Origin of the sequence: Pontibacter sp. HSC-36F09, from assembly GCF_024171605.1 — a bacterium.
GTDB lineage: Bacteria > Bacteroidota > Bacteroidia > Cytophagales > Hymenobacteraceae > Pontibacter.
Genome location: NZ_JALKAA010000004.1, coordinates 1 through 57,671 on the forward strand (window position 1 = coordinate 1; position 57,671 = coordinate 57,671).

General features: G+C 50.6%; 56 protein-coding genes (1 of these 56 running past the window's edge). 33 read left to right on the top strand and 23 right to left on the bottom strand.

Going from position 1 to position 57,671, the window contains the following annotated elements; genetic code table 11:
* Window positions 1–94: 94 nt before the first annotated feature.
* The 3 genes from L1278_RS12940 to L1278_RS12950 form a co-directional block, all read right to left on the bottom strand.
* Window positions 95–586 (bottom strand): dihydrofolate reductase, encoded by a 492-nt coding sequence (locus L1278_RS12940; RefSeq protein ID WP_253405060.1) that lies wholly within the window; start codon window positions 584–586, stop codon window positions 95–97.
* A 115-nt stretch (window positions 587–701) separates the two neighbouring features.
* On the bottom strand, window positions 702–1,628 hold the full coding sequence (fmt, locus tag L1278_RS12945; RefSeq protein ID WP_253405062.1) for a methionyl-tRNA formyltransferase: 927 nt from the start codon (window positions 1,626–1,628) through the stop codon (window positions 702–704).
* A gap of 4 nt (window positions 1,629–1,632) precedes the next feature.
* The gene (locus L1278_RS12950) at window positions 1,633–2,862 is read right to left on the bottom strand and encodes an exo-beta-N-acetylmuramidase NamZ domain-containing protein (protein ID WP_253405064.1); all 1,230 of its coding nucleotides are present in this window, start codon (window positions 2,860–2,862) and stop codon (window positions 1,633–1,635) included.
* Window positions 2,863–2,973: 111 nt separating this feature from the next.
* On the opposite strand from L1278_RS12950, the gene L1278_RS19680 reads away from it, so the two are divergent.
* Complete coding sequence (locus tag L1278_RS19680; protein ID WP_253405066.1) at window positions 2,974–4,188, top strand: FtsX-like permease family protein; 1,215 nt, start codon at window positions 2,974–2,976, stop codon at window positions 4,186–4,188.
* A 228-nt stretch (window positions 4,189–4,416) separates the two neighbouring features.
* Complete coding sequence (locus L1278_RS12960; protein WP_253405068.1) at window positions 4,417–5,001, top strand: hypothetical protein; 585 nt, start codon at window positions 4,417–4,419, stop codon at window positions 4,999–5,001.
* Between the two features lie 97 nt (window positions 5,002–5,098).
* Here L1278_RS12960 and L1278_RS12965 read toward each other — a convergent pair whose 3' ends face one another.
* The 3 genes from L1278_RS12965 to L1278_RS12975 all read right to left on the bottom strand — a co-directional run bounded on the left by L1278_RS12965 (window position 5,099) and on the right by L1278_RS12975 (window position 7,351).
* Complete coding sequence (locus L1278_RS12965; RefSeq protein WP_253405073.1) at window positions 5,099–5,956, bottom strand: mechanosensitive ion channel family protein; 858 nt, start codon at window positions 5,954–5,956, stop codon at window positions 5,099–5,101.
* A 91-nt stretch (window positions 5,957–6,047) separates the two neighbouring features.
* A complete protein-coding gene (locus L1278_RS12970; RefSeq protein WP_253405075.1) occupies window positions 6,048–6,749 on the bottom strand; it encodes a peptidoglycan DD-metalloendopeptidase family protein in 702 nt (233 codons plus the stop codon).
* Between the two features lie 47 nt (window positions 6,750–6,796).
* Window positions 6,797–7,351: an HNH endonuclease gene (locus tag L1278_RS12975; RefSeq protein ID WP_253405077.1), complete on the bottom strand. Its 555-nt coding sequence runs from the start codon at window positions 7,349–7,351 to the stop codon at window positions 6,797–6,799.
* A 257-nt stretch (window positions 7,352–7,608) separates the two neighbouring features.
* On the opposite strand from L1278_RS12975, the gene L1278_RS12980 reads away from it, so the two are divergent.
* The 3 genes from L1278_RS12980 (at window position 7,609) to L1278_RS12990 (ending at window position 11,852) form a co-directional block, all read left to right on the top strand.
* The gene (locus L1278_RS12980) at window positions 7,609–8,694 is read left to right on the top strand and encodes a ferredoxin--NADP reductase (protein WP_253405079.1); all 1,086 of its coding nucleotides are present in this window, start codon (window positions 7,609–7,611) and stop codon (window positions 8,692–8,694) included.
* 131 nt (window positions 8,695–8,825) lie between these two features.
* Window positions 8,826–10,538, top strand: coding sequence for a M3 family oligoendopeptidase (locus L1278_RS12985; RefSeq protein ID WP_253405086.1), 1,713 nt, complete (start codon window positions 8,826–8,828; stop codon window positions 10,536–10,538).
* Between the two features lie 189 nt (window positions 10,539–10,727).
* Window positions 10,728–11,852 (top strand): META domain-containing protein, encoded by a 1,125-nt coding sequence (locus L1278_RS12990; RefSeq protein ID WP_253405088.1) that lies wholly within the window; start codon window positions 10,728–10,730, stop codon window positions 11,850–11,852.
* A 455-nt stretch (window positions 11,853–12,307) separates the two neighbouring features.
* Here L1278_RS12990 and paaD read toward each other — a convergent pair whose 3' ends face one another.
* The 5 genes from paaD to L1278_RS13015 all read right to left on the bottom strand — a co-directional run bounded on the left by paaD (window position 12,308) and on the right by L1278_RS13015 (window position 16,029).
* Complete coding sequence (gene paaD / locus L1278_RS12995) at window positions 12,308–12,793, bottom strand: 1,2-phenylacetyl-CoA epoxidase subunit PaaD (RefSeq protein ID WP_253405099.1); 486 nt, start codon at window positions 12,791–12,793, stop codon at window positions 12,308–12,310.
* Between the two features lie 96 nt (window positions 12,794–12,889).
* Window positions 12,890–13,645, bottom strand: a complete 756-nt coding sequence (gene paaC / locus L1278_RS13000; protein ID WP_253405105.1) for a 1,2-phenylacetyl-CoA epoxidase subunit PaaC — start codon at window positions 13,643–13,645, stop codon at window positions 12,890–12,892.
* Window positions 13,645–14,280, bottom strand: coding sequence for a phenylacetic acid degradation b (locus L1278_RS13005; RefSeq protein ID WP_253405107.1), 636 nt, complete (start codon window positions 14,278–14,280; stop codon window positions 13,645–13,647). Before L1278_RS13005 ends, paaC begins: the two co-directional genes overlap by 1 nt.
* A gap of 109 nt (window positions 14,281–14,389) precedes the next feature.
* Complete coding sequence (paaA, locus tag L1278_RS13010; protein ID WP_253405109.1) at window positions 14,390–15,376, bottom strand: 1,2-phenylacetyl-CoA epoxidase subunit PaaA; 987 nt, start codon at window positions 15,374–15,376, stop codon at window positions 14,390–14,392.
* A gap of 80 nt (window positions 15,377–15,456) precedes the next feature.
* Entirely contained in the window at window positions 15,457–16,029 is a 573-nt protein-coding gene (locus tag L1278_RS13015; RefSeq protein ID WP_253405111.1) for a TetR/AcrR family transcriptional regulator, read from the bottom strand.
* 352 nt (window positions 16,030–16,381) lie between these two features.
* On the opposite strand from L1278_RS13015, the gene L1278_RS13020 reads away from it, so the two are divergent.
* From L1278_RS13020 to L1278_RS13065, 10 genes are all read left to right on the top strand, one after another.
* A complete protein-coding gene (locus L1278_RS13020; protein ID WP_220626992.1) occupies window positions 16,382–17,155 on the top strand; it encodes an enoyl-CoA hydratase/isomerase family protein in 774 nt (257 codons plus the stop codon).
* A 44-nt stretch (window positions 17,156–17,199) separates the two neighbouring features.
* Entirely contained in the window at window positions 17,200–17,709 is a 510-nt protein-coding gene (locus L1278_RS13025; RefSeq protein ID WP_220626956.1) for a fatty acid hydroxylase, read from the top strand.
* Complete coding sequence (locus tag L1278_RS13030; protein ID WP_220626957.1) at window positions 17,682–18,569, top strand: MerR family transcriptional regulator; 888 nt, start codon at window positions 17,682–17,684, stop codon at window positions 18,567–18,569. The genes L1278_RS13025 and L1278_RS13030 overlap by 28 nt, the downstream gene beginning before the upstream one ends.
* A gap of 210 nt (window positions 18,570–18,779) precedes the next feature.
* Window positions 18,780–19,289 carry an RNA polymerase sigma factor gene (locus L1278_RS13035; RefSeq protein WP_220626958.1) on the top strand — a complete coding sequence of 170 codons (510 nt, stop codon included), beginning with the start codon at window positions 18,780–18,782 and terminating at the stop codon, window positions 19,287–19,289.
* 36 nt (window positions 19,290–19,325) lie between these two features.
* Window positions 19,326–20,834, top strand: coding sequence for an NAD(P)/FAD-dependent oxidoreductase (locus L1278_RS13040; RefSeq protein WP_253405113.1), 1,509 nt, complete (start codon window positions 19,326–19,328; stop codon window positions 20,832–20,834).
* Between the two features lie 15 nt (window positions 20,835–20,849).
* Window positions 20,850–21,683: a phytoene/squalene synthase family protein gene (locus L1278_RS13045; protein ID WP_253405115.1), complete on the top strand. Its 834-nt coding sequence runs from the start codon at window positions 20,850–20,852 to the stop codon at window positions 21,681–21,683.
* 4 nt (window positions 21,684–21,687) lie between these two features.
* Window positions 21,688–22,224 carry a hypothetical protein gene (locus L1278_RS13050; RefSeq protein WP_253405117.1) on the top strand — a complete coding sequence of 179 codons (537 nt, stop codon included), beginning with the start codon at window positions 21,688–21,690 and terminating at the stop codon, window positions 22,222–22,224.
* Window positions 22,225–22,230: 6 nt separating this feature from the next.
* Entirely contained in the window at window positions 22,231–22,929 is a 699-nt protein-coding gene (locus L1278_RS13055; protein ID WP_253405120.1) for a lycopene cyclase domain-containing protein, read from the top strand.
* A 6-nt stretch (window positions 22,930–22,935) separates the two neighbouring features.
* A complete protein-coding gene (locus tag L1278_RS13060) occupies window positions 22,936–23,787 on the top strand; it encodes a 4-hydroxy-3-methylbut-2-enyl diphosphate reductase (protein ID WP_253405122.1) in 852 nt (283 codons plus the stop codon).
* Window positions 23,788–23,984: 197 nt separating this feature from the next.
* A complete protein-coding gene (locus L1278_RS13065; protein ID WP_253405124.1) occupies window positions 23,985–24,674 on the top strand; it encodes a fatty acid desaturase in 690 nt (229 codons plus the stop codon).
* Between the two features lie 170 nt (window positions 24,675–24,844).
* On the opposite strand, the gene L1278_RS13070 is transcribed toward L1278_RS13065, so the two are convergent.
* The 3 genes from L1278_RS13070 to L1278_RS13080 form a co-directional block, all read right to left on the bottom strand.
* The gene (locus tag L1278_RS13070) at window positions 24,845–25,195 is read right to left on the bottom strand and encodes a heavy-metal-associated domain-containing protein (RefSeq protein ID WP_253405126.1); all 351 of its coding nucleotides are present in this window, start codon (window positions 25,193–25,195) and stop codon (window positions 24,845–24,847) included.
* Window positions 25,196–25,280: 85 nt separating this feature from the next.
* Window positions 25,281–27,503: a TonB-dependent receptor gene (locus L1278_RS13075; protein ID WP_253405128.1), complete on the bottom strand. Its 2,223-nt coding sequence runs from the start codon at window positions 27,501–27,503 to the stop codon at window positions 25,281–25,283.
* A gap of 81 nt (window positions 27,504–27,584) precedes the next feature.
* A complete protein-coding gene (locus tag L1278_RS13080) occupies window positions 27,585–27,992 on the bottom strand; it encodes a hypothetical protein (RefSeq protein WP_253405130.1) in 408 nt (135 codons plus the stop codon).
* Window positions 27,993–28,385: 393 nt separating this feature from the next.
* Between L1278_RS13080 and mraZ the strand changes: the two genes are divergently transcribed.
* The 13 genes from mraZ (at window position 28,386) to ftsZ (ending at window position 43,819) form a co-directional block, all read left to right on the top strand.
* Complete coding sequence (gene mraZ, locus L1278_RS13085; RefSeq protein ID WP_253405141.1) at window positions 28,386–28,853, top strand: division/cell wall cluster transcriptional repressor MraZ; 468 nt, start codon at window positions 28,386–28,388, stop codon at window positions 28,851–28,853.
* Window positions 28,853–29,755: a 16S rRNA (cytosine(1402)-N(4))-methyltransferase RsmH gene (gene rsmH, locus L1278_RS13090; protein WP_253405143.1), complete on the top strand. Its 903-nt coding sequence runs from the start codon at window positions 28,853–28,855 to the stop codon at window positions 29,753–29,755. The genes mraZ and rsmH overlap by 1 nt, the downstream gene beginning before the upstream one ends.
* 63 nt (window positions 29,756–29,818) lie before the next feature.
* A complete protein-coding gene (locus L1278_RS13095; RefSeq protein ID WP_371927359.1) occupies window positions 29,819–30,247 on the top strand; it encodes an FtsL-like putative cell division protein in 429 nt (142 codons plus the stop codon).
* Window positions 30,237–32,336 carry a penicillin-binding protein gene (locus L1278_RS13100; protein WP_253405147.1) on the top strand — a complete coding sequence of 700 codons (2,100 nt, stop codon included), beginning with the start codon at window positions 30,237–30,239 and terminating at the stop codon, window positions 32,334–32,336. Before L1278_RS13095 ends, L1278_RS13100 begins: the two co-directional genes overlap by 11 nt.
* Window positions 32,336–33,802, top strand: a complete 1,467-nt coding sequence (locus L1278_RS13105) for a UDP-N-acetylmuramoyl-L-alanyl-D-glutamate--2,6-diaminopimelate ligase (RefSeq protein WP_253405150.1) — start codon at window positions 32,336–32,338, stop codon at window positions 33,800–33,802. Before L1278_RS13100 ends, L1278_RS13105 begins: the two co-directional genes overlap by 1 nt.
* 41 nt (window positions 33,803–33,843) lie before the next feature.
* Window positions 33,844–35,064, top strand: coding sequence for a phospho-N-acetylmuramoyl-pentapeptide-transferase (gene mraY / locus L1278_RS13110; protein ID WP_253405152.1), 1,221 nt, complete (start codon window positions 33,844–33,846; stop codon window positions 35,062–35,064).
* 5 nt (window positions 35,065–35,069) lie between these two features.
* Window positions 35,070–36,413, top strand: coding sequence for a UDP-N-acetylmuramoyl-L-alanine--D-glutamate ligase (gene murD, locus L1278_RS13115; RefSeq protein ID WP_253405154.1), 1,344 nt, complete (start codon window positions 35,070–35,072; stop codon window positions 36,411–36,413).
* Between the two features lie 27 nt (window positions 36,414–36,440).
* Window positions 36,441–37,589, top strand: coding sequence for an FtsW/RodA/SpoVE family cell cycle protein (locus tag L1278_RS13120; RefSeq protein ID WP_253405157.1), 1,149 nt, complete (start codon window positions 36,441–36,443; stop codon window positions 37,587–37,589).
* On the top strand, window positions 37,582–38,694 hold the full coding sequence (murG, locus tag L1278_RS13125; protein ID WP_253405159.1) for an undecaprenyldiphospho-muramoylpentapeptide beta-N-acetylglucosaminyltransferase: 1,113 nt from the start codon (window positions 37,582–37,584) through the stop codon (window positions 38,692–38,694). The genes L1278_RS13120 and murG overlap by 8 nt, the downstream gene beginning before the upstream one ends.
* Window positions 38,691–40,085, top strand: a complete 1,395-nt coding sequence (gene murC / locus L1278_RS13130) for a UDP-N-acetylmuramate--L-alanine ligase (RefSeq protein WP_253405161.1) — start codon at window positions 38,691–38,693, stop codon at window positions 40,083–40,085. Before murG ends, murC begins: the two co-directional genes overlap by 4 nt.
* 115 nt (window positions 40,086–40,200) lie before the next feature.
* Window positions 40,201–40,848: a hypothetical protein gene (locus tag L1278_RS13135; RefSeq protein ID WP_253405163.1), complete on the top strand. Its 648-nt coding sequence runs from the start codon at window positions 40,201–40,203 to the stop codon at window positions 40,846–40,848.
* A 12-nt stretch (window positions 40,849–40,860) separates the two neighbouring features.
* Window positions 40,861–42,156: a cell division protein FtsA gene (ftsA, locus tag L1278_RS13140; RefSeq protein WP_253405165.1), complete on the top strand. Its 1,296-nt coding sequence runs from the start codon at window positions 40,861–40,863 to the stop codon at window positions 42,154–42,156.
* Window positions 42,157–42,202: 46 nt separating this feature from the next.
* On the top strand, window positions 42,203–43,819 hold the full coding sequence (ftsZ, locus tag L1278_RS13145) for a cell division protein FtsZ (RefSeq protein WP_253405167.1): 1,617 nt from the start codon (window positions 42,203–42,205) through the stop codon (window positions 43,817–43,819).
* A 398-nt stretch (window positions 43,820–44,217) separates the two neighbouring features.
* Here the strand turns inward: ftsZ and L1278_RS13150 are convergent, their stop codons facing one another.
* The 5 genes from L1278_RS13150 to L1278_RS19555 form a co-directional block, all read right to left on the bottom strand.
* On the bottom strand, window positions 44,218–44,742 hold the full coding sequence (locus L1278_RS13150) for an NADPH-dependent FMN reductase (RefSeq protein ID WP_253405169.1): 525 nt from the start codon (window positions 44,740–44,742) through the stop codon (window positions 44,218–44,220).
* Between the two features lie 147 nt (window positions 44,743–44,889).
* Window positions 44,890–45,642 carry a succinate dehydrogenase/fumarate reductase iron-sulfur subunit gene (locus tag L1278_RS13155; RefSeq protein WP_253405171.1) on the bottom strand — a complete coding sequence of 251 codons (753 nt, stop codon included), beginning with the start codon at window positions 45,640–45,642 and terminating at the stop codon, window positions 44,890–44,892.
* Window positions 45,643–45,748: 106 nt separating this feature from the next.
* Window positions 45,749–47,683 carry a fumarate reductase/succinate dehydrogenase flavoprotein subunit gene (locus L1278_RS13160; protein ID WP_253405174.1) on the bottom strand — a complete coding sequence of 645 codons (1,935 nt, stop codon included), beginning with the start codon at window positions 47,681–47,683 and terminating at the stop codon, window positions 45,749–45,751.
* Window positions 47,684–47,702: 19 nt separating this feature from the next.
* Window positions 47,703–48,383, bottom strand: a complete 681-nt coding sequence (locus L1278_RS13165) for a succinate dehydrogenase cytochrome b subunit (RefSeq protein ID WP_253405176.1) — start codon at window positions 48,381–48,383, stop codon at window positions 47,703–47,705.
* Between the two features lie 140 nt (window positions 48,384–48,523).
* Window positions 48,524–48,655, bottom strand: coding sequence for a hypothetical protein (locus L1278_RS19555; RefSeq protein ID WP_256488619.1), 132 nt, complete (start codon window positions 48,653–48,655; stop codon window positions 48,524–48,526).
* 1 nt (window position 48,656) lies between these two features.
* On the opposite strand from L1278_RS19555, the gene L1278_RS13170 reads away from it, so the two are divergent.
* From L1278_RS13170 to fabD, 3 genes are all read left to right on the top strand, one after another.
* Complete coding sequence (locus L1278_RS13170) at window positions 48,657–51,374, top strand: gliding motility-associated C-terminal domain-containing protein (RefSeq protein ID WP_253405178.1); 2,718 nt, start codon at window positions 48,657–48,659, stop codon at window positions 51,372–51,374.
* Window positions 51,374–51,802, top strand: coding sequence for a thiol-disulfide oxidoreductase DCC family protein (locus tag L1278_RS13175; protein ID WP_253405180.1), 429 nt, complete (start codon window positions 51,374–51,376; stop codon window positions 51,800–51,802). Before L1278_RS13170 ends, L1278_RS13175 begins: the two co-directional genes overlap by 1 nt.
* A gap of 282 nt (window positions 51,803–52,084) precedes the next feature.
* Window positions 52,085–52,966, top strand: a complete 882-nt coding sequence (gene fabD / locus L1278_RS13180; protein WP_253405182.1) for an ACP S-malonyltransferase — start codon at window positions 52,085–52,087, stop codon at window positions 52,964–52,966.
* A gap of 98 nt (window positions 52,967–53,064) precedes the next feature.
* Here the strand turns inward: fabD and L1278_RS13185 are convergent, their stop codons facing one another.
* The 3 genes from L1278_RS13185 to L1278_RS13195 form a co-directional block, all read right to left on the bottom strand.
* Complete coding sequence (locus tag L1278_RS13185; protein WP_253405184.1) at window positions 53,065–53,685, bottom strand: hypothetical protein; 621 nt, start codon at window positions 53,683–53,685, stop codon at window positions 53,065–53,067.
* Between the two features lie 155 nt (window positions 53,686–53,840).
* Entirely contained in the window at window positions 53,841–54,335 is a 495-nt protein-coding gene (gene folK / locus L1278_RS13190; protein WP_253405186.1) for a 2-amino-4-hydroxy-6-hydroxymethyldihydropteridine diphosphokinase, read from the bottom strand.
* Window positions 54,328–55,185, bottom strand: a complete 858-nt coding sequence (locus tag L1278_RS13195) for a S9 family peptidase (RefSeq protein ID WP_253405188.1) — start codon at window positions 55,183–55,185, stop codon at window positions 54,328–54,330. The genes folK and L1278_RS13195 overlap by 8 nt, the downstream gene beginning before the upstream one ends.
* Before the next feature lie 179 nt (window positions 55,186–55,364).
* Between L1278_RS13195 and L1278_RS13200 the strand changes: the two genes are divergently transcribed.
* Both L1278_RS13200 and L1278_RS13205 read left to right on the top strand, forming a co-directional pair.
* Window positions 55,365–56,345 (top strand): polyprenyl synthetase family protein, encoded by a 981-nt coding sequence (locus L1278_RS13200; protein ID WP_253405189.1) that lies wholly within the window; start codon window positions 55,365–55,367, stop codon window positions 56,343–56,345.
* A 547-nt stretch (window positions 56,346–56,892) separates the two neighbouring features.
* On the top strand, window positions 56,893–57,516 hold the full coding sequence (locus L1278_RS13205) for a class I SAM-dependent methyltransferase (RefSeq protein WP_253405190.1): 624 nt from the start codon (window positions 56,893–56,895) through the stop codon (window positions 57,514–57,516).
* A gap of 145 nt (window positions 57,517–57,661) precedes the next feature.
* Here the strand turns inward: L1278_RS13205 and L1278_RS13210 are convergent, their stop codons facing one another.
* Window positions 57,662–57,671 carry the end of a peroxiredoxin gene (locus tag L1278_RS13210; RefSeq protein WP_253405191.1) on the bottom strand. 1,169 nt of this gene lie beyond the right edge of the window, so only the last 10 of its 1,179 coding nucleotides appear in the window; the start codon falls outside the window, past its right edge; it ends in the stop codon at window positions 57,662–57,664.

A 57,671-nucleotide genomic window follows, 5' to 3' on the forward strand; every position in this document is an offset into this window, starting at 1 on the left:
CGGCTATACCTTGCGGCTATACCTTGCGGCTATACCTTGCGGCTATACCTTGCGGCTATACCTTGCGGCTATACCTTGCGGCTATACCTTGCGGCTATACCTTGCGGCGCAGCTCTTTAAAGGTATAGGCATATTTGTTCTTCTCGTCCGGCTCGTGACCTTCAACGCTAACCAACAGCCATTCTTCTTCCTTCAGCTCCGGGAAAAAAGTATCGCCATCAAAGTCATGATGCACTTTGGTCAGGTAGATCGTATCCACAAAAGATAAGGCTTGCTTGTAAATTTCAGCGCCGCCGACAATGCTCACTTGCTCGCTGTCCAGTTCTTTGCCTTTCGCAATTGCTTCTTCCACCGAGTTCACCACGATGCAGCCTTCTGCCTTATAATCCTCTTGCCGCGTAACGATGATGGTTGTGCGGCCTGGGAGGGGCTTGCCGATAGATTCAAACGTCTTGCGGCCCATGATCATGGGATGGCCCATGGTTTTTTGCTTAAAGTGGCGCAGGTCGGCAGGTAGATGCCAGATCAACTGGTTATCCTTTCCGATAACGTTGTTCTGGGCTATGGCGACGACGATGGCAATCATAGGTTAATGTGCTTTTTAATGTGTTAATGTGTGCTTAGAGAATGTGCCTATTGGCAAGCATAAAGTTAGGTAGTCATGATACCTGTAACCTTTGCTATACCTAAACTTGCCTTCCCTATACCTCAAATTTATACCCCCTTAACAAATCCTGCACGGGCATGCGCTTTTTGCCTTCCATTTGCAGGTCCAGAATCGAGAGAGCGCCGGCGGAAGTCTGCACGTGCAGGTAGGTTTTGTTGTCGGTTTGAAGCTGGCCTGGCGCTACGGTATAAGCAGTGTTCTCGAGCACTTCCGTCTTGAAAATCTTAAACGTCTTCCCATCGAAGCGGGCCCAGGCGGCCGGGTAGGGGGATAGGCCGCGTATAAAATCTCGTACCTGACGGGCAGGCTGATTCCAGTTGATTTCGCAGGTTTCCTTGAAAATCTTTGGCGCATGCTTCGTCTCAGCAGTAATTTGCTGCGGCTGAGGTTGCACTTCACCGCGCTCAATGGCCTGTACCGTGCGCACGGCCAACTCAGCTCCTGTGTGCTTTAGCTTTTCGTATAGGCTGCCGAAATCATCCTCCTCAAGAATCGGTATTCTGTCCTGGAAAATCAGGTCACCGGTGTCGATTTCGTGCTTGAGAAAAAAGGAAGTAACGCCTGTTTCTTTCTCACCGTTGATGATGGCCCAGTTGATAGGCGCCGCACCGCGGTATTGCGGCAGCAAGGAACCGTGTATGTTGAAAGAGCCCAGCTCGGGCATTGCCCAGACCACTTCCGGGAGCATCCGGAAGGCCACGATGATCTGCAGGTTCGCCTGGTAGCTGCGCAACTCTTCCAGAAAAGCCTCTGACTTCAGGTTGGTCGGCTGCAGCACCGGTATACCTTGCGATACAGCGTACTCCTTCACAGGCGATTGCTGTATCTTCTGGCCGCGACCCGCCGGTTTGTCAGGTGCCGTGACCACAGCTACTACCTTATAATGATGTTCGACGAGTGCTTGCAGGGTAGGCACCGCAAAGTCGGGCGTGCCCATGAACACGATTCGTAAGTCCTGCATGTATCTATTCAAAATCAGGGTATAGCAAATAGTTTTTGCGCAGCACTTTGTAGTCCGACAAGTTTGGCTCCCAACTGGCTCTGATCTCGGTTTCGGTCTTGCCGGCAATCACTTGCTTGCGCAGTTCCGAGGTGCCCGCCAGTTTCTCGAAGAAGTTGTTGAAGAATTTCTCCTTGTTCGTCGAGTTGTTGTACATCTCCAACAGGTACTTCAGCGTAAACGGCTGCGCAAAAGACGGGTCAGTCAGATCCATGCCGTAGCACTTCACGCCTTTGTGCGGCGGGTCAGTAGCGCCCGGGGTGCTGACAGGCGTAAAGGAGTAGTCCTTCTTCTGGTAGAAAGGCGAGCCAATCACCTGGAAAGGAGTAGGTGTGCCACGTCCTACGCTCACGTTTGTTCCTTCAAAGAAACAGATGGACGGGTATAGCGCAATGGACTGTGGGTTTGGCAGGTTCGGCGAAGGACGCACCGGCAACTCGTAGGCCATCGTGTGGTCGTAGTTCTCCATCTTGATTACGGTCAGGTCGCAGCTTCTCTCGCCCTCCAGCCATTTCTCGCCGTTGATCATCTCGGCCAGTTCGCCCACCGTAAGGCCGTGCACAATCGGAATCGGGTGCATGCCCACGAAGGACTTGTGCTCCATCTCCAGCACCGGACCGTCCACGTAGTGACCGTTCGGGTTGGGGCGATCCAGCACGAGCATCTTTTTGCCGTTTTCAGCACAGGCTTCCATGGCGTAGTGCATGGTGCTGATGTAGGTATAGAAGCGCGTGCCTACGTCCTGAATGTCGAACACGAGTACGTCGAGGTTTTGCATTTGGGCTTTCGAAGGCTTCTTGTTGCTGCCGTAAAGCGAAATGATTGGTAGGCCCGTTTTAGTGTCTTTCGCGTCCTTGATGTGCGCACCAGCGTCGGCCTCGCCACGGAAACCATGCTCAGGGGCAAAGATGGTGGTCACTTCCACACCGCGACTGATCAGCGTATCCACAAGGTGGGTTTTGCTAATTACAGAGGTCTGGTTCACGACCATACCCACACGCTTGCCTTCGAGAAGCTTCAGGTAGCGGTCGAGCTGCTCGGCTCCCAGGACCAGCGGTTTCTGAGCAGGGGCTTGGGTGGTTTCTTCGGTAACCGGGGCGTTTTGCTCGGCGGTAGTGGCAGGTGCCTGTTTCGGGGTGCAGCTGTTGAAGCTCAGCAACAGGGCGCTGCAAAGTATAGCAAATGGTTGTGTCATCAGTGTTGGTTTTTCAAGGTCGGGTTTGGAGATTCGCTTACAAAAACGAAACTTTAACAGGTTCTAAGTCAAAATTCATACCTATCTTTAAGGCAGTTTAGACGCAAGCGAGTGAACGTATCCAAATTCATATCTGATAAGATTTCCGAAGTACAGGCTGGTTCTTTCACCACGTCTGTGACAAAAATAGCAATTATAAGCATAGCTGCAGGCATTGCCATTATGATTGTGTCGTTTGCAATTCTGGAGGGCTTCCGTGATGAGATAAGAAATAAGATTTTCAGCTTCGGGTCGCACTTGCAAATCAGTAAGTACGACACCAACAATTCCTTCGAAGGCGCTCCCATCAGCACGGCCACAGGTATAAATAGCACCGAGGAAATAGCAGGTATACAGCACATTCAGGGCTTCGCCCGCAAAACTGCTATCATCAAGACTGAGGACGAGGTACTGGGCGTGGTGATGAAGGGCGTGGGCGAAGACTACGACCTGAGCGCCATGCAGGCCAACTTAGACGAGGGCGGCTTGGTGACATTTTCGGACACGGCCTCTTCCAAAGATGTCATGCTCAGTCGTAAAATAGCGAACAAACTCAGGCTAAAGGTAGGGGACGAGGCGATCTTTTACTTCATCCAGAATCCGCCGCGGGCCCGAAAACTGAAGGTGGTGGGTGTGTTCAACACCGGTTTGGAAGAGTTTGACGAGGTATTTGTCATCGGTGACCTGCAACTGATCCGCGAGCTAAACAACTGGCCCGATACCCTGGTGGGCGGCGTGGAAATTTTGCTCAAGGACTTCAACCAGATAGATCAGGTGGCCGACCAGGTGTTCGACCAGATGAACTACGACCTGCAGCTCGAGAAAATAACCGACCGGCATGCCCAACTCTTCGACTGGCTGCAACTTTTGCGCAAGAACGTGATCATCTTTCTGGTGCTGATCATCTTTGTGGCGACCTTCAACATGGTGTCCACGGTGTTCATCATGATCATCGAGCGCATCAGCATGATTGGCGTTCTCAAAGCCATCGGTGCCACCGACGCCCAGATACGGAAGATCTTTTACTTCCGCGGTCTCAACCTGACGCTCAAAGGGATGCTGTGGGGCAACGTCATCGGCCTGGGCTTCTGTGCCATCCAGTACTTTTTCCAGGTTATCCCCCTCGACCCCGAAAACTACTACATGGACACCGTTCCTATCAGCTGGAATTTTCCTATCATCATCGCCCTCAACGTGATCACGCTTGTGATGACCATGCTCGCCATTCTTATACCTGCCGCCATGGTGGCCCGCATTAAGCCTGTTCGGGCGATTAAGTTTGATTAGGGGGTGATTAGACCTTATTTAAGTAACTTAGTTCATTTTCATCTAATTATGATTTTACATGAAAAGTTTAATTGAGCTTAGTTTTTTAAGGTAGGTGAATGGTATTATAATGATGGGATTAATCATTCTATTTCAGAATGTCTGAGTGAGAAAGATTTACTATACGCTTTTATTGTTGATGAACAGGTAATGTATATTGGAAAGACTGCAAGCACTTTAAGAAGTCGTATGAATGGCTATAAAAATGCCGCGGTTTCGCAACGAACTAATATTCGAGTTAAGAATGAAATTATAAATAAATTAAAAGCAGATAGAGTTGTGCAAATATTTGTCTTATTGGATAAGGCAAACCTTATGTTTAAAAATTATAAGGTTAGTCTTTCTGCAGGATTAGAAGATAACTTAATTGCAGCTATTCGCCCTCAATGGAATTATAGGGGTAACAACAGGATAAAAGTACAAGAATTGCCGCAAGAAGATGACAATGTGATTTTAGAAACTACTCCACCAATCATAGGTATACTGAAAACAGTTAAAATCAAATTAGGGTCAGAATACTTGAAGAATGGTTTTTTTAATTTTTCGAAAAAGGACCTAAATTTTTTACCAGAAGAACCTATGCCCGTAAATATATATTTAGGACATGATAGTCAATATTGTTTTCAAGGTCGATTCTTATTTGCGAACCAAAATGGACAACCAAGAGTGCATGGGAATAAGAATTTAAAAAACTGGTTTCTAGATAAAAATTATAGAAAGGGTGACATTATTACAATCGACATAATTACACATGATACATATCGGTTGAATTGATTGTTGGAGTAACTACTGGTTTTAGATTATTTTTGACATTAACTGTGAAATAAAAACGGCAGCCCATACCTGAGCTGCCGTTTCCTTTTCCACTAACCTATACCTGCTGTACCGCATTCGGTGCTTGCCCATTACTTGCACCACCTACCATCTCTCTTCTTGGCACCGGCATCTGTATACCTTGCTCTTCAAAAGCTGACTTGGCGTGTTCGTTCATGTCCCAGAAGAAAGCCCAGTAATTCTCTTTTTCGACCCAAACTCTCACGCTCAAGGTGAGGGAGTGCTCGGCAAAATTGGTTACCACAATGGCTGGCGCTGGGTCAGGCAATACACGGTTGTCGGCTTGTATCAGATTCTGCAAAAGCTGACGCACCTTACCTATGTCGTTGTTTACCGATACGGCAAAATTAAATTCCACGCGGCGGGTTTTCTCGATGGTATAGTTCACCACCACACTGTTGGCCAGCGGACCGTTAGGTATAAAAATCGTCTTGTTATCAGGCGTTTTCAACACCGTGTTGAAGATATTGATCATGTCTACAGTGCCGCCCTGCCCCTGCGCTTCGATGTAGTCGCCCACGCGGAAAGGCTTGATGGTCAGAATGAGCACCCCGCCCGCAAAGTTGGCAAGACTACCCTGCAAGGCCAGACCAATGGCAAGACCGGCCGAGCCGAGTATGGCAATGAACGAGGTCATCTCGACGCCCAGTTGCGCAATCACCAGAATAATCAGCAGCACGCGTAGGGCAACGGCCATGACACTTTTCAGGAACGGGCGCAGCGATACATCCACATCCTTCTTCACCATTAAATTATACACCAGGCGGTTGAGCCAGTTGATAACCCAAAGGCCAACTAACAGAGTGATAACAGCCACTACCAAACGCATACCATACACCATCACAAAATTGGTGATAGTGGCACTGTAAGTTTCAAAATTAAAAAGGTTAGACATATAGGTCTGGTTTGTGTTAAAAGCAAAACTCTGGCACCTATGAGCGGGTACCAGAGTTCAAATTTGGTCAATTTCTACAGTAAAGGCAAAACTAAGCCAAGTGGCGGCATTTCAGAATCAGGTTTGGATTCGGGCAAAGGCCTTCATATACAGCTTGTTCCGACAGTCGCGCCACACCCGGATAATCTCCATTTCTCCCATCCATCGAGCACATCACCTGAAAGTGCAGGTGCGGCGGCCAGTCGCCGTTCACCGGGAACGGACCCACTTCGGCAATCTTGTCGCCTTTCCGGATTTCCTTGCCAACCGACAGTCCTTCCAAACAAGCACTGCTCAGGTGACCATACAAGGTATAGAACGTCACTCCTTCGAGTTCATGTTCCAGGATGATGGTAGGACCATAGTCGCCGAAGTTGGCGTTGTCGGCAAAGCTGTGCACTTTGCCGTCGAGCGGGGCTAACACGGCTGTGCCCGCAGGCAGCCAAACATCTATACCTAAGTGCAGGTCGCGGCTCTCTTCGGCCACGTCGAAGTGCTGGCTGCGACGGTAGATGAACCGGTTTTCCATATAGCCGCCCACACCGATGCTGGCGTTCTGTTCCTGCAATAGCTGGTTCACGGCCTCATTAAAGGCTTCGGTGTTGCGCAGGTCGGTTTGCTGCAGCAGCTGGTTGGCTGCCGTAAAATCAAGACGGCACACATACTCGCCGTTCAGGTCCGCATCGAGTACGGGCCCAAAAGCAACAGTGTGCCGTCTTAGAATATCGCTAAGTTTCTTTTCGGTATTCAGCATGTAGAAGTAAGGCGGGGAATGTTCCGCCAGGCAAGTATGTTGAAGAATTATGCTACTTCTTCAACATACTTGGAGAGTGTCTTCAGGCTTTTGGTCTTGCCAAAAAGCTCTTCGGATTTTTTGCTGTAAGCCTGCGCAGCTTCCTGCAGCGTGTCGAAGGTGCCGAGGTTGATGCGTTGCTTGTTATGGTGAATGATAGCGCGGTATTTCTGAGCCTCCTTGTGCACGCCGCGTACGCCCAGTTTGTTCTCCGTTTTGGCTGTGTTGCGTACAATCTTGCAGAGGGGAGCCCACTCCAGGTTTTCGAGGCGACAGTCGAGCTTGTTGCCGTTTTTGAAGTGCACATAAAGCTTGATGTTGCTTTCCGGCTTTTCAATCAGCTGTTCGCCAATCATTTTGTGCAGGTAAATGGTTTCGTTGCGGTACTTGCCGTTTTTCAGCGGCCAGTTCTTCTGGAAGAAGGCGTAACCGTTAGAGTGAATGCGCAGGTGCTTCAAAAAATCAATTTGCTGCAGGTATGCATTGTTTTGAATATACTCGTAAGTGCGGTCGTCCACCATTACGGTTTTTTCACAGTTTTTGAGAGTTAGTTTGTAGAGCATTGGTGTTTTCAGTAATTGTATGGTAAAGAACGGAATGCGGTGGCTGGTTAGTACCCGACTACAGTACTTGTATGTACTATGTTACAAATGTGCAGTTTTTTTTCATCCTGCGTTCTTTCTGTTAATGATTTGGTTATAATACGTGATTCAGGAAATCGGTTTTAAAAATTACCTGAAATTTTCACTGAACAGGCCAGATTGTCGTAACTTTCAGTCTGAAACCATGTTTCCCTTTAATAGACTAGTATAAAAACGATATGAGTAGCCCTTATTTCATGCTGAAGGTCGTGGAAATAACCCGCGAAACATCAGATGCGATTACGATTCACTTAGAACATCCCGATAAAAAACCGATTCCATTCAAGGCAGGTCAATTCCTGACACTTATCCTTCTGATAGACGGAAAGAAAGTCCGCCGTTCTTATTCACTGTGTTGCGCCCCGAACGAGGGCAGTAGACTTTCAGTAACTGTTAAACGTGTAGAAGGTGGTCTGGTTTCCAATTATTTGCTTGATAATCTGAAAGTTGGACAGGAAATTGAGGTAATGGAGCCGCTCGGTAATTTTAATCTCGTGCCGGAGGCGGACAAGAGCCGTCATATCATCCTTTTCGGGGCCGGTAGCGGCATTACGCCCCTGATGTCGATGCTCAGAGCAGCCCTGCGAGAGGAGCCCAACACAAAGGTGACCTTGCTGTACGGCAACCGCGACGAAGACTCCGTTATCTTCAAGCAGCAGCTACAGGAGCTGCAGGATGCCAACCCGGAGCGCCTACGTGTGGAGTATATTTACAGCCAGCCCAAGCAGTCCTGCGACTACCGCGGCCGAATGAACCAAAGCGTGATCCTGAAGATCCTCGAGCGTCGGCAACTGTCCAAAACGACTGATGCGCTGTATTACATGTGCGGCCCTGATGGGATGATGGAGGAGGTGCGCAAGGCCCTGAATGTGCTCCACGTGCCTGCTGACCGCATTTTCCGGGAAAGTTTTGTGAGCAACAAGCTGGTGGAGCAACAGGAGCAGGAGCACCACGGCGACGTGTCTTCCTCGGATGATGATGGCGAGATTACGACCCAAACTGTGACCATTATTTACGAGGGAGCCGAGTACACCGTGACAGTGGAGCCGGACCAGACCATACTGGAAGCTGCCCTGGACCAGGACGTGGACCTGCCATACTCCTGCCAGGCTGGACTGTGTACTGCCTGCCGCGGCAAGTGCCTGAGCGGAAAAGTGCATCTGGATGAACGCGAAGGGCTGTCAGATGCCGAGCTAGACGAAGGGTACGTACTCAACTGTGTGGGCCATCCGTTAACCTCCAATGTGGTCATCGAAATAGGATAGAAAATATTTGTTATAAATCAGTTTAGCTGCACTATATTTTACATATATAGTGCAGCTTTTTTTTGCACTTTCAGGAGAAGTGTCTATATTACCTCTTCTTTACAGAACCATCTATGAGTAAAACAGAAGCTATGATACAAGTACCCGAACGAAAGAAGCGGGTTTACCTGTCCGAAGACTTTAAAATAGATAATTGGGAAACCATACAGCCATATTTTGAAGAACTGAAAAGCCGTGCCATCAACTCGGTGGAAGAGCTGGAGAAGTGGATGAAGGACCGCAGCGAGCTTGAGAGCGTGCTCTCCGAAGACCTGGGCTGGCGCTACATCCGCATGACCTGCGACACCCAGAACGAGGACATCACAAAGGCTTTCCAGTATTTCGTATCAGAGATAGAGCCCCAAATAGCCCCTTACGACCACGAGCTCAACCTGAAGTTGATGCACTCGCCTTATGTGAACGGGCTTGATAAAGACAATTACCGCATCTACCTGCGCGGTGTGGAGCGTGCGCTGGAGATTTTCCGTGAAGAGAACATTCCGCTCAATACCGAAATCAGCACCAAACAGCAACAGTACGCCGCCATAACAGGGGCCATGACCGTGACGCTGGACGGGGAGGAAATGACCCTGCAGCGCGCCGCCGACCGCCTGAAGCGCAATGAGCGTGCCGTGCGTGAAGATGCATGGCGTGCCATACAGGAGCGCCGCACGCAGGACCGTCAGAAACTCGACGACCTATTCGACGAACTGTTGAAGCTCCGCACGCAGGTGGCTAAAAACGCCGACTTCGATAACTTCCGGGACTACATGTTCGCTGCCATGGGCCGCTTCGACTATACCCCGCAGGATTGCTTTGATTTCCACCAGTCCATCGAGGAGACCATTGTGCCTTTGCTGACAGGTATAGACCACGAACGCAAAGAGAAGCTAGGTATAGCCGACCTGCGCCCGTGGGACCTCGACGTGGACCCGAGCGGAAAAGCCCCGTTGGAGCCGTTCCATTCAGGTGAAGAACTTTTGGAGAAGACCATACAGGTATTCTATAACCTTGACACATACCTGGGTGACTGCCTGGCCACCATGCGTGAAATGGGGCACCTGGATCTGGAGTCGAGAAAGGGGAAGGCCCCGGGCGGGTATAACTATCCGCTGGACGAGATTGGAGTTCCGTTTATTTTCATGAACGCCACTTCGAGTCTGCGCGACGTGATTACGATGCTGCACGAAGGCGGCCATGCGGTGCATTCTTTCCTGACGCGTGATCTGACGTTAAGCGCTTTTAAACATCCGCCGTCAGAGGTGGCCGAGCTAGCTTCTATGTCCATGGAGCTGATTTCAATGGACTACTGGGACACCTTCTTCAGCGACGAAGACGAGTTGCGCCGAGCCAAGCGCACGCACCTGGAGAGCGTACTCGAGACCTTCCCGTGGGTAGCTACCGTGGATAAGTTTCAGCACTGGCTATATGAACACCCTGAACACAAACAGGAAGAACGCCATCAGGAGTGGCTCAATATTTTCGGGCGTTTCAATCACCTGGAGGTGAACTGGAGCGGGCTCGAGAAGTATAAGCCGTTCATCTGGCAAAAGCAGCTACACATCTACGAGGTGCCTTTCTACTATGTAGAATATGCCATGGCGCAATTAGGAGCGATAGCCGTGTGGAAGAACTACAAAGAAAATCCTTCGGAGGGATTGGCTGCTTACAAGCGCGCCCTCAGCCTGGGCTATACCGTCACGATCGGCGAAGTGTATGAAGCTGCGGGCATCAAATTCGATTTCAGCACCGCGTATATCAAGAGTCTGGTGGACTTTGTGAAAGGCGAAATGGCCAATATATAAGGTATAGCTATACCTGATCACAAGGCCCCGCCGTTACCCGAGAGGTAGCGGCGGGGCTTTTGTATACATACTCGGTTATTGGCAGCGGTTTGGCAGGTATAGCTTCCTGCCCGTTTCGATTTTTGGAACCTCGGCTACCAGTACCAGGAACTTTATCGTAGAGATTCCTATACCTGTTCACGAAGAAAAATGAACCTGCTCAATCGCTTGCTTCTCGTCGGGATTCTCTTGCTGTGCATCGCTACAGCCTGTTCCACCGCGCCAACTTCCGTTTCGCAATCGGATGCGCCTCTGTCGAATGCCGAGGTAGCGCGGGCAGCCGTGGGTACGTGGATTGGTACCATCCCCTGTGCCGATTGCCCGGGCATACGCTATACCCTGGATATTAACCCGGACAGCAGTTACCGCGAGCGTATGGTGTACCAGGGCCGAAGCGCGACGCCTTTTGTGCAGTCGGGTACTTGGGGTGTAGGCAATGGCAGGGTGCAGCTGAACAAACAAGGCACAGGTAACAACCAGTTTGCCCTGGACGGCGAAGCGTTGGTGATGCTCGATGGCGACGGAAACCAGATTGAATCCCCTCTTGCCGATGCCTATCGTCTTCGTCGGAGGAGCCCCGATGAACCGGAGGACAACCCAAGCCTGTGGCGCGAGAAGTACGAACGCGGTATCGACTTTGCCGCTGCTGGCAATGAGCCGTTCTGGTCGCTGGAAATTGACCTGGAAAAAATGATTGAGTTCCGGCTGCTGGACGAAGAAGATGGCAGCGTGCTGACGCCTATACCTGTCGCTGAGAAGCCTGAGACAGGGGAGGGGACGATCTACAGAGTTCAGACCGTTTCGGGAAACCTGGAAATCCGGTTGATGAAAGAGAACTGCGTCAACACCATGTCTGGCCGTGAGTTTCCTTATACTGTAACAGTGTTGAAAAACGATATGGAATACAAAGGCTGCGGCATGTACCTCCGCGACTCCCGCTTAAACGGCACCTGGAATCTGGTTGAGTTGGAAGGGAAAGCTATTAAGACCAAAGATGCTGAACAAAATCAACCTTCCTTGAACATAAATTTAGATGAAGGCAGGGTTTCTGGAAGAGCAGGCTGCAACAGAATAACGGGCACGCTTGAGCCAATCGGTGATAAAATCAATTTCGGTCCCATCGCCGCAACCAGAATGGCTTGTCCGGATATGGAGTTGGAGAGCCAGTTTTTGCGGGTGTTGAATGACGCGGAGTTGAGGTATAGCGTAAGTGAAGAAAGTTTGGAATTGTTGTTGGGCGGGAAGACAGTTGCTGTTTTTGCGAGGGGAGCGTAAATGGGGTATACCTATACCTTGCTGGCGTAGCTACTGGCTTTTGCAGGTATAGCATAATGAGTTGTTTTATAGCTTCGCCTGTGCGGCGGGCACTTACTTTTTTCCTTGATGAAAAAAGTAAGCAAAAAAATCAAGACCCTCCAAACTCGCTGAACGCTCAAACAGTGGAGTGTCGTTTGGTGCACCTGGCGGATGCTATACCTTCGTAGTGAGCGTGCAAGTTACCTTTGTTATACCTACCAGTGGTTTGTGACAGTAACTACAACGTCTTATACTTATAAATCGACACCGGCGGGAAACCCCCCCTTTGAAGGGGGTAGGGGGATGTTAATCGTGCACAGGAATCCTGAAAATCCGTGAGGGTAGGGGCCCTCTTAAATCCTCAATATCCTGATTCAAACAAAAAATCGCCCGTTGTTTCCAACAGGCGATTTTCTGTTTCTTTCTCAATGTAATTACAACGGCTTGAACTGCTCAAACATCTGCCGGCAATCGTTGCAGTAGTGCATGGAGCGGCATAATGTTGAGCCGAAAGGTGTGCGCAAATCTGTGTTTTCGCTGTCGCAGTAGGGGCATTTTACATGTTCCAGGATGTCCAGATCGAGAATCAAATCATACTTTGGGGGCGGTGCCAAACCGAATTCCTTTAGGTGCTGACGCCCTTTCTCCGAAAGCTTGTTACTGTCCCAGGGCTGGTCAAAAGACATAATCACGGTATGGTTGGTAATGCCATACTTATCCAGGGTGCGCTCCACGTCCTTTTTCATGTAGTCCATGGCAGGACAACCGGCAAAAGTCGGCGTCATGTTCACCGTCACGTGGCCTTCGTCAGAAATAGTCACAACCGTGATTACTCCCAAATCCACCAGTGACAACACCGGTATTTCAGGGTCTTTCACCTCCTCCAATAGGGTCAATATATTTTCTTTCGTCAGTTCCATGATTATTATTTGACAAAGGATATTTTGACAAAAGACAAATGACTTTACTTTAATGCAATACCGCTTTTGTCAAATAGTCTTTAGTCCTAAAACCAATTACCACTCCGCCGTCGGATCTATCTTAAACACTTCGGCCATCTCGTCGAGAAGCGGCTGTAAGTGCTCGGTGTGCTCGCCGTGGCGACCGCCAAACTTTGGCTCAATCGTATGCAGATCTGGTAGCTTCAAATCAGTCTTTTCAATAACAGCCTGAATGCGCTTCAACCACTCGGCTTTCACGGCTTCCTCGCCAGCGTATACGCTAGACTCAATTAACTCCTGCTCGAACTTCGATGGCTCAAACATACTTAATGCGTAAGGTATAGCTTCGGTCAAAGAGGACTGTAATCGCAGGATGGCTTCTTCTGTAGACGAGCCCAGGTTCTTGATCCAGGTGTTGGCGTGCAGCACGTGGTATTTCACTTCGCCTTTCAGCTTGGTGGCAACTTTGGCAATGGGTTCGTAGCTCGACTGGCTCAGCATCTCGAAACGGATGATCTCGGCGTTGTCGTAGAGGAAGTGACGGATCAAACTGAAGTCGTACTCGCCGTTTGGCAGCTCTACCAACTGGCTGTTGTGAAATTGGTTAGCGTTGCGTGTAAAGGCAACCGTATCCGGGTCAGCTTCGCCAAGGTCCTGTAGCAAGGTATAGAACGCCAGGCTATGGCCGATTTTATCCTGCGCCATCGACGAGAAGGCAATGTCTTCTTCGAGGATGGGGCCGAAGCCGGTCCACTCGGAGTTGCGGTGGCCAAGTATCAGTTGGTCGTCGGCGAGTTTGTATAAAAGGTCTTTTATCGCGAGCTCGTTCATTAGGAGGCAGTCGTTTTGTGTTCTTCTTTATACTTTGTGATTTTGTCCATCACTTTGTAGGCGATGGCTTCGCGGTACTTTTTCTCAGGTATAGTGGTCCACATGTCCTTGTCTTCTTCCGCTGACTGCAGCACATGCTTCGATTTCATCACCCAAACATTTACAATCGGGCCTTTCTCGCCGAATTGTTTTCGTGCTTCCTGTAGTGCTTCCTGGTAAGAAGTCGCCATTACGCGACCTACATGGGCATGCGCTTTGCCGCGTTTCTTGAGGTGAAAGAATTCGTAAGCCTCAGCTTCTTCGCTGCGCTCAGTCGGTTCTTCTACAGGCATCATGTCGTATACATTTTCCTGGTCGCCTACATAGGGTGTCACCTGAATGTGCTCAGTGCGGACAATCCAAAGGCCTACACAAGCAAAGCGGCGGCTATACTGCTCTTTTGCGAACAGGAAAGCCACGTCTTCGTTTGGCGCGTGCACCGGGCCGACATAGGTATGGGCGGCTCCGTCTTTTTTCTGATGAAAAGCCTCGTATGTTTCAAACTGGTCCAGCTCCTGCTTCGGCTCAATAGCGGGCGCCTCGCCTTCCGGCAGGTTCAGTCGGGTTACTCTCGGGTCTAATGATTTTAAGCTCATGCTTCGCTAATTATGATTCAATAATTAGAAAATAGAAATGAAGCCAAGCCTTTCAAAGAGCGTATACTCCAAATCAATTTCTAATTCATAATTTCTAATTTGCTATTGGCTACGCCAATGGCTTCACGTATTTTGCTTTTGGGTTGAGGAGGGCTCTGCGAACCCAGGCACCACGCTCTTCGGCGGTACGGCGCACGGCAAGTCGCTCGGCGTTGCAAGGACCGTCCCCGTTGATTACCCGTTTGAACTCATCCCAATCCGGCTCGGTATATTCCCACTGACCGGTTTCCATGTTCTTCTTCAGTTTCGGGTCTGGCACAGTCAGGCCAAGTTCCCAGATCTTCGGCACATACATGTCGAGGAACTGCTGACGGCACTCGTCATTAGAGGCCATCTTCACTTTCCAGCGCATAAGCGTTTCGGTGTGTGTACTCATTTTGTCCGATGGACCGAAGAAGGTCATAATAGGAGGCCACCAGCGGTTAAGCGCAGCCTGAATCATTTCGCGTTGCTTGGGTGAGCCGGTTGCCATGTGCACTACAGCGTCGTGGCCATACTTCAGGTGGAAAGCTTCCTCTGCACAGATACGCTCCAGCGCACGGGAGTAAGGACCGTACGAACCTTTGGCATTTGCCATTTGGTTTACGATCGCGCCTGCGTCAATGAGCCAGGAAATGATGTTGGAGTCTGCCCAGGTATAGGCGGGGTAGTTAAACACGTTTGAGTACTTGCTCTTGCCATTGATCAGGTCAGTCAACATTTGCTCGCGTGTTTTGCCCAGTGTTTCGGCGGCACTATATAATAACTGTGCGTGACCAACTTCGTCCTGCACCTTGGCCATTTGGGCCATTTTACGGCGGAAGCCCGGTGCGCGGGTAATCCACGTTCCCTCCGGCAGCGCACCGATTATTTCGGAGTGCGCATGTTGCTCAATCATACGAATGAGTTGCTTGCGGTAGAGCTCAGGCATCCAGTCGTTCGGCTCAATTTTCTCGCCATGGGCGATACGCGCTTCAAACTCAGCCAGCTTTGCAGGGTCTTCAGTCTGCAGGTTGTCGAATTTGGTAGCTTCAAAAACGTTTCCTCCTCCGTACATAATATTTTCAGTTTTAAGGTTTAGTAAAAAGTGCCGGACTGTTAAGGTGGTCAGTCCGGCTAAGGTTAGGTATAGGTAAACTAGTTAAGGTTCGTCTTTAAACCATTCAGCAGCATGGCCGACAGGTTTCCGGATATTTCCGCAGGTTTCATTTTTCCTTCCGGCTTGTACCAGGTATGAATCCAGTTCAGGCCTGAGAGTATCGTCAACACGGCAAACTTCTCGTCCGGCACCTGAAACTCACCGCTGGCTATACCCTGGCGGATGATTTCGCGGAAGTAATTTTCATACCGGTCGCGCAGGGCCAAAAAATCGGTATGGTAAGGCTCACTCAAGTGGCGCCACTCCTGCAGAAACACCGCTGAAGCCTCCGTGTTGCGGGTGAGTACCTGCACATGCGCTGAAATAGCGCATTTCAGTTGCTCAGTAGCGCTGGCATCCTCATCTTTTACCGCTTCAATCGCTCCGAAAAACTCTTCTGCCATCCGGAAGCATACCCGCTGCAGAATCTCCTCTTTGGAACGGATATGCGAGTAAATGCTGGCCGCCTCTATACCCAGGGCGTTGGCCAGGTCACGCATGGATGTGGCCGAAAAACCTCTGCTCTTGAATAAGGCCGTAGCCGTCTGCTCTATCTGTTCTTTCCTGCTCAATTATACTTCTTATATAGCTAACAACAAATGTAAACAACCTAACGTTCGTTAGCAAGTAATTTTTACGGAGTTTAAGCCCTTGGGTTGAGTTAATATCCGGCTCCTATACCTTTTCCCTTTACTTGAAATCTAACAGAAGATTAACTGATGACCGCAGGCTGTGTGGAGGACAACTCGACTATTGCCTAAGATTTTGTACCTGTTTTGCTGAGACATTCACCTAATTTGCTTATCTTTTTCGAGCATTAGCTATTTGCTCGCGTATACCTGATACCGGCTTGCCGGTGTAAGAAAACCAATTTTAGAAGACATTACCATGACTGACACAACACAACCACCTATCACGCAAACCATGGATTTCGTGCGCTACGAAGTAAAGGAGCGTGTTGGGTATATCACCCTGACCAGATCTGAAAAGCGAAACGCCCTGAATGCTGAAATGGTAACCGAACTGAAGCGCGCTTTTGCCGCCGCCGAAGACGACGAAACCTGCAAAGTAATTGTGCTGCGTGCCGAGGGCAAGGTGTTCTGTGCCGGTGCCGACCTCGAGTACCTGCAGCGCCTGCAGCAATACGACTACCACGACAACCTTGCCGACTCCACCCACCTGATGGAGCTCTTCCGTCAGATCTATACCTTAAAGAAAGTGGTGATTGCCCAGGTACACGGGCATGCCATAGCGGGCGGCTGCGGACTGGCTTCCATTTGCGACTTCACGTTTACGGTTCCTGAGGCTAAGTTCGGCTACACCGAAGTGAAGATCGGCTTTATACCTGCCATTGTTAAAGTGTTTCTGCTACGCAAAATAGGAGAGGCCCACGCCAAGCAACTGTTGCTTACCGGCGACCTGATCTCGGCTGCCGAGGCACAGGAATATGGTCTGGTGAATTACGTGGTGCCCGCAGACGAACTGGAAGAAAAAGTATTTGGCTTCGCCCAAAAGCTTTGCAAAGAAAATTCGCGACAGAGCATGGAGGTGACCAAAGAGATGATAGCCCGTGTGCAGGAAATGTCGCTGGAAGAGGGCTTGCAATATGCCGCCGAGATGAACGCCGTGGCCCGTGGCAGTGAGGATTGTCAGCGCGGTATTGATGCCTTTTTAAATAAACAGTCACTGAGTTGGTAGATTTCTGTTAAGTTTTCAAAACCATTTGTTAAACTTGTTGTTGGATGAGTATGCTGATGGGGCTTGGAATAATGTTAATCACTTTTGTAGCGATGGAAGGCGTGGCCTGGGCCATGCACAAGTATGTGCTGCACGGTTTTCTGTGGTTTCTGCACAAGTCTCATCATACGCATCATAAGCACGCCTTTGAGTGGAATGACCTGTTTTTTGCCTATTATGGAACCCTCGCCATGCTGTTCTTTATTTTCGGCAGCGAGCCCATTGATTATCGGTTCTGGATTGGCGCAGGCATTACACTGTATGGCGTGGCTTATTTCCTGATACACGATGTTTTCATCCACAGGCGCATCAGGCTTTTTGGTAATACGTCTAATGTTTACCTCAAAGCCTTAAACATAGCGCATAAAATGCATCATAAGCACACGGCCCGCGACGGCTCAGAATCTTATGGTATGCTGTGGGTGGCACCGAAGTATTTTAGGTCCGCATACGCAATTCTACAAAAACAACAACAAGGGGAACAGACGTGGCGCAGTACACCATCAAAGAGCTAGAACACCTCTCAGGTATCAAAGCTCATACCATCCGCATCTGGGAACAGCGCTACAATGTGCTTTGTCCCCAGCGTACCGACACTAACATCCGGTATTACAGCGACGCTGACTTAAAAACACTTCTGAATATCTCACTCCTGAACGAGCAAGGGTATAAGATATCTAAAATTGCCAGGATGAGCCCCGAACAGCTAAAGCTGACAGTGCAGCAACTGGCCGAACAGGAGAGTACAACGCTTTCGCACCACATCAACAACATGGTTACGGCTATGATCGATATGGACGAGGAGCGGTTCGACAAATCATTCTCCACTGTAACCTTGCAACTGGGCTTTCAGGATGCTATGCTACAGGTGCTATACCCTTTCCTGCATAAGATTGGCATTTTGTGGCAAACCAATAACATAAGCCCTGCGCACGAGCACTTTGTGAGCAATCTGGTGCGGCAGAAACTTATCGTGGCCATAGACGGGCAAGTGGTGAAACGCACAGAAGACACACCTACCTATCTGCTATACCTGCCGGAAGGTGAGCTGCACGAGATCGCTTTGCTTTTTATGAACTACCTAATCCGGGCACACCATCATCAGGTGATCTACCTGGGCCAGAACCTGCCTTTTGAAGATCTGAAGCAAACCTACGAGCAATTGAAGCCCGCAATCATTTGTACGGTTCTGACAATAGTGCCGGAACGGGAGCTCGTGCAGGAATATATTGAGCGGGTGGCAGTAACTTTTCCAGATGCGCGTATTTATTTCTATGGCTACCAGGCGCAGCATAGTTTTCTTAAATACCCAAAAAATACGCACCGCCTGAGTTGCATCAACGATTTTGAAGCGGTGTTGAAAAAAAATATTTAAAAGTTAAACAGCTCCCTGAAGCAGGGATAGTTCAACAATAAAGGTCAAATCCGATTGGGTTTGGCCTTTTTTGTTGGGTAAAATTCAATAACCAAGTTTTGTAAACAGTGCTGTTTGTTTACTTTAATTGAAAAAATGCTAAACAAAATTTGGCTTAAATTTATATATACCGTATAATTGTTTAGTTGTTAAAGATAAAAATTAAACATTATGACGGCAGTAGAATTTTCCAATCATATTCAGTTGGCAGCTGGTTCGTTGAAGCCGGTAGCTATGAACCTGACCCGCAACGCGGACGATGCCAAAGATCTGGTGCAGGAAACGTTGCTTAAGGCGCTCTCTAACCGCGACAAGTTCAACACCGGCACTAACCTGAAAGCATGGCTATACACCATCATGCGGAACACGTTTATCAACAACTACAACAAGATAACTAAGCGCAGCAGCAATATTGACAGCACAGAGTATCTGCAGTACCTAAACACAGACGACAGCTTTGTGACAGTTAACAAAGGCACGGCGGCATTTGTGATGAGTGATATAAAAGCGGCTATTGCCAAATTAAATGAAGAACATCGCACGCCCTTTATGATGTATTACATTGGGTATAAATACTTGGAAATAGCTGAAAAACTGAACATTCCGATCGGGACAGTGAAGAATCGCATCCACATTGCCCGCAAGGAACTGAAGAAGTTGCTACAGGTTTATGGCGACTAACTACAACTAATGCTGGGATTTTTAGTAAATTTCTAGATGATGTCAAAAAAAGTAATCGTGATTGGTGCCGGCTTTTCGGGACTTTCGGCCGCCACCAGTCTGGCAGACCAGGGTTACGAAGTTACGGTGCTCGAGAAGAACGCCACTCCCGGCGGCCGTGCCCGAAGTTTTGCAGAGGCAGGCTATACCTTTGACATGGGGCCAAGCTGGTACTGGATGCCCGACGTGTTTGAGTCTTACTTTAACAAGTTCGGCAAAACCGTTTCTGATTACTATGACCTCGTGCGGCTCGATCCGTCTTATACTGTGGTGTTTGGCGAAGCTGATTTTGTAGACGTGCCTGCTTCGCTTGACGAACTGAAGGCACTCTTTGAGCAATGGGAGCCGGGTAGTGCCGCCCGTCTCGACAAGTTTCTGGAACAGGCGTCTTATAAATACGAGGTAGGTATAAACCAGCTCGTTTACAAACCCGGTCGCTCGGTGAGTGAATTCATGAGTTTGCGCTTGCTGCTGGATGTGCTCCGCATGGATGTGTTTCAGTCCATACACGCGCATATCCGCCGCTTCTTTTCGCATGAAAAGATTATCAAGCTGATGGAATTTCCGGTGCTGTTCTTGGGAGCGCTGCCGCAAAATACCCCGGCACTTTATAGTCTGATGAATTATGCTGACATCAGCCTCGGAACGTGGTACCCGATGGGGGGCATGTATAAGATTATCGAAGGGATGGTGCAGCTGGCTGAGGAGAAGGGGGTGTCCTTTTTGTACAACCAAGATGTGAAGAAGATTGAGGTGGAGCAAGGTATAGCCCGCCGCGTGCGAACTGCCACAGGTATGTTCGAGGCCGATGTGGTCGTGGCCAGTGCCGATTACCATCATGTGGAGCGCCATCTGTTAGCGCCGGACTTGCGAAGTTATACAAACGACTACTGGGACAAGCGGGTCATGGCGCCTTCCTGCCTGATTTTCTACTTAGGTATAGGCAAGAAGCTTGACAACCTGCGCCACCATAATCTGTTCTTCGATGAGGATTTTGGACCGCATGCGCACGAGATTTATACCGACCCGAAATGGCCTGCTAAACCACTGTTCTATGTGTCGGCGCCTTCAGTAACCGATGCCAGTGTTGCGCCGGAAGGTTGTGAGAACCTGTTTGTGCTGATGCCAGTAGCGCCGGACTTAGAAGATACTGAAGAATTGCGGGAGCGCTATTACGACCTGATCATGGACCGCCTCGAGCGCCTGACCAAACAGGAAGTACGCAGTGCCGTGGTATACAAGCGCAGTTACGCCCACCGCGATTTCATATCCGATTACAACGCCTTTAAAGGCAATGCTTATGGCCTGGCAAATACGCTCATGCAAACCGCCCTGCTCAAGCCCAGCCTGAAAAGCAAAAAAGTGAAGAACCTGTACTATACTGGTCAACTAACGGTGCCTGGTCCGGGTGTACCACCGTCCCTGATTTCGGGGCAGGTTGTAGCAAAGGAAGTAGCGAAGGATTATGCGTTGGCGCCGGGTCAGCGATTACCAGTGAGCAATTAACGCCCCAGTAATACTATGGATTTATTTAAAGACACCTGCCTGAAATGCAGCAAGCTCATTACGGAGGCGTACAGTACGTCGTTTACGCTCGGTATCAAGACGCTGCACAGCAAATTTCATGACCCGATTTATGCGATTTATGGTTTTGTGCGCTGCGCCGATGAGATTGTAGACACCTTTCATGACTTCGATAAAAGGAAATTGCTCGACCAGTTCAGCCAACAGACTTTTGAGGCCATTGAGCAAGGTATAAGCCTGAACCCGGTGCTGCATGCTTTCCAGTGCGTGGTGAACGAGTATAAAATTGACCGTGCCTACATTGAGGCGTTTCTGAAGAGCATGGCCATGGATCTGGATGATCACGTGTATGACCCGGCCCTTTATAAAGAGTACATCTATGGCTCGGCGGAAGTAGTGGGCCTGATGTGCCTGAAAGTATTCTGCGAAGGCGATGACGAACAGTTTGAGCGGCTGAAGAAACCGGCCTGCAGCCTGGGGGCGGCCTTCCAGAAAGTCAACTTCTTACGCGACATGCAAAGCGACTTTAAGGACCGTGGCAGGGTGTACTTTCCGGCGGTGGATATCCATACCTTTAACAATGTGTGCAAAGCGCAGATAGAGGCCGACATCGCCAAGGATTTTGAGGATGCGTACGCCGGCATACTCGCTTTGCCCCGTTCGGCACGCATGGGCGTATACCTGGCCTACGTCTATTACCAGAAGCTTTTCCGGAAAATCAAAGGGCTACCGGCAACCCATATCTTAAATGAGCGCGTAAGAGTACCTGATAACACAAAGTTTGCCTTACTTTTGGGCTCCTATGTCAGGTACCAACTAAACGCCATTTAACCACGTGAAGAATAGCTTACCAATACTTTTCGTTTTCCTGTTTTTAAGTTTTACAGCGCTGGCTGATAAATCCAAAGATTACAAATTGTCCGTACTGCGTGTGCAGTTTCTGGAGGCCAGCAAAGACAGCAAGGCCGGCCGTGATTTTTATAAGCTGATGAGCGAGTACGAGGACAACAATCCTGTGGTGCTGGCCTACAAGGCAGTGTCAGAGGCGATAATGGCCAAGCACGTCTGGAACCCTTACATGAAGATGAAGCATTTGCAGCAGTCTTCTGAGATATTTGAAGAGGCAGTGCAGCTGGATGCTTCTAGTCCCGAAATACGGTTTTTGCGCTTCACGGTAGAGCATTATGTGCCGCGCTACCTCAACCTGAGCAAGAACCTCGAAGCCGACAAAGCCAAAATTATCGCCGGTCTGGAACGTCACCCGAAATCCGGCTTGTCTAACGAGATGGCTCGCGACATCCGTGCTTTTATGCTGACCAAAGATCATTGCACCGAACAAGAAAAACAAAGACTCAAACGCATACCGATTTAAACCCTGATGCCGCTATACCTATACCTGAACATTTTCACCATCCTGTTCCCGCTGCTGCTCTCTTTCGACAAAAAAGTGGCTTTTTATAAGAACTGGCCATACCTGTGGCCGGCCATCCTGATCAACGCGGCGCTGTTCATGATCTGGGATGAACTTTTCACGCAGGCAGGTATATGGGGCTTTAATCCCGAGTATCTGGTGGGTATCTATCTCTTCAATTTGCCGCTCGAAGAAGTGCTTTTCTTTATCACGGTGCCTTACGCTTGCGTCTTTATTTACGAGTGCCTGAACGCCTACATCACCAAAGACTTGTTGCAGCCTTATGCCAAGGGCATCACCTTTGTGCTTATACCTGTGCTCTTGCTCCTGGCGGTTTTTAATCTCGAGAAACTCTATACCTCCATCACCTTTACTTTGCTGGCGGCCATGCTGGGCGCCCACTACTACTATTTCAACACCCAAAAGCTGGGACGCTTCTATCTGGCTTACCTCGTGCACCTGGTGCCGTTTTTGCTGGTGAACGGTGTGCTCACCTACCTGCCCATTGTCTGGTATAACAACAGCCACAACCTGAATCTGCGCATCGTGTCTATACCTGCGGAGGACTCTATGTACTCCATGCTGATGCTTTTGCTCACGATTTCGATTTACGAAGGCCTAAAACAGCATTTTGCTGTTAAACAATATCAACGCTTGGCTGTATAAAGGTATATGCGAAACCTTCAAGTCACCATCGATTCTAACTCAGGCTTTTGCTTCGGCGTGGTCTATGCCATTCAAATGGCCGAAGACCTACTCGACGAGCAGGGGTATCTCTATTGCCTGGGCGATATCGTGCACAACGACGTGGAGGTGGAGCGGCTGCAGAAGCGTGGCCTGCGCATCATCGACCATGACCAACTACGGGAGCTGCGCGATGAAGCCGTACTAATTCGCGCCCACGGCGAACCACCTGCCACCTATCACATGGCCCTGCAGAATAACCTGACCTTGATAGACGCTTCCTGTCCGGTGGTGCTCAAGCTGCAGAATCGCATCAAGACATCCTACGACAAAGACGAGCGCATCTTTATTTATGGTAAGCACGGGCACGCCGAAGTGATGGGCCTTCTGGGGCAGACAAGCAACAAGGCAGTGGTGTTCGAAAATCTGGATGAGTTGATGCAGCACGAGTTGCCGTCAAAAATCACGCTCTACAGCCAGACCACCAAAAGCACTAACAACTTCTACAATATCAAAGACACGCTCGAGCAAAAAGGCTACGAAGTAGATGCCAACGACACCATCTGCCGGCAGGTATCCAACCGCGACAAAGACCTGCGCAAGTTTGCGGCCCAGTTCGATAAGATTATCTTCGTGTCGGGCACCAAGTCTAGTAATGGAAAAGTGCTTTACCAGGTATGCAAAGACACTAATCCGGCCACATACTTTGTGTCGAAAGTAGAGGAAATTCAATCTGAGTGGTTTGCCGACGACGACAAAGTGGGAATCTGCGGCGCTACTTCTACACCGATGTGGCTGATGGAGGAAGTGCGCGATTTATTGCTGCGGGGAACCGTTTAGTCAGGTATAGCTTAGCTACCACAAACAAGGTATAGCCGCAAGTAAAACAGGTATAGTTAAAGCTCAAAGTTTTAGTAGTACAGGCGAATCCAACCTGGCAAATGCAGGTATAGCACGGGATAGACGGCTGAGGTAACCATCACACGAAATTGGTAATTAATCCCGTCCTTTGTCAAAATATCTCTTGTCAAAAAACTATGGCGAAGACGATCAAACGAGATAACAGAGGTATAGCCATCGCCGCCATCATTATGGCGTGCTGGTTTGGCCTGCTCGTATACCTGCTGCGCTTCCCGGTTGATTTCGCCACGCCACTGCCTTACCTGTTTCTGTTGCTGCAGATGCACCTGTATACCGGGCTTTTTATTACTGCACACGATGCCATGCACGGCGTGGTCGCTCCCGGCCGACCAAAACTGAATCGCTTTATCGGTACCGTTACCGCTTTTCTCTTTGCTTACAATTGGTACCCGAGGCTTTTGCCGAAACATCACCAGCATCACAGGCATGTAGCCACTGAAGAGGACCCGGATTACCATCATGGTTCCTTCTGGCCCTGGTACTACAGCTTTCTGAAAAACTATATTACCTGGTGGCAAATCGTGCTGATGGCCATTACCTATAATGTGCTCCAGCTTTTTTTTCCGCTTGAGAATGTGGTGATGTTCTGGATGGTGCCTGCCATACTCGCTACGTTCCAGCTATTCTATTTCGGTACCTACCTGCCACACCGTGGCGAACACGCTCCTGATAACCGGCATAAGTCCGGCACGCAGTCCAAGAATCACTTCTGGGCCTTTGTGAGTTGTTACTTCTTCGGCTACCACTACGAGCACCACGACAAGCCCTACCTGCCGTGGTGGCAGTTGTATAAAGCGAAATCCTGAAGGATTTTGACAATGGGCCATTAGACGAAGGACAAAAGACTTTAAGTATAGAAAAGGCCTACTTCTGGCAGTGCAGGAGCAGGCCTTTTCATCTTTTGTAGACTTCGGGGATTAAAGAGAAGGTGCGCTCTTTTGTCCTTTGTTAGGAAAATCCTTTGTCTCAAAGAGCCCTAGTGCGCGCCGGCTTCCTTGCGGCAGCAATCGTCCAGCTTGTTGTAGGCTCGCGGCGTAGCGGGCTTGTCGTCTGCATCGTAGCCGGTGTCGTTCACCGCCTTGCGGATCTTGTCTTCGTTGGTTTTTTTAGGATCAAAGGACACTGTCAGCATTTTTGAATCCACATCCAGGTTCGATTTTTTAACGCCTTTCTCGTAAGCCATCGCTTTTTCCAGGCTCTTTTTGCACATGTCGCACACGGCTGACGTCTTGATTTGGATTGTTTTCTCGTTGCCACTCTGAGCCTGTGCGCCGAGCGTGGCAAAGAACATCACAAATACTAAACTGAGGTTTCTGAAGATTTTCATAAGGATATTTATTATTGGTGAATGTTAATGTATGATAATGATTTTTCTCTTTTAAAGCTGTTGGAGCTGTGCAAATGATGTGCCGCTACTCAATCTTAAAGCGTATACCTGCATAAATTACCCTGCCGGTGATCGGTCCCCATACCATACTGGCATCGAAGGTCGGACCGAAGGGGTTATCAGCTCCTAAAATAGCATCTGGCTGTCTGAAGTTCAACAGGTTTTCGCCACCCACATAAATTCCCCAGCGCTTGAAAGCCCGCGATACCTGCCCGTTCAAGGTATAGAAAGCATCCGATTTACGGACGTCCGCTTTCCCACCGTGGCCTTCCATGTAAGCCAGCGGCATTTGCCCGAAAAACTGCGTGGTCAGGTCGGCACGCCACTTGTCGAAGGGTGTTGCAAAGCCGAGGTTCACAAAAAAGCGGTGTTGTGGGATCATGGGGCGCTGCTGCAAAACACCGTTATAGGTGGTCTGTACATCGAAGTACTTATAAGCCGTCTTCACGTCAAAGCCCTTCAGTACCTCGTACTGCAACTCTGCCTGAAAACTGCGCGAGAAGGAGCGACCTTGCAGGTTGTAGAACTCCACCTGGTTGGCACTGCTGTACATGTCGGCCACCACCTGGTTTTGGAACGTGGTATAGTAGTAGTCGGTGATGAAAGCGCCAGGGCGACCGCCCAAGTCGAAGTACTGTGTAAAGGATCCGCCCACATTCCAGGCTTTCTCCGGCTCCAGCGCCTCCCGGAACGTAAAGGCACGGTTGCTAACCAAAGCCGCCGTGTTCTCCGAAATCGGGTTAGCTACCCGGAAGCCTTTGCCTGTCGCGACCCGGAAAATGGTGTTGGGCGTGAGGTCATACTTCACGTTCAGGCGCGGGGTGAACACAGTGCCGTACAGGTTGTGAAAATCAGTTCGTGCGCCGGCCACGATGGTCAGGTTGTCAGCATTACTGAAAATGTATTCTGCGAAAATGCCCGGAACCCGTTCGGTGCGAGCCAACCTGGTTTGCTCCAATAGCTCGGTATAGTCATCGTACAAAAAACTGGCGCCTACTTTATAGGTATGGCCCGTGTGCCCGATGATGGACTGGAAAATGAAACGCAAATCACCGGTGTTCTGCTCCCCGTTGTACTGCCTGCGGCCATAAAGTGAGTTGAACTTATGGTGCACGCCCGAGGTGATGAAGCCCAGGCTCTGGTATGGCCTCCCTGGGAAGGTATAGGAGGTCTTGTTAAAGAAAGACAGGCGCTCGGTCTCGGATTCGGTGCCATAATGCTGCGTCGGGCTCACGGGCTCACCTTTCACATAATCCATCTGCCCACCCAGTTTTGTTTCGCGCAGGGCATTAAAGCCGAACTCCGATACCCAGGTATCACCGTGGGCATATTTCCACTTGTTGTACACGTTGTGGTGCGTGCCCAGCGCCAGGTCCATGAACCCGTCCTTGTTGCGGTCCACGCGGTTGCCCAGGTGGTCGCTGTGCAGCATCAGGAGCGTGCTCCACTTCGGGCTCACCTGCGCCGACACGTTCAGGTTGGCATCGAGCTTGGCCCGGCTGTTGCCATACAGGTTCAGGTATAGGCGTTCTGTTTTCTCAGGGTCCCGCAGCTTCACGTTTACCTGTCCCGAAATCGATTCATAGCCATTCAGCACCGAACCCATCCCTTTGATGATGTCGATGGATTCGATATAAGTGCCTGACAGATAATTGAGACGGTAGGGAGTAGACAGGCCGCGCAGGGCAGGCACGTTGTCGGTGGTGAGCAAGGTATAGGAACCGTCCAGCCCCAGCATCTGGATCTGTTTGGCGCCCGAGACCGCGTCGGTCGTCGTTACTTCCACAGAGGCATTTGTTTCAAAGCTTTCCGCCAGGTTACAGCAGGCCGATTTCTCCAGGTCGCGGGTCGTAATGATCTGGGAGTTGGTGGGAGTGAGGGCTGAGTAGCGTGTTTGCTGTCCCTTTACCACGACTTCTTTGAGAGAGCCGGTGGAAGTGAGCGCGACAGTGATACTGGTTTTGCCACTGACGTCTATGGTGTCCGGCTTATACCCCAGGTATGAGACTATGATCTGGGGTGTAGCAGCATCCGCCAGTTGCAGCGTGAAGTTACCAGCAGCATCTGTAGAAGTGCCTTTTGTGGTGCCTTTCCAGACCGCGCTGGCCCCGATCAAGGGGGAATTGTTCGTTTTATCGACCACTCTGCCTGTGAGTTGCTGGGCAGTGGCAGGGTAGAGGATGCTTATAAAGAGTGCGAGCGTGCTGAAGATGCGGTAGAGCTGCTGCGCAGGTATAGAGAAATACATAAATCGTAATCGCTTAAATTTTCAGAATGCAGGTATAGGCACAGGTATAAAAAGCAGTGCGGTTAGGGGCAAACTGAGAATCTAGACGATCAGGATGTGTAGGGAATGCAATAATTGGCGTCCGTAGAGCGGGGGCGAACTGTCGGAATAGGTGAGAATGCGCTGGTCGGTGGCAACAGCCGGTGACCAGGTGGCAAAAAGTGGCGTGAAATTGACCTTAAAGAAAACCGGAAGTTCGAGTGTAAAGCCCTTCAGCGAGGACACAGGCTCCAGCTTTTCGAAGGATAACGCTGTTGTGCAGCAGTCATCTTCATCTCCTTGCTGTTCATTATGTTTCTGCGTACCAGGCTTTTGGCAGCAACTGCCGTCCTGCTCCTGCGGGGTCGTCATCCTCAGGCACAGTTGCTCACTCAGGGCCACCCCAAATGAGCCGAGCAAAATGCTCAGGGTCAGCAGCAGTAAAACCGTATGGCGGATGGTCTGATTCACATCACAAATATACGGATAATCCCCCCACTTTTATCACAACCTTTATCCACTCGCGGGATTGTGCCCCACTTTGTCCCACATTCTCCACTTCGTCCCACTTTTGCTCAAAACATCTTGGAGCAGGGTCCGGCTATACCTGTTTTGAGTTTTAAGTAACTGTATTTCAGCAAGTTGTAATATAAGGGCTCTCGTATATTAACGAAAAGGCATATTTCCTGCAAATAAACTTATCCGCAAAATGAAGGTCTGAAATGTGGATAATGTGGATAAGTGGGGTGGATAACCATAATTTATCCACAAAGTGGTAAAAAGTGGGAGATTGTGGTTGCGAGCATTTGTTGTTTCGTTACATTTGTATACTCCGAAAACTCTACGGAGTCAACAGTCATATACATGAACTTCCTGTCTGGCGAATACGAATGCAAGATTGATCCGAAGGGAAGGTTGGTTTTACCTGCAAAGATAAAAACCAACTTGCCGGAGGCGTCGGGCAATCATGTTGTGCTGACAAGGGGTTTTGAACCTTGCCTTGTGCTCTACCCGAAATCGGAGTGGAAGACGATCTACGACAAGGTGGCGGGTCTGAACGAGTTTAATGAGGAGTACCGCCAGTTTCAGCGCAACTTTTTCCGTGGCAACACGGAGATCGAGCTGGACGGCACGGGCCGCTTTATCGTTCCCCGCACCATGGCCCGCTTCGCCGATCTGGAGAAGGAAGCGATTGTGGTGGGCCTTGGCAACCGTGTCGAGATCTGGAACCCGGACAGGTATGAAGATTTCCTGATCAAGGACCAGCAGAGTTTCTCGCAACTGGCCGAGAAGTTTTTAGGAGATAAACCGGCTGCAGAGCCTTTGATTTAATGGAGTACCACAGACCAGTCATGTTGCAGGAATGCATCGACGCGCTGGAAATCAAACCAGATGGCGTGTATGTGGATGTGACGTTTGGAGGCGGCGGTCACTCTAGGGTAATCGCCAGCAAGCTGACGACCGGTCAGCTTTACTCGTTTGACCAGGACCGCGACGCGGAGGAACAGTCGAAGAAGATCGACAGTCCGGCTTTCACGTTTGTGCGCGCCAACTTCCGGGATCTGAAAAAGTACCTGCGCCTGTACAAAGTCAAAGAAGTGGACGGCATTCTGGCGGACCTGGGCGTGTCATCGCACCAGTTCGACGAAGCCGAGCGCGGTTTCTCGACCCGTTTCGACGGTCCGCTTGACATGCGCATGGACCCGGAGTCAGGTATACCGGCAAGCGAGGTAGTGAACACCTATAGCCAGGAGCAGCTGCACAAGATCTTCGGCATATACGGCGAAGTGAAAAACGCCAAGACGCTGGCCGGTGTGATCGTGTCGCAACGCGCGCGCCAACCGATCGAGACGATCGGGGAGTTTAAAAAAGCCATCAGCTCCTGCACCCCGCGCGGGAAGGAGAATAAGTACCTGGCGCAAGTGTTTCAGGCGCTTCGTATCGAAGTGAACGACGAGCTGAAGGCGCTCGAGGAAATGCTGGAGCAGGCGGCCGAAGTGCTCAAGCCGGGCGGACGACTGGTGGTCATGTCCTACCACTCGCTCGAAGACCGGCTGGTGAAGAACTTCATCGCCAAGGGCAAATTCTTTGGGGAAGTGGAAAAGGACCTGTTCGGCAACGAGAAAAAACCACTCGACGCCGTCAGTCGCAAGCCGATAACAGCCTCCGAACAGGAATTGCTTGAAAACAGCCGCTCACGCAGCGCCAAACTAAGAATCGCAGAGAAGAGATAGCGAATGTGGAAAGAGATTTAACAACAGTGTCGTAACCCAAACTTAACTATGGCTCCTAACCTTATGACTAAGACAGCTGCCGCACCCAAAGGCAACACGCTGCGCGTGAAGCACGAGGAGGAGGCAAAGGCAAAGCCGGAGGTAAAGGCTAAAAAGAAGGGGTTCAGCCTGTTCAAGTGGCTGGACAAATACACCAATGTTGATTTTCTGTTTCAGGAAGGCGTGCCGACCAAGTACCTGCCGCACGTACTTTTCCTGACAGGTATAACGCTCTTCTACATCGGCAACACCCACTACGCCGAGAAGACCATCCGCAAAATTGCCAAAATCAAAGTAGAAACAGAAGACTTACGGGCGGACTATACCACCCTGAAGTCAGATTATATGGGCGCCAGCAAGCAGTCTGAAGTGGCGCGCAACGTGGCACCGCTGGGCCTGGTTGAAAGTTCATCTCCACCTTATCAAGTAGAAGTTGCGGAAGATGAATATTAAAAAGTCTATCGTACTGCGTGTACGGATCGTGTTTTTGCTGGTATGTCTTTTTGCCTGTGCTATCATGTACAAAATCGTACAGATACAGGTGCTGGACGGTACCAAGTGGAAACAGATCTCGAAGGAACGCCGCATCCGCTATCAACCGGTACCGGCTACCCGTGGCAATATCTACTCCGACAACGAGAGCATATTGGCCACGTCGCTGCCATTTTACCGCGTGGCCTTCGATCCGGCCATTGCCCAGGCAGAGACCTTCAACACAGGTATAGATTCGCTGGCCATGCTGCTGTCACGCTTCTACAAAGACGAGTCGCCGGAATACTACCGCCGCAAGATCAAAAATGCGCGGCATGCCGGCAGAAGGTATATACGACTCAACAGCCGCCAGATCAACTACCAGGAGAAGAAACTAATGGCGAGCTGGCCGATCTTCCGGGCGGGCAAGAACAAGGGCGGCGTGATCTTCGAGAAAGTAGAGAAGCGCTTCAAGCCTTTCGGGATGCTGGCCGAACGTACGATCGGTTTTATTAATGAGGATAAAAACGGCGCCGGCCTGGAGTACAGCTTCAACGGCGATCTGGCGGGCACCGACGGGGAGGCCCTTTTTGAGCGTATAGCGGGCGGTAACAAACCGATCTACGACGGTACTGAAGTGGCGCCGCAGAACGGCTACGACATCAAAACGACCATCGATATCAACCTGCAGGACGTGGCGGAAAATGCCCTTTATAAGGCTTTGGTGGAGAAGAACGCCGACTACGGTTGCGTCATCCTGATGGAGGTGAAGACAGGTGAGATCAAGGCAATGGCCAACTTGGGTAAAACCAAGGGAGGTTACATTGAAGACTATAATTACGCTGTTGGTAACCAAGGACGTACAGAGCCAGGCTCCACGTTTAAGCTGGCCTCGATGATGGCCCTGTTCGAGCATACTAACCTCGGACTGGCTGACACAGTGGATGCCGGCGACGGCAGGTACCGCATTAAGAACACGACCATGACCGACGTGAAAATCGGCGGATACGGAAAGATTTCGATACAGGATGTCTTTGAAAAATCGTCTAACATCGGCATAGCGAAACTGATACAGGAAAACTTTGGAGACAACCAGCAGGCTTTTGTGGACTACCTGCACAAGTTCGGTCTGAGCAGCACGCTGGGTTTCCAGATGGACGGCGAAGCAAGGCCATATATTAAGAACACCAGCGACAAAACATGGTATGGTACTACGCTCACCTCCATGTCTATCGGCTACGAGATGAAGCTGGCCCCGCTCCAGACACTGGCGCTTTACAATGCCGTGGCAAACAACGGTGTGAAGGTGCAACCGATCATCGTGAAGGAGATTCGTCGCGCTGACCAAGTGGTACAGACCTTTCAGACGCGCGTACTGAACGAGCGCATTGCATCGGAAGAGACAATCAAAAAGGTGCGCACGATGCTGGAAGGCGTAGTGCAGAACGGTACTGCTAAAAATCTTAAAAATGCTGACTATAAAGTGGCCGGCAAAACCGGAACTGCCCGGAAAGTGAAAGACGGCAAGTATGTGAGACTGTACTCCACTTCGTTTGCAGGTTATTTCCCTGCCGACAACCCGAAGTACAGCTGCATTGTGATCATCGACAGCCCGAGAGGGGTGAACGTGTACGGTGGCGACGTAGCCGCGCCGGTGTTTAAGGAAGTGGCTGACAAGGCCTACGCCCGTGACCTGGCCATGCACCAGCCACTGCGCGCTCGAGTGGTACCAAACAAAGACAGCCTGCCACAAGTGAAAGCCGGCAGTTTCGATGACCTGAGCCTAATTCTGAATAAGATCGGTATCAGCAACCACTCCACAGCTACTAATGACGACGAGTGGGTACGCGTGACGCCGCAAATGCGCTCGCTGAAATTTGAGCCACACACGATAAGGGGCGGACAGGTACCGGACGTAACGGGCATGACGCTGCGCGACGCGCTCTTCATCCTGGGCAACCAGCACCTGAAAGTGAGTGTGGAAGGGATGGGCAAGCGTGTTGTGAAGCAGTCGGTGCAGGCGGGCACTGAAATTAATAAAGAGACTAAAATTACAATTGTACTGAGCTAATGCAGCTACTCCAGGACATATTGAAAGACATAACCGTGCTGGAAAGCCACGGCCCACTTGACGTAATGGTTGAGTCGATCACGTTCGACTCGCGCCAGGTACGCGAAGGGGTGCTGTTTGTGGCCATGCGCGGGGTGCAGGTAGACGGACACGACTTCATGGCGAAAGCTTCGGAGGCGAAAGCCGTTGCCATTGTGTGCGAAGAACTGCCTGCGGAATTGGCCGGAGATGTTACTTATATCCGAGTAAATAATAGCGGTCAGGCCTTGGGCTTGATGGCTTCTGCTTTTTACGACCATCCATCCAGGAAACTGAAACTGGTGGGCGTAACGGGTACTAATGGCAAGACCACTTCGGTGACTTTGCTGCACAAGCTGTTCCGTGAACTGGGCTACCATGTGGGCATGATCTCCACGGTGCAGAACCAGATCGATGAGGAGGTGATCCCGTCGACGCATACCACACCCGATGCCGTGTCCCTGAATGCGCTGCTTGACAGCATGGTGAAGGCAGGTTGCGCTTACGCCTTTATGGAGGTGAGTTCGCATGCTATGGTGCAGCAACGTGTGTCAGGTATAACGTTTGCCGGTGGTGTGTTCACCAACATCACGCACGATCACCTGGACTACCACGGCACCTTCGACGAATACATCAAGGCGAAGAAATCTTTCTTTGATATGCTGCCGGCCGGTGCCTTTGCCTTGATCAACGCCGACGACAAGCGCGGTCCGGTGATGGTGCAGAACACCAAAGCCGACGTGCGCTACTTCTCACTCCGCAAGATAACCGACTTCAAAGCACGCCTGATCGACAACACGTTGCAGGGACTGCACCTGGAGATAGATGGTCATGAAATCTGGGCGAAGTTGATCGGGGCATTCAATGCTTACAACCTCTTGGGGGCCTATGGCGTGGCGGTGTTGCTTAATGAAGATCCTGTAGAAGCCCTTACTGTGCTCTCGAGCCTGAATACGGCAGCGGGTCGCTTCGACTACATCGTGTCGGAGACGGAACAAATCACAGGTATAGTGGACTATGCCCATACCCCGGATGCGCTGGAGAATGTGCTGAACACAATTCAGCAAATCCGCACACCACTGCAAACGGTGATAACAGTAGTTGGCTGTGGCGGTAACCGCGACGCAACGAAGCGCCCGGTGATGGCTGACATTGCCTGCCGCCTGAGCGACAAAGTGATCCTGACATCGGACAATCCGCGCTTTGAAGAGCCGCAGGCGATACTGGAAGACATGCAGAAAGGCGTGAAACCGCTGGACTTCAAGAAAACGCTGAGCGTGCTGGACAGGAGAGAGGCGATTCGCACGGCCTGCATGCTGGCCGGCAAAGAGGACATCATTTTGGTAGCTGGCAAAGGCCACGAGACTTATCAGGAAATAAAGGGCGTAAAATACCCATTCGACGATAAACAGGTGCTGCAGGAGACCATGCAACAGCTTGGTAAATAAGCTATAGAAAACAACAGAAAAACGAACAGACGCTAGATTAAATGCTCTACCATCTCTTTACATACCTTGACCGTGAATACGACCTTTTGGGGGCGGGTGTATTTCAATACATCTCGTTCAGGGCAGGTATGGCAACGCTTACTTCACTACTTATTGCAATGATTTTTGGCGGCCGCTTGATCAAAATGCTGCAGCGCAAACAAGTAGGCGAGAGCATCCGCGACCTGGGTCTGGAAGGCCAGATGGAGAAGAAAGGGACCCCAACCATGGGCGGTCTGATCATCCTGTTGGCTATCCTGGTACCAACCCTTTTGTTCGCCCGTCTGGACAATATTTACATCCTGTTGATGATCGTTTCGACGTTATGGCTTGGTCTGATCGGCTTTCTGGATGACTATATTAAAGTGTTCAAAAAGAACAAAGAGGGACTTGCTGGAAAATTTAAGGTGCTGGGTCAGATTGGCTTAGGAATTATTGTGGGTTTGACCCTATACTTTAGTGACGATGTTGTCGTAAGACAGTACATTTTCACCGATGGCTCTACCTCCGCCGTGAACGCCACGAGCAAATGGGTGGACATCAAATCCATGATCACAACCATTCCTTTCCGCAAAAACAACGAGCTCGACTACTGCAATCTGTTCTCTTTCGCGGGTCCGCTTTTCGCAGGCTGGTCGTGCTACCTATACATCCCATTCGTGATCCTGGTGATCACGGCCGTATCCAACGGTGCTAACATCACCGATGGCATCGACGGTCTGGCAGCGGGTACGTCGGCCATCATCGGCCTCACGCTGGCGATTTTTGCATGGATATCCGGTAACACCATTTTCGCGGACTACCTCGATATCATGTTCATCCCGAACTCAGGTGAACTGACCATTTTTGCGCTGGCCTTTGTGGGAGCCTGTGTGGGCTTTCTGTGGTATAACTCATACCCGGCGCAGGTGTTTATGGGCGACACAGGTAGTTTGGCAATTGGCGGTATCATTGCGGTGATGGCCCTGATCGTGCGCAAAGAATTGCTTATACCTATTCTGTGCGGCATTTTCCTGGTAGAGAACCTGTCGGTGATGCTGCAGGTGAGCTACTTCAAGTATACGAAGAAGAAATATGGTGAAGGCCGACGCATCTTTAAGATGTCGCCGCTGCATCACCATTACCAGAAAAACGGCTACCACGAATCCAAGATCGTTTCGCGCTTCTGGATTGTGGGCATCATGCTGGCGATCTTGACATTGGCAACCCTTAAACTGCGATAAGAAGGATGAAACTGGCGATACTCGGAGCGGGAGAAAGTGGCGTTGGGGCAGCATTGCTGGCTAAGGCGAAGGGGCTTGATGTGTTCGTGTCTGACATGGGCCATATCAAGGAGGTATACAAAGCCAAACTCGCAACAGCGGCTATACCTTACGAGGAAGGCACCCATACCTTCGAGCGTATCTTGGAGTCAACCGAGATCATCAAGAGCCCGGGTATACCGGAGAAGGCAGCCATCATTCAGGAGGCGATCAAGCGTGGGATTCCGGTTATCTCAGAGATCGAGTTTGCCGGCAGGTATACCGATGCGAAGTTCATCTGCATCACGGGCACCAACGGCAAGACCACGACGACCTTGCTGACTTACCACTTGCTCAAGAGTGCGGGTATAAACGTGGGACTGGCCGGTAACATCGGCGAGAGTCTGGCTGAGAAGGTGATTGACAATAAACACGAGTATTATGTGGTGGAACTGAGCAGTTTTCAGCTCGACAACATGTACCAGTTCAAAGCACATATTGGAGTACTGTTAAATATTACGCCAGACCACTTAGACCGGTATGGCTATGACTTAAACAAGTACGCCGCCTCTAAGATGCGCATTGCGCAGAATATGAGCGGCGCGGACTATTTTATCTACAACAACGATGATGATATTATCCATAATGCGTTCGATTCTGCGGCTTTTGGCGGAACCACAATCCCATTCTCGCTCCAAGCAGCGACAGGTGCGAAAGTACTATGTGAAGGAACACATGTTAAAGTAAACATCAGGTTCTTCGAAGGCGACATTGACGCTTCACGCTCGGCCCTGATCGGCAAGCACAACCAGTACAACACCATGGCTGCCGTGACGGTCGCCAAGCTACTGGGCATGGAAGACAGCCAGATTGAAAAGGGGCTGGAGACCTTCGAAAACGCCGAGCACCGCTTGCAGGTGATCACGGTTTCGAGGGAGGTTACCTACATCAACGACTCGAAAGCAACCAACGTGGAAGCCGTTTATTATGCCCTGGAAGGTATAAAGCAGCCGATCATCTGGATTGCGGGCGGTGTGGACAAAGGCAACGACTACAGCGTGCTGACCGGGCTGGCCAAAGAGAAAGTGAAAGTGCTGGTTTGTCTGGGCAAAGACAACGACAAGCTAAAAGAGGCATTCGGGCGCATTGTGCCGGTAGTGGTGGAAACCACTTCGATGGAGTATGCCGTGCGAATGGGCCGCCTGTTGTCGACGCCGGGCGATGTGGTGCTGTTGTCACCGGCTTGCGCCAGTTTCGATTTGTTCAACAATTACGAGCACCGGGGGCAGCGCTTCCGGGAGGCGGTGGAGAAGATAGTTTTGAAAAAGTAAGATTTTTAATTTTTAGCCAAAGGTAATATGATCAAGCAGTGGTTACAGCGAAACCTGAAAGGGGACGCAGTGCTTTGGGGCATCGTGCTGATGTTCTCGCTTATCAGCATGGCAGTCGTGTATTCGGCTACCGGTACCCTGGCGTACAAGCAAAAAGACGGTAACACCGAGTACTTCCTCTTCAAGCACTCTTCGCTGATCTTCATTGGTCTGGCCTTTATGTGGCTGGCGCACAAGATCGATTACCGCTATTATTCCCGACTCTCATTGGTAGCGCTTATCCTGGCGGTTCCCCTGTTGCTTTATACCTTCTTCTTCGGTTCGAACATCAACGAAGCGTCACGCTGGATCACGATCCCGGTGATCAACCAGACTTTCCAGCCTTCAGATTTAGCGAAACTGGCCCTGATCTCATACCTGGCCAGTATGCTCTCCAAGAAGCAAAACAACCTCGACGATTGGAAACGCAACTTGCTGCCGATCTTCGCCTGGACCGCTTTTATCTGCGCACTAATCGCCTTGACGAATACCTCCACCGCGGTGTTGCTTTTCATGACTAGTCTCTTGTTGATGTTTATTGGTCGCGTGCCGATGAAATCGCTGGCAGTTTTTGTCATAGCGGGTGCCATGTTGGGTGGGGTAGGTTTAGCGGCAGGTCAGCGTCTGGGCACGGCCATCAGTAGGGTAGAGGCCTTCTTCGACGAGTCTGAAACCGCTTTCCAGCTAGAGCAATCCTACATCGCGATTGCTACGGGCGGCGTGGTGGGCAAAGGCCCCGGCAACAGCGACCAGCGCGATATTCTGCCACACCCTTACTCTGACTTTATCTATGCGATCATACTGGAAGAATACGGTTTGCTGGGAGGGTTATTGGTGCTCTTTCTATACCTGGCCTTGCTCTACCGGGGCCTGGTCACGGTCACGAAAAGCAACGGTGCCTTCGGAGGTCTGCTGGCAGCCGGTCTGAGTTTCAGCCTGGTGTTGCAAGGTATGATCAACATGGGCGTAGCCGTTGGGCTGGGTCCGATTACGGGTCTGCCGCTGCCACTCCTGAGTATGGGTGGTACCTCTTTGATTTTCACGGGTATATCCATCGGGATCATCCTGAGTGTGAGCCGTACCGTGAAGGGGGAAGAATCATTTAATTCAACCGCTAAAGTGACGGCCAATGCCTAATCCGCAGCGTCCATATCGTTTCATCATCAGCGGTGGTGGCACCGGCGGGCACATATACCCGGCAATTGCCATTGCCAACCAGATCAAGGTGTTGCACCCTGATGCGGAAATCCTGTTTGTGGGAGCGATCGGGCGTATGGAAATGACACGTGTACCGGAAGCGGGGTATAAGATCGTGGGGCTCTGGATCAGCGGATTGCAGCGCCGCCTCACACTGGACAACCTCTCTTTCCCCTGGAAAGTGATCTCCAGTATCCGGATGTCGCACAAGATCATCCGCGATTTCAAACCGGATGCCGTGGTAGGCGTGGGAGGCTATGCGAGTGGTCCGCTGTTGTATGCAGCGACTTCTAAGAAGATTCCGGCCCTGATACAGGAGCAGAACTCTTATGCAGGTATAACCAACAAGCTGTTGGCGAAGCGGGTGCAGAAGATTTGCGTGGCTTACAACAACATGGATGCCTTCTTCCCGGCTGAAAAGCTGGTGCTGACAGGCAACCCGGTTCGGAAAGACATCATGCAACTCGAAGGCAAACGCCGCGAGGCCTTGTTGCACTTCGGACTGACCTCTGAAAAGAAAACAATATTGGTGATAGGCGGAAGCTTGGGTGCCAGAACGATAAATCAAAGTATAGCCGCAGGTTTGCAGCAGGTCGCAGAGGCAGGTTATCAACTGATCTGGCAGACGGGCAGAGCATTTTATCCGCAGGCGCAGGAACTGGAGAAGCCGTTTACCAACGCAGGTATACGCGCTTTCGATTTCATCCGGCAGATGGATCTGGCCTATGCCGCTGCCGATGTGGTGGTGTCCAGAGCCGGAGCGCTTTCGATTTCAGAGCTTTGCCTGGCCGGAAAACCGAGCATATTGGTGCCTTCGCCGAATGTGGCTGAAGACCACCAGACTAAAAACGCCATGTCGCTGGTGCAGGAGCAAGCCGCCTTATTGGTGCGTGATGCCGATGCACTGCAACAACTTATACCTGCTGCATTAGAGCTGGCAGGAAACGAGGCAGAGCAACACCGTCTGTCGCAGAACATATTGAAACTGGCGCGGCCAAATGCCGCTGTCGATATTGTAAACGAACTGTTAAAGTTGATCAAGTGAGACTGGAAGATTATAGCTATATCTATTTCCTTGGCATCGGCGGCATCGGCATGAGTGCTATCGCCCGCTGGTTCAATGCCCGGGGGCTTCCGGTATGGGGTTACGACAAAACGCGCACCCCACTCACCGCGGCGCTGGAGCAGGAAGGCATCCGGGTACATTATGAAGATGATGTGAACCAGTTGCCACAAGAAATACTGGTGAACAGGGAAGCTACTTTGGTGGTGCTCACGCCGGCTATACCTGCAGAGCATACCGAATGGGCTTACTTGAAGGAGCAGGGCTATACCATCAAAAAACGCTCAGAAGTGTTGGGCATTATCACGGGCTCGGCTTATACGGTGGCCGTGGCCGGGACGCATGGCAAGACAACCACTTCTTCCATCGTCACGCATTTGCTGCACGAAGGCGGCGTAGACTGTTCCGCTTTCTTGGGAGGTATAGCCACGAACCTGAACTCGAACTTGCTGATCGGAAAAGGAACGGCTGAGAAAGAGACGATTGTGGTGGAAGCTGACGAGTACGACCGTTCTTTCCTGACGCTATACCCGGACATCGCCATCGTAACCTCGGCTGACCCCGATCATCTCGATATCTATGGTGATAAAGAGGAGATGATCCGGACTTTCCAGAAGTTCATCAGTCAGGTGAAGCCCGGCGGTTACCTGATTTTGCACAGCGCTACCGATCCGCGATTACTTGAAAAAGTGCAGGACGGCGTACGGGTGATTCGCTACAGCTTGGATGAAGGCCAAAGCCATGTGCAACAGCTTGAGATACAGGGATACAGCTTTTGTTTTGACGCTGTAACACCCTTCGGTAACATAGCCCGTCTGAAACTGGCTTTGCCCGGATATCACAATGTGGAGAATGCGCTGGCCGCCCTCATAGCTGGTCAGATCATGGGTGTGTCAGAAGACAAGTTGCGGGAGGCGATGGCATCTTACAGAGGTGTGAAGCGTCGCTTTGAAATTGTGTACGAAGGGCAGGGCAAGGTATACGTTGACGACTACGCGCATCACCCCAAAGAGATCGATGCGTTTATGACATCTTTGCGTGCCATTTACCCAAATAAAAAGCTGACCGTGGTATTTCAGCCGCATTTGTTCAGCCGTACCCGTGACTTTGCCATTGAGTTCGCACAAAGTCTGAGCGCTGCCGACGAGCTTATACTGTTGGACATATACCCGGCACGGGAAAAGCCAATTGAAGGCGTGACATCAGAAATGATTTTAGGCCTTGTGAACGGCCCGAAGAAAATACTTTTGCATAAAGAAGACGTGACGGCCTATTTGTCCGAAAATGCTGATTTTGAGGTACTCGCAACAGTTGGAGCGGGTGATATTGATACGTTAGTGAAGCCTATAAAAAATATTTTAGAAAATAACTGATATGGGCTTGAATAGTAAAATAAAATCTTTAATTTTTGCATGTTGTAGCGTGGTTACCATGGCTGCACTAGCAGGGTTCGCTTCCTCTCGCCAAAATGAAAAAAAGTGTGAGAAAGTGTCAATAACAATTGATAATGAGTACAATAATTACTTTATTGGGGAAGAGGAAGTCAGAGACCTGCTGACCCGTGAGGGAGAGCGGAAACTGGAGGGTTTGCCCAACCAGCAGATCGACCTGAAGAACCTCGAAAAGCGCATTGAAGCGCACAGCTTTGTGAAAGAAGCAGAAGTGTTCAAAGCCCTGGACGGCAACATACAAGTAAGCATAAAACAGAACAGGCCTATAGCAAGAATTATACGACCAGATCAGGATGTCTACATCGACGCAGAGGGGAATATGCTGCCCCTTTCCGACAGATACACCGCTCGTGTCATACCTATTACGAAGACCCGGTCCAGCAGACCGTTCGGCCGGGATTTCTTCCAGGATTCTACAGGCCAGGCCTACCTTTCCCTGCTACGTTTCATCGAGAACGACCAGTTTTGGAAAGCCCAATTAGCCCAGATGCATATCGATGAAAAGGGCAAAGTATCTTTCCTGCCGCAAGTAGGGGAGCACACCATTGAGTTTGGAAAACCGGACGAAGCGGAACAGAAATTTAAGAAGTTGATGGTCTTTTATAAAGAAGTACTACCCGTGATGGGCTGGGAGAAATATAAGAGAGTCAACGTGGAATACGAAGATCAGATTATTTGTGAATAACATATACAGCATATGCAGAACGACAAAATTGTAGTAGGCTTGGACATCGGCACAACCAAAGTTTGCGCACTTGTTGGTCGGAAGAATGAGTATGGAAAGCTGGAAATTCTTGGGATGGGCAAAGCCATCTCGGAAGGGGTGGTACGCGGTATTGTCAGCAATATCGACAAAACCGTTGAGGCGATCAGGAAAGCAGTTCAGCAGGCCGAAGATCAGGCGAGCATCAATATCAAGGTAGTGAACGTGGGCATTGCCGGTCAGCACATCAAGAGCCTGCAGCATAATGGCAGCATCACCCGCCAGATGACGGACGATGAGATAACGGTAGACGATGTGAATCGTCTGACAAACGATATGTACCGTTTGGTGACACCTCCAGGCAGCGAGATCATCCATGTGATGCCGCAGGAGTACAAAGTGGACTACGAAGAAGGTATTACTGATCCGGTAGGTATGTCGGGTGTGCGACTGGAAGGCAACTTCCATATCATCACGGCACAGTCAAACGCGATCAGCAACATCAACAAATGCATCGCCCGCGCCGGACTGGAAATCGACAACCTGATCTTGGAGCCGCTTGCCTCGAGCATGTCGGTGCTCAGCGACGAGGAGAAGGAAGCAGGGGTGGCGCTGGTAGATATTGGCGGCGGCACGACTGATCTTGCTATCTTCAAAGACAATATTATCCGCCACACGGCAGTTCTTCCTTTCGGTGGCAACATCATCACCTCCGACATCAAGCAGGGTTGCATGGTGATGCAGAACCAGGCGGAGCAACTGAAGGTGAAATTTGGAAAGGCGATTGCTGACGAGGCGTCAGACAATGAGATCGTTTCTATACCTGGCTTGCGTGACCGTACGCCAAAGGAAATCTCTTTGAAGAACCTGGCTTATATCATTGAGGCGAGAATGGAAGAGATCGTGGAACTGATTTACTCAGAAATTGTTCGTTCAGGGTATAGCAACAGCCTGGCCGCCGGTATCGTGATCACGGGTGGTGGCGCGCAGCTTCAGAACCTGGTGCAGTTGGTAGAGTACATCACCGGCATGGATACCCGCATCGGCTATCCGAACGAGCACCTGGGCAAGTCGAAGATCGATGCGGTGAAGAGCCCGATGCACGCAACAGGCGTTGGCCTGGTGCTGGCCGGCTATCAGTCGCTCGACCAGCGCGAGGAGAAGCATGTGGAAGTACAGCAACCGGAAGTATACAATAAAGTAGTAACCAAAGCTGCCCCCAAAGAAGGCAGCAACAGTAAAGGATTTCTTGGCAGAATTAAAGACCTTCTGTCGGACGATATCGATTAGTTAGAAGCATAATTATTAGAAACCCATAATAGCAGGAGATTTTAGCATGACATCAATGTACAGTTTTGACCTGCCGTCTAGCGGTAAGTCCATCATCAAGGTGATTGGCGTCGGGGGCGGAGGCAGCAACGCGGTGAACTTCATGTACGGCCAGGGCATCAAGGATGTAGAATTCGTGATTTGCAACACGGATATGCAAGCCCTGAAAAGCAGCAGCGTACCCAACAGACTTCAGATTGGCCTGAACCTGACCGAAGGTCTGGGAGCTGGAGCCAACCCTGAAAAAGGAAAGCACGCCGCTCTAGAAAGCAAGGAGGAAATTCGTGAGCTACTCAGCAACGATACCAAAATGGTGTTCATCACGGCTGGTATGGGGGGTGGTACTGGTACAGGTGCTGCACCCGTTATCGCTAAAGTCGCTAAAGAACTGGGTATCCTGACAGTAGGTATTGTAACGGCGCCATTTGGCTTCGAAGGCAGAAAGAAAAAGATTGCCGCAGAAAACGGCATCAAAGAGCTAAGCGAAAACTGCGACACAATACTCGTTATCCTGAACGACAAGCTGCGTGAGATGTTCGGCAACCTGGCGATCCGTGAGGCTTTCGCGAAGGCCGACAACGTACTCACCACTGCCGCTAAATCTATTGCTGAAATTATTACCGTTACAGCCGAGATCAACGTCGATTTCGAAGACGTGAAAACGGTTATGAAAGATTCTGGAGCTGCAGTGATGGGTTCTGCAACGACAGAAGGCGAGGGCCGTGCGCTCCGTGCCGCTGAAGAGGCGCTTTCTTCTCCATTGCTTAACAATACTGATATCCACGGTGCTCAGAAAATCCTTCTTTCTATCATGTCTGGTGACCAGGCTGAATTGGAAATGGATGAGTTGACTGAAATCACAGAATATATCCAGGACAAAGCCGGCCAGGAAGCAGAGGTAATTTTCGGTCACGGCATCGACTCTTCACTGGGTCAGAGCATCCGTGTGACGGTAATCGCCACTGGTTTCGCCAGCAGCGCTGAGGCGATCATTGAGCCAAAAAAAACAGTATTTGACCTGGAAAGTCAAAAAAAAATAGAAGTAGCTGAGCCAGCCAAGCCGGAGCAGCCCAAAATGGTGAACTTCGTTCCTGAGCCAGTAGTAGCTCCCGTGGCTACCCCTCAGCCGCCACAGCCTGTGCAGCAGCAGTTCGAGATCCGTCGTCCGATGGTAGAGCAGCCGCAGCAGCCTGTGCAGCCTCAGGCCCCGCAGCAACAGCAGTTCCAGCAGCCGCAGGCACCTCAGCCACAGCAGCCGGCTCAGCAGCAACCGCAGCGTCGCGTTTTTAACCTGGAAGGTTCCACTACACAAGAGTTCGGCAACGGTTTTGGTGCACCACAGCAAGAAGACTATGCCACTCGCGAAGCGAAACGTCAGGAAGCAGAGCGTGAGCTGATGCGGCAAAAAGCCATCGAGCGCCGTGAGCGCCTGAAGATGCTGAGCACCGACATGACGACGAGCGAAGCCATGAAAGAAAAGATGGATGTGCCTGCATACCTGCGCCGCAATGTGGCCCTTGATTCAGTGACGCATTCTTCTGAGCGCAACATATCCCGTTTCAACCTGAACGATGACAACGAGATACTGGGCGACAACCGCTTCCTGCATGACAATGTAGACTAATCATTTATCCTGTTTTCTAATAATGTAAAGAGCCCGCCATTATGGTGGGCTCTTTTGCTTTGTGCCTGATTTCGTTAAGGGCTATACCTGTCCTGTACTTATTTCTTCACTCAAGAACAGGTTCCACACAAAAGTGGCTGGTACAAAAAGTAGCAACAGGAGTTTTGTAGCTGTCTGATAGAAGATCAATGCAGGCCGTCGCATGGCTTTCAAGCATCACCCAAACAGACAGGTTGACGAGTGTAAGCAGGGGATAAACGCGCAATAATAAAATTGGGGCCTTGTCATTGCCTGTCCATACCTTATAAAGAAGCAACGCAACAGTGGTCAGGTTAATCGGTCAAACGAGCGAAAAAAGACAGCACATGCTCAGCCGGTCGTAGGTTATAGCCTGTGTCTCAGAAAGAGATAAACTGATCGATCTGCTGATTCAGCAACTCCAGGTATAGCTCGTTTGTGATGGCGGTGCCATCGTAGTTCTTCTCGAACTGGGCCAGACGGGGCTTTAGTGCCAGCACGTGCATTCCCAGGTAGTTGAAGATATCCGTCAGGTGGCTCATGGCCAAGCCGCTGCCTTGTACCCCGGAAGAGAGACCTACCAGGGCGGCTTTCTTGTTGCGGAAGGTATTGGGATACGAGAGTCCATCAATAAACGCCTTGAGCACACCTGGGAAAGAGCCGTTGTATTCCGGGACGATGAAAACAAATTTCTTTGAATCACCAATGACAGCGCTTAGCTGGTTAAAGGCTTGGTTGGTGCCAATGTTGTCATAGAGTGCAGAAGCCGTAAAGTCAGCCGGGAGATCGGCAAGGTCGAGTATCTGGTTATCAATTTGGCGCTCGTCCAGCAGCCTGGCGTATAGGTTGGCAACTGCTCTGGAGTTGGAGGAGGTTCTGTTGGTGCCCGTTATTATGGTGATCATAGTGTCATATGGTGTTCTTCTGTAAACAGACGCTAAGCTCTATGGTTTGCAGAATGGTATAGATGTCAGAATACAAATGCGAATATAAAAGCAAAAGGCGAGAACAGTTTCCTGTCTCGCCTTTTAAGCTTATTAGGATCAGGAAAACTATACGTTCTCAGAGCTTGCCTTCGCTCCCAGATATTCCATATTCATCATCGCGATGTTGTCCAGCGAAATACCCACCGGGCACTCAGCAGCACAGGCACCAGTGTTTGAGCAGGCACCAAAGCCTTCCACGTCCATCTGGGCTACCATGTTCTCCACTCTTGTTTTGCGCTCTACCTTGCCTTGCGGCAGCATCGCCAGCTGCGATACCTTAGCGCTCACGAACAGCATAGCCGAAGCATTCTTACAAGCCGCCACACAAGCTCCACAACCAATACAGGTAGCAGCGTCAAACGCTTTGTCAGCGATCGTCTTAGGTATAGCAATTTCGTTTGCGTCAGGCACGCCACCTGTGTTTACGGATACGTAACCGCCAGCCTGCTGAATACGGTCGAAGGCAGAACGGTCTACGATAAGGTCTTTATGCACCGGGAAAGCAGCTGCTCTCCAAGGCTCGATCGTGATCGTGTCGCCGTGGTTGAAGTGACGCATGTGCAACTGGCAAGTGGTTGTGCCGCGCTCCGGACCGTGCGCACGGCCGTTGATGAACAAGCTGCACATACCGCATATACCTTCGCGGCAGTCGTGGTCGAATGCTACAGGATCTTCACCTTTCACCAGCAGTTCTTCGTTGAGCACGTCCAGCATCTCCAGAAAAGACATATCCGGAGATATGTTCTTTAGTGGATAGGTTACCAGCTGACCTGCAGAGTTTTTATCTTTTTGGCGCCAAATCTTCAATGTGAGGTCCATTGGTTTAGCATTTGGATTACTTCCAGCCATCTCTCTTTTTAATTACGAATTAAGAATTTACGAATGAGTTAATGATCAACAAGCACTCGTACTTATTCAATATCAATTATTTATAGCTGCGCTGTGTCAGCTTCACGTTTTCGAACTTCAGCTCTTCCTTGTGCAGCACCGGCTGGTTGCCAGCTCCTGTATATTCCCAGGCTGCTACATAAGCATAGTTCTCGTCGTCTCGCAGTGCCTCGTTCTCCGGTGTCTGGTACTCTTCACGGAAGTGACCACCACAAGACTCGTTTCTGTGCAGAGCATCGTCAACCATCAGTTCACCAAGCTCCAGGAAGTCAGCTACACGGTGCGCTTTCTCCAGTGTCTGGTTCAGTTCTTCGTTTACGCCGGTCACTTTCACGTTCTGCCAGAACTCATCGCGCAGTTTGCGGATCTCCTGCTTGGCAAACTGTAAGCCTTCGGCGTTACGGGCCATACCGCAGTAATCCCACATGATCAGGCCAAGCGCCTTGTGGAAATCATCTACCGTGCGATTTCCTTTGATAGAAAGAAGACGTTGTGTAACACTCATCACGTTTTGCTCAGCTTCCTTAAAGGCAGGGTGCTCTGTGCTCACCTTGTCGTAAGGCGTTTGTGCCAGGTAGTCACCGATGGTGTAAGGGATCACGAAATAACCGTCGGCCAGACCCTGCATCAGGGCCGAAGCACCGAGGCGGTTAGCACCGTGGTCAGAGAAGTTACACTCGCCCGTTGCGTAGAGACCCGGTATGTTGGTCATCAGGTTGTAGTCGACCCAAAGGCCACCCATGGTATAGTGTACCGCAGGGTAGATACGCATTGGGCTTTCGTAAGGGTTCTCATCTGTGATCTTGGCGTACATCTCGAAGAGGTTGCCATACTTGGCAGCAATGGCCGGTTGGCCTTCGCGTTTGATCGCATCAGCAAAGTCAAGGAACACGGCCAGACCTGAGGAACCTACGCCACGGCCTTCATCGCATACCAACTTGGCGTTGCGTGATGCCACGTCGCGTGGCACGAGGTTACCGAAGGCAGGGTATTTGCGCTCCAGGTAGTAGTCGCGGTCTTCTTCTTTAATATCGTTTATTTTGATTTCACCCTTGCGCAGGCGCTGGGCAGTCTCAACCGTTTTCGGCACCCATACACGGCCATCGTTACGAAGCGACTCGGACATCAGTGTCAGTTTAGACTGGTAGTCGCCGGATACAGGTATACAGGTTGGGTGAATCTGGGTGAAACAAGGGTTTGCGAACAAAGCACCTTTCTTGTGCGCTCTCCAGGCCGCCGTAGCGTTAGAGCCCATCGCGTTGGTAGAAAGGAAGAATACGTTGCCATAGCCACCAGTTGCCAGCACCACTGCGTGTGCACTGTGCGACTCGATCTTACCTGTGATCAGGTTACGAACCACGATGCCACGCGCTTTGCCGTCCACCATCACGAGGTCCAGCATTTCGGTGCGTGGGTACATTTTTACTTTGCCATAGGCTACCTGACGGTTCAGGGCAGAGTAGGCACCCAGCAACAACTGCTGTCCGGTTTGGCCACGCGCGTAGAACGTACGCGATACCTGTGCACCACCGAATGAACGGTTGGCCAGGAGACCGCCGTACTCACGGGCAAATGGAACACCCTGCGCCACGCACTGGTCGATGATGTCAACAGACACCTGCGCCAGGCGGTACACGTTGGCCTCACGGGCGCGGTAGTCACCACCTTTTATGGTGTCGTAGAACAGACGGTAGATCGAGTCGCCGTCGTTCTGGTAGTTTTTAGCGGCGTTGATACCACCCTGTGCAGCGATGGAGTGCGCACGACGTGGAGAGTCCTGGAAGCAGAACGCTTTCACGTTATAGCCCAGTTCGCCCAGTGTGGCAGCGGCAGAAGCACCGGCAAGGCCGGTACCTACTACAATGATGTCGTATTTGCGTTTGTTGGCCGGGTTTACCAGCTTCACATTGAATTTATGCTTATCCCACTTTTCAGCTAATGCGCCTTCCGGGATTTTAGAATCTAATATCATAGCAAGTATATTAGCTTAATTACAAGTTAACGAAGAAAAAGAAGTAAAGCGGGATGAGCGCAAAACCCAGGCTGATCAGCACAGAGAATGCCACACCGAACGTTTTGATGAACGGCGTATACTTCTTGTGGGTCAGGCCCAGAGACTGGAACGCGCTCTGGAAACCGTGGATCAGGTGATAAGCCAATGCAATCATTGCGATAACATAAAGGCCTACGTAGATTGGGTTTTTGAATGCTTTTACTACTTCAGCGTACAGGTTTGTGTACTCAGCGTTTGGAACACCCTCGAGCTCTCCGAAGCGGGCCGGCACAAAGAAGTTCCACAAGTGCACCAGCAGGAACACCAGGATAATTGTACCCAGCAGACCCATGTTGCGCGAAGACCAGGTAGAGTTCTCCTGCGGATGATTCTCAGCATAGCCAACAGGACGGGCGGCCTTGTTACGGCGCGTGAGCACGATCGCATCGTAGATGTGGAACAGGAATCCAAGTACCAGTACTATTTCCATCGTGCGGATAACGGGGTTGTTAGCCATAAAGTGGGAGTAGATGTTGAATGCCTCGCCGCCATCTTGGTAAAAAAGCGTAAGGTTACCCACAAGGTGCACCACCAGGAAGGAGCACAGAAAAAGGCCCGTTACCGACATGATGATCTTACGTCCGATTGTACTGGAAAACGTTTTAGTAAACCAATTCATCTGTATTTGTTAGAAGGTTAAGTAATGAATGCTTTTTAATGCCCAAAGGTACAAGCGGAGCCTGTATAAAACAATTAAATAGCATATTTTGAATCAATCTAAATTGCAATGCGTAGGACTGAAAACCATATATTATAAACCTACTTTTCTCGCTTTTGTTGATAATAAAAAGGTAAAATTTCAGTTTTCATTTTACCTTTGTTCAGCGCCAAATCTAACTCTACGCTTATGCCAAATAGTTTACGCTTGAGCTGTTGCTTGCCTGGCCGCATAGTGCTGTTGGTATTAATGTTGTTGTTGGGGTATGCAAACGTGGCGCAGGCGACGCACATCCGGGCCGGGGACATTACCGCCGTCAGGGACACAGGTCCCAATCCGAACCCCCGGAAGTTCTTTTTCACCATGGTGATGTACACCAAAACCTCCTCCACAGCCGATGACCCCAGGGTGTTCATCTCGATGGGGACAGGAGAGACCGTCACAGTGGAACGCCTGTCTGTCACCAATATCAAGCCGGATGTAGACCGCGAGGAATTTAAGTGGGAGTATACCTTTCCGGCCAATGGTACCTATACCGTAACATGGGTGGGAGAGAACCGGAACGGCGGCATCCTGAACATGGCCGCCCCAACTGACCAGCTCACCTTTGCCATTTCTACAACGATCTCCATCAACCCGCTGCGTGGCCTGAACAGTACGCCTATTCTGCAGGTTGCCCCAATTGACGAAGCTACTGCCGGCGAACGCTGGGTGCACAACCCGGGAGCGATTGACGCTGATGGTGATAGTCTTGCTTACAAACTGATACAGCCCCAGCACCGCAACCAGGCAACTGGCCTGATCACGAACGTGCCCGGCTACCGCGATCCGCATACGGTGGACAACTGCCGTAACTCTACTAACACCGGACCTTCCACCTTTACCCTCGACCCCATTACCGGGCAGCTCACCTGGGATGCTCCCTGCCGACTGGGAGAATATAACGTAGCCTTTGTAGTAGAGGAGTGGCGTACAACAGGGGCTGCTCCCGTATTGATCAGCACCGTGGTGCGCGACATGCAGATCCTGGTAGTGGATGCCCGTAACAAACCGCCGGTACTCGTGCCCCGCGATACCTGTATTGTGGCTGGCGAAACGCTGCGCACCACCATCACTGCTACCGACCCGGATGGACATTTGATCAACCTTACCGTACCGGGTACAGGCGGTATATTGCCGCCGGCTACTTTCAGAGGGACTGTCAACCAGCCAGGCCGTGCAGCCGGACAGTTAGTCTGGAACACCTCCTGCAACGATGTTCGCGCCAACCCTTACCAACTTATTTTCAGAGCAGAGGATAATCCGCCGCCGCCCGCCAGGCAGTTGGCTGACCTGCAGCCATACCGCATTACGGTGATAGGGCCGGCTCCTCAGAACCTGCTGGCTACCGGTGAAGACCGATCCGTGCGCCTGACCTGGGACAGTTACATTTGTCAGAATGCCTCCACGATCCGCATTTACAGGCGGGAGGGACCGTCGGGCTGGCGGCCAGGGCCTTGCGAGACCGGCGTACCGGCCAGTGCGGGTTATACACTTATAGGCGAAGTAGGCAAAGACAAGACAGAGTTTTTAGACAATAACAACGGGCAGGGCCTGACTGCAGGAGCGGAGTACTGCTACGTGATCTATGCAGAGTTCCCACGGCCTGGCGGTGGCCAGAGCATCGCCTCGCTGGAAGCCTGTGTTGTGCTGGAGCGTGACATACCTTATATTACCAACGTAACAGTAGACCGCACCGACGGAACCAACGGACAGATCACCGTTCGCTGGACGCAGCCTGGTCCAGGTATAGAGCGTCTGAATGCTCCTTTTGAATACAGGCTATACCGCAAGGTAGGGCAGGAGCCGGGTGGAGCCTATCAGCAGGTGTTCTCTTCACGCAGACTGAGCGATACAGTGTTCGTAAACAGCGGATTGAACACAGAGGCAAATGCGTACCGCTATAAACTTGAGTTTTACAGCACCCGTACTGCGGGCGGCCCTACCCCTAACATGCTGCGCGACTCCACCTCCGCCTCCAGCGTGCGACTGGCAGCACAGGTACAAGGCACTGACGATGCAATTGCGGTTTCTCTGAACTGGACCTACAATGTGCCCTGGAAAAATGAGGTACTCGAACATCAGATTTTTAGGGTCGTGAATGGTGAGTTGGTGCAGGTAGGAAGCGTGACGGCTTCGGCCACCGGTGGTACCTTTGTGGACAATGGCACTGCCGCCGCACCGCTGGAGCGTGGGCAGACCTACTGCTACGTGGTGCGCACCCAGGGCACTTACCAGATAGAAGGACTACCGGAACCATTGCAGAACCTAAGCCAGGAAGTATGCGTGGAAACCCCACTCCTGATCTGTCCGCCGGAGCTGACCCTGGATGTGCTGGACTGCGAGGCCTTCTTCGCAAACCCAACCAAGCCACCTTACCAGAATGTGCTGAACTGGGTGCCGAAGATAGGGGATGGCTGCACAGGCGAGATCGACTTCTACACCGTGTACTTCAGAGGACCGGGCGAGACGGAGTATCGCGCCATTGCCACGACCAAAGAGACCACCTATACTCATACCGGGCTGGAGTCTTTTGCCGCCTGCTACTACGTGACGGCTACCAGCATGACAGGAGAGGAAAGCGAGTCAAGCAACGAAGAGTGTAAGGACAACTGCTTCTTCTTCCAGCTGCCGAACATCATCACGCCAAATGATGACGGCAAAAACGATGTGTTCAGACCGGATCCGAGGGCGGCATTCATACGCTCCACTACCTTCAAAGTATTTAACCGCTGGGGCGTGAAGGTATACGAAAGCAGTGCAGACCCGTATATCAATTGGCCAGGCACCGACAACGATGGTAAACGCCTCACAGATGGCGTTTACTACTACGAAGCCGAGGTAGACGTTATATCCATTGACCCTGAACGCAGCCGCACTAAATACAAAGGCTGGGTAGAAATAGTACGCTAATGACAAACGAGGAACTGGACCGGCTGCAGGATTTGCCCATCGTATTTTACGATGGCACCTGCGGCTTTTGCCAGGCCAGCATACAAATCGCTTTGAAGTATAACACGAGGCAGAACCTGTATTTTGCTGCCTTGCAATCCGGGTTGGTAGAGCAGCTCGTGCCGCAGCAGCTAGTGCCTGATCCCTTGCCTGATTCCATACTTTTTTTCGAAAACGGCCAGCTCTATACCGAGTCAGAAGCCGCCCTTCGCATTGCCCGCCATCTCAATTTTCCGTGGTCGGTGCCCTATTATTTTAGGTTTATTCCCTTATCTTTCCGCAATTTTGTGTACCGCTTCATCGCGAAACACCGCTACCGCATAGCAGGTCGCAACGAAGCCTGCATGCTGCCCAGCCCCGAAGAAAGGGCCCGGTTTGTGGCATACTAAATTTGATTAATTGTTAAATTGTTGATGGTTAAATAGTTGTTGGGCTTTAGCTTGCCGAACGGCTATCGCTTGTATTGCTGACTTTTATACCTTGGTAACAGGTATAAGTAGTGACAGGTATAGACAGTGATAAAAGTTGGCTATATCTTGAAACGTAATCAAGGCAGGTATAAATGGGACAAGACAGAAGCTACAATTAAGTCCTCAACCTTTCAGCAATTCAACCATCAACAAATTAGCAATTCAACAATCAGCAACTAACAATCAACAATAAGCATTAACATGAAAAAGGCATACGTTTTCCCGGGCCAGGGGTCGCAGTTTGTGGGTATGGGCAAGGACCTGTATGAACAGCACGAAACGGCTCGTCAGCTGTTCGAAAAAGCAAACGAAATCCTGGGATTCAACATTACAGAGATCATGTTCGGTGGCACTGACGAGGAACTGAAGCAGACCAGAGTAACACAGCCTGCTATTTTTCTGCACTCAGTAGCGCAGGCGGCCGTCGCCCAGGATTTCAACCCGGATATGGTGGCAGGTCACTCATTGGGCGAGTTTTCGGCTTTGGTTGCCAGCAAGGTGCTGAGCTTTGAAGACGGACTCAGACTGGTGTATAAAAGAGCGATGGCGATGCAGGCAGCTTGCGAGGCGAACCCGTCTACCATGGCCGCTATACTGGGTCTGGACGATGCGAAGGTAGAAGAGGTATGTGCTTCTATAGAAGGGGAAGTAGTAGTGGCAGCCAACTACAACTGCCCGGGGCAGCTAGTTATTTCTGGTTCTAACAAAGGGATTGAGATCGCTTGTGAGAAGATGAAAGAAGCCGGTGCTAAGCGTGCCCTGCCGCTACCAGTTGGAGGAGCTTTCCACTCACCGCTCATGAAGCCGGCAGAAGAAGAACTGGCCAAAGCCATCAACGAAACAACCTTCAGTCAGGGCATCTGTCCGATCTACCAGAACGTAGACGCCATGCCGCACACCGATCCGGAAGAGATCAAGCAAAACCTGATCAGCCAGCTGACAGCCCCAGTGCGCTGGACGCAATCGGTACAGCAGATGGTAGCTGACGGCGCCACGCATTTTGTGGAGTGCGGTCCGGGCAAAGTACTGCAGGGATTGGTGAAAAAGATCGAACGTACTGCTGAGGTAAGTTCGGTCGCATAATACTTTGCGTGAAATTTAAATAGACCATTGCGGCCGCTGCTGCAATGGTCTATTTTTTATGTTAGGCATTTGACTCGATAACGGTAATCAGGTATAGCCTAACGGCCATTCTCGTCCACGGCCAACGGCGTTACCCCCAGTCTGCTTAACTCGTCTGACAGTTTTAAAAGCTCATTTTTAATGACGTCGCTCTGCTGTAACAGTTCTTCCGGGAGGCTGATCACACGGGACAGGTATAGGTTCTCTTTCAGATGAAGTTCCTGCATGAGCGTGTCCAGCAATTCCTGGTTCTGGCCTATATGGATGAGCGGCGAGAGTTCGATCTGCACGTTTTCCTGCTTCGGATTGATGATGTTCACCCTGAAAAAATAATCACCTACTTTGCCGAACAGGTAGGTGGAAATTTCTTTCACAATGGCATTATATCCTTCAACAGCACCGTTGAAATGTAGCGACGTGAAGGCGGGGAAATCATACAGTCGCTTTTTCTTCAGAAGTTTCTCATAGTTATTGAGCAACAGCAGGATAATGATGCCTACCGCTACCAGTGCCGCAACCAGGGCTTTCTCTGGTATCTGTTGGCTAAATGTTTCGAATGGTGCGCGCTGCCTGAACAGGACAGGTAGAAAAGTGAACGGAAATACCAGTATGAACACAACAAGAAAGCCCCGCAAAAGGCTCTTTTTTTCGTTGGTGATGATGGTGAGCAGGTCGTTCATATGCTAGTCAGAAGAGGCGCGCAAATGGCACATCGTATCACGTATACTTCGCAAGTATAGTTACCTTACAATATAGATAAAATTTTGTTTCTGTAGCTTAGCCTGTGTATAAAGTAAGGCATTTTCAGAAAAAATCATAGCTCGCCCGCAGGACGTTAGTTAGCGGCCAAAACAAAGAGGTGAACGGGGAGTTTATCCGGGCAATCCTGAAGGAGCTGTGTTACCGGCTGGTTGAGCACCGGGTGCATAAGCTGCGGGGCGATCTCGCTCAGCGGAAGGAGCGTGAACCGACGCAGGTGCAGTTGCGGATGGGGGATGGTCAGGCGCTGCGACTGCATGACCAGCTGATCGTAGAACAGCATGTCGATGTCGATGACGCGGGCTCCCCAGTGCTCATGCCGGATGCGCCCCAATTCCTGTTCGATCTGGTTTATACCCTGCAACACTTGTTCCGGACTGAGCAAGGTCTTGACTTCCAGCACCTGGTTCAGGAAAGCGGGTTGGTCGGTCTTACCCCAGGCGGCGGTTTCGTAGAGGGAGGAGCTTTGCACGATGGGCCCGACCTGTGCAGCAATCTGTTCGCGGGCTTGAGACAGGTATAGCGGGCGGTCACCGAGGTTGCCGCCCAGGAGCAGGTATAGCTTAGGCATGTTTGTTGAAAAAGGCAATGCTCAGGTCGGCAGCTGCTTTGGCTGCTGCGGGCAATTCTTCCTGCGGGTAAGGGTGCTGTCCGCCAAAAGAGTGGTCGGCGCCGGGCAGCAGGTATAGTTCGGCATCTGGTTTCCAGGTATGCAGATCGTGCGCCATCTGCACAGGCAGCGTTTCATCTTCCTCGCCATGGAGTATAAGCAGAGGTTGCTGCATTTTCTGAATCACCTTCGGAATTTCCAGTCGCTCCACGTTGGCCAGGTAATCTTCTACAATCTGGTAGTAGAGCGGCATGCGTATACCTGTGCGGGCATTGGTCACCCACTGCACGCCCTCTTTTTTCCAGGATTCTTTTTCCAGCTCATCCCACCGTTGGTCAAAATTATTCACAGCAGCCCAGGTGGCCACGGCCCTTACACGGGTATCTTCAGCAGCTTTGAGTATAACGGATCCGCCGCCGCGGCTGTGGCCGATGAGGTAAATGCGGTCGAGGTTCATCTCGTTTTGTGGCAGCGGTCCTTCTTCGTCGTGCACCAGGTCGAGGAGCGATTTCAAATCCTCGAGCTCAATGCTGAAGTTGTTGCGGCCAAAAGCTTCCATGTCGTGCAGGTCCGAATCGTTGTCGATGCTGGTACCGTTGTGGGAGAAGTTGAATTTGATGAACACAAAGCCCTGACCAGCGAAGTAATCAGCCAGCAGGTTAAAGTGGCCCCAATCCTTAAAACCTTTGAAACCATGGGTGTAGATGACGACCGGTTTTCTGTTTCCGTCCTGGGTATAAGTGGCGTCAGCGGTGAAAGGACGCTCGTGCTCCGGGTATACCACGAAGTCTACTTTAAGTGTGTCTGCCATGGCGCGATGTGCTGTATTATCAGAAGGCAATATAGTTATTTTAAGCAAGCGGTAAACCAGCACGAGGCTATGCTGTTGGTAAACTATACCTGCGGGCTCAACTTAAGATTATTTAAACGCTGATTTGCTTTACTTGTTTGGAAACGACCCCCACACCTTGTAATATTGCGGAATATCGCATGAGCATTAGCCTAAAGGAAATACAAGCGCCCATTGCCCAGGAGATGGAGCTGTTCGAGAAGAAGTTCAGGACTTCAATGAAGTCTAAGGTACTGCTGCTCGACAAGATCATGAGCTACATCGTAAAGCGCAAAGGCAAGCAGATGCGGCCGATGTTCGTGTTCTTTATGGCCAAGCTTTTCCGTGGCGACGCCATCGGCGATGCCACTTATCGCGGAGCCGCTCTCATCGAGCTATTGCACACGGCCACCCTTGTGCACGACGACGTGGTGGACGAAGCCAACTACCGCCGCGGTTTCTTCTCTGTTAACGCACTCTGGAAAAACAAGATTGCCGTGCTGGTAGGCGACTACCTGCTCTCCAAAGGCCTGTTGCTTTCGCTGCAAAACGATGACTACGAGCTGCTTAAGATCGTGTCGAATGCTGTGCGTGAGATGAGCGAAGGCGAGTTGCTGCAAATCGAAAAAGCCCGCCGCCTGGACATCGATGAGTCTGTCTATTTCGACATCATCCGCCAGAAAACCGCTTCGCTCATTGCTTCCTGTTGCGCGGTAGGCGCTGCCTCTGCCGGTGCCTCCAAAGAGGACATCGAGAAAGCCCGTTTGTTTGGTGAAAAGGTAGGTATAGCGTTCCAGATCAAAGACGACCTGTTCGACTACGGCACGGCAGAGATCGGCAAGCCGGTTGGCATCGACATCAAGGAAAAGAAGATGACACTGCCGCTGATCCACGCCCTGCGCGAAGCTGACTGGATGACGCGCCGCCGCGTGATCTACAACGTGAAAAACAACAACGGCGACAACAAGCGCGTGCAGCAGGTGATCGACTATGTGAAAACCTCTGGCGGTATACAGTACACCATCGAGGCGATGAACCAATACCACGCCGAGGCCCTGGCCATCCTCCATACCTTCCCCGCCTCCCCATCCCGCACCTCCCTGGAGCAACTGATCGCCTACACGATAGAGCGCGAGAAGTAGGATTGAATAGTTAAATGTTGATGGTTAAATTGTTTTGACACTGTGGTTCTGACCTCGGAGTGTGTGCAGTTCTCTCGAATGTCTTAGGTAACAGCTATACCTATACCTATCCCTAGCTGACAAAGGCGAATCTGCTTTTCAATTCCAATGTCATTTTGACCTGGGGTAGGAGCCCAATACCGTCAACTTAAGCCATGATTAACTCCAGCTGTCATCTCGAAGAAAGGAGAGATCTGGATTGTTTCAATATTCGCGCACTATTGCAGATTTCTCCCAAAACGAGAGCCCCCACTCCCGGGTTGGAATGACAAATTAGGCCTTAAGATGACAGAATTGGGGAGGAAGGCCCCCACTACTAGAGAAAATCCGGATTGTCGAAATCTTTATAATAGACCCGGTATTCTCATCAGTATTCGGGATGACAAATGGGAAGCCGCTATTTCTATACCTAGCCAATCAGAAATATCTGTAAACCTCCTATTGAAATCTGTAATCTTTAGAGGCAGATGCGTAGGTAATTTTGAGGGTGCAAAAAAACCTGTGAAAAATGAGTCTCAATACCAACAATTGGAACCGGCTGCGCTATACGGTATACCTGCCCATTTATGACCTGATTGCTGACCGGGTTTTCCGAAAGCACCGCCAGCGTTCCATCCAGCTGCTGCAAGCCAAACCCAATGACGCCATCCTGATTGTCGGTGCGGGTACCGGACTTGACCTGCCATACCTGCAAGGATACACTCACATCACTGCCAACGACATTACCCCTGGCATGATCAGCAGGCTGAAATCCCGTGCCGAACAGTTAGCTATACCTGTGGAGGCGCAAGTGATGAACGGGCAGCAACTGCCCTATCCTGACAATAGTTTCGATGCTGTTATCCTGCACCTGATCATTGCGGTTATACCTGATCCGGTGGCCTGCATCAAGGAAGTAGAGCGGGTTCTAAAGCCGGGCGGCAAGGTGATGGTTTTCGATAAGTTTTTACCCGACGGGCAGAAACCCTCGTTGCTGCGGCGCCTCTTTAACCAGGTAGCCGGTACGCTCTTTTCTGACATCAACCGCAGCATCGGCAGCATCGCCAGCCATACTTCCCTGCAGGTGGAGCTGAATGAGCCGGCTGCACTTGGAGGCACGTTCCGGATTGTGCGGCTTCGGAAACTAGTGTAGCTCCAGAGCTACGAAAGTGAGAGAAAATTAAATTTTAGGTACTGAGTTCAACATAAAAGGGCAAAAGGTATGCAAAACAAAGGCCGCTACTGCACTAGTAGCGGCCTTTGTTATACCTGCCGATCAAACAATCAGTAATCAACAATTAAATTTTC

Bases quoted from the DNA above. Each gene is read 5' to 3' on its own strand.
- L1278_RS13025 (WP_220626956.1), top strand. From the start codon at position 17,200: ATGAGTATGCTGATGGGGCTTGGAATAATGTTAATCACTTTTGTAGCG.
- folK (WP_253405186.1), bottom strand. From the start codon at position 54,335: ATGCCTAAGCTATACCTGCTCCTGGGCGGCAACCTCGGTGACCGCCCG.
- mraY (WP_253405152.1), top strand. From the start codon at position 33,844: ATGCTCTACCATCTCTTTACATACCTTGACCGTGAATACGACCTTTTG.
- L1278_RS13095 (WP_371927359.1), top strand. From the start codon at position 29,819: ATGACTAAGACAGCTGCCGCACCCAAAGGCAACACGCTGCGCGTGAAG.
- L1278_RS13100 (WP_253405147.1), top strand. From the start codon at position 30,237: ATGAATATTAAAAAGTCTATCGTACTGCGTGTACGGATCGTGTTTTTG.
- L1278_RS12980 (WP_253405079.1), top strand. From the start codon at position 7,609: ATGAGTAGCCCTTATTTCATGCTGAAGGTCGTGGAAATAACCCGCGAA.
- L1278_RS13065 (WP_253405124.1), top strand. From the start codon at position 23,985: ATGGCGAAGACGATCAAACGAGATAACAGAGGTATAGCCATCGCCGCC.
- L1278_RS13160 (WP_253405174.1), bottom strand. From the start codon at position 47,683: ATGATATTAGATTCTAAAATCCCGGAAGGCGCATTAGCTGAAAAGTGG.
- L1278_RS12940 (WP_253405060.1), bottom strand. From the start codon at position 586: ATGATTGCCATCGTCGTCGCCATAGCCCAGAACAACGTTATCGGAAAG.
- ftsZ (WP_253405167.1), top strand. From the start codon at position 42,203: ATGACATCAATGTACAGTTTTGACCTGCCGTCTAGCGGTAAGTCCATC.
- L1278_RS13040 (WP_253405113.1), top strand. From the start codon at position 19,326: ATGATGTCAAAAAAAGTAATCGTGATTGGTGCCGGCTTTTCGGGACTT.
- mraZ (WP_253405141.1), top strand. From the start codon at position 28,386: ATGAACTTCCTGTCTGGCGAATACGAATGCAAGATTGATCCGAAGGGA.
- L1278_RS13005 (WP_253405107.1), bottom strand. From the start codon at position 14,280: ATGAGCTTAAAATCATTAGACCCGAGAGTAACCCGACTGAACCTGCCG.
- fmt (WP_253405062.1), bottom strand. From the start codon at position 1,628: ATGCAGGACTTACGAATCGTGTTCATGGGCACGCCCGACTTTGCGGTG.
- paaD (WP_253405099.1), bottom strand. From the start codon at position 12,793: ATGGAACTGACGAAAGAAAATATATTGACCCTATTGGAGGAGGTGAAA.
- murD (WP_253405154.1), top strand. From the start codon at position 35,070: ATGAAACTGGCGATACTCGGAGCGGGAGAAAGTGGCGTTGGGGCAGCA.
- L1278_RS19555 (WP_256488619.1), bottom strand. From the start codon at position 48,655: ATGCGGCCAGGCAAGCAACAGCTCAAGCGTAAACTATTTGGCATAAGC.
- L1278_RS12950 (WP_253405064.1), bottom strand. From the start codon at position 2,862: ATGACACAACCATTTGCTATACTTTGCAGCGCCCTGTTGCTGAGCTTC.
- L1278_RS13035 (WP_220626958.1), top strand. From the start codon at position 18,780: ATGACGGCAGTAGAATTTTCCAATCATATTCAGTTGGCAGCTGGTTCG.
- paaA (WP_253405109.1), bottom strand. From the start codon at position 15,376: ATGTACGGAGGAGGAAACGTTTTTGAAGCTACCAAATTCGACAACCTG.
- L1278_RS13105 (WP_253405150.1), top strand. From the start codon at position 32,336: ATGCAGCTACTCCAGGACATATTGAAAGACATAACCGTGCTGGAAAGC.
- L1278_RS13155 (WP_253405171.1), bottom strand. From the start codon at position 45,642: ATGGACCTCACATTGAAGATTTGGCGCCAAAAAGATAAAAACTCTGCA.
- L1278_RS12970 (WP_253405075.1), bottom strand. From the start codon at position 6,749: ATGCTGAATACCGAAAAGAAACTTAGCGATATTCTAAGACGGCACACT.
- L1278_RS13070 (WP_253405126.1), bottom strand. From the start codon at position 25,195: ATGAAAATCTTCAGAAACCTCAGTTTAGTATTTGTGATGTTCTTTGCC.
- L1278_RS12975 (WP_253405077.1), bottom strand. From the start codon at position 7,351: ATGCTCTACAAACTAACTCTCAAAAACTGTGAAAAAACCGTAATGGTG.
- L1278_RS13195 (WP_253405188.1), bottom strand. From the start codon at position 55,185: ATGGCAGACACACTTAAAGTAGACTTCGTGGTATACCCGGAGCACGAG.
- L1278_RS13150 (WP_253405169.1), bottom strand. From the start codon at position 44,742: ATGATCACCATAATAACGGGCACCAACAGAACCTCCTCCAACTCCAGA.
- L1278_RS13175 (WP_253405180.1), top strand. From the start codon at position 51,374: ATGACAAACGAGGAACTGGACCGGCTGCAGGATTTGCCCATCGTATTT.
- L1278_RS12985 (WP_253405086.1), top strand. From the start codon at position 8,826: ATGATACAAGTACCCGAACGAAAGAAGCGGGTTTACCTGTCCGAAGAC.
- L1278_RS12965 (WP_253405073.1), bottom strand. From the start codon at position 5,956: ATGTCTAACCTTTTTAATTTTGAAACTTACAGTGCCACTATCACCAAT.
- L1278_RS13200 (WP_253405189.1), top strand. From the start codon at position 55,365: ATGAGCATTAGCCTAAAGGAAATACAAGCGCCCATTGCCCAGGAGATG.
- paaC (WP_253405105.1), bottom strand. From the start codon at position 13,645: ATGAACGAGCTCGCGATAAAAGACCTTTTATACAAACTCGCCGACGAC.
- L1278_RS13205 (WP_253405190.1), top strand. From the start codon at position 56,893: ATGAGTCTCAATACCAACAATTGGAACCGGCTGCGCTATACGGTATAC.
- murG (WP_253405159.1), top strand. From the start codon at position 37,582: ATGCCTAATCCGCAGCGTCCATATCGTTTCATCATCAGCGGTGGTGGC.
- L1278_RS12990 (WP_253405088.1), top strand. From the start codon at position 10,728: ATGAACCTGCTCAATCGCTTGCTTCTCGTCGGGATTCTCTTGCTGTGC.
- L1278_RS13060 (WP_253405122.1), top strand. From the start codon at position 22,936: ATGCGAAACCTTCAAGTCACCATCGATTCTAACTCAGGCTTTTGCTTC.
- L1278_RS13055 (WP_253405120.1), top strand. From the start codon at position 22,231: ATGCCGCTATACCTATACCTGAACATTTTCACCATCCTGTTCCCGCTG.
- rsmH (WP_253405143.1), top strand. From the start codon at position 28,853: ATGGAGTACCACAGACCAGTCATGTTGCAGGAATGCATCGACGCGCTG.
- L1278_RS13165 (WP_253405176.1), bottom strand. From the start codon at position 48,383: ATGAATTGGTTTACTAAAACGTTTTCCAGTACAATCGGACGTAAGATC.
- L1278_RS13020 (WP_220626992.1), top strand. From the start codon at position 16,382: ATGGATTTCGTGCGCTACGAAGTAAAGGAGCGTGTTGGGTATATCACC.
- L1278_RS13075 (WP_253405128.1), bottom strand. From the start codon at position 27,503: ATGTATTTCTCTATACCTGCGCAGCAGCTCTACCGCATCTTCAGCACG.
- ftsA (WP_253405165.1), top strand. From the start codon at position 40,861: ATGCAGAACGACAAAATTGTAGTAGGCTTGGACATCGGCACAACCAAA.
- L1278_RS13120 (WP_253405157.1), top strand. From the start codon at position 36,441: ATGATCAAGCAGTGGTTACAGCGAAACCTGAAAGGGGACGCAGTGCTT.
- fabD (WP_253405182.1), top strand. From the start codon at position 52,085: ATGAAAAAGGCATACGTTTTCCCGGGCCAGGGGTCGCAGTTTGTGGGT.
- L1278_RS13185 (WP_253405184.1), bottom strand. From the start codon at position 53,685: ATGAACGACCTGCTCACCATCATCACCAACGAAAAAAAGAGCCTTTTG.
- L1278_RS13045 (WP_253405115.1), top strand. From the start codon at position 20,850: ATGGATTTATTTAAAGACACCTGCCTGAAATGCAGCAAGCTCATTACG.
- L1278_RS12960 (WP_253405068.1), top strand. From the start codon at position 4,417: ATGAATGGCTATAAAAATGCCGCGGTTTCGCAACGAACTAATATTCGA.